The organism is Streptomyces sp. NPDC006691, from assembly GCF_042869955.1.
Classification (GTDB): Bacteria; Actinomycetota; Actinomycetes; order Streptomycetales; family Streptomycetaceae; genus Streptomyces.
In genome coordinates this window covers 224,906-282,576 of the sequence record NZ_JBIAGW010000005.1, presented here as the reverse complement: position 1 = coordinate 282,576, position 57,671 = coordinate 224,906, and the positions used below count along the sequence as shown (strand labels likewise).

Genomic DNA, 57,671 nt, shown 5'->3' with positions numbered 1-57,671 from the left:
GGGCGCCGCGGCCAGGTCCTGCTCCAGGTGGAGCGCGCCCCAGTCCGCCATCGCGCCTTCGCCGTAGGCGGTGCACAGCGCGATCAGGCCGAAGAGCAGCACCAGGCGCCGGGTCCGCCCGTCGAGCCCGCGGCCCTCGGCCTGCGGGGGACTCGGCCGTACCGGTGCCGGATGGCGCAGCAGCACCCGCCCCGCGAGCGCGGTCACCAGGAGCCCCACCCCGGCCAGCGCCAGCAGGTGCGCGGCGGGGGAGAGGCCGCCGGCGACGAGTGCTCCCAGGCCCGCGCCGACCATGCCGCCGAGGCTGAACGCGGCGTGGAAGCTCGGCATCACCGGGCGGCGCAGCGCGGCCACCAGGTCCACGGCCGCGCTGTTCATCGCCACGTTGATGCCGCCGTACGCGGCGCCGAACGCCAGCAGGACCAGGCCGAGCGCGAGTGCCGAGTGGGTCTGCGCGGGCAGTGCGATGGCGAGGGCCATCAGCGCACCGCACACGACGGTCACCGGGTGGCTGCCGAAGCGGTGGCAGAGCCGGCCGGTCAGCACCATCGTCACCACCGCCCCGGCCGAGACGCCGAGCAGGGCCAGGCCCAGCTCGCCGGCGGAGGCGCCGGTCTGCTGCTTGATCGCGGGGATGCGGACGACCCATCCGGCGAACAGGAAGCCGTCGAGGGCGAAGAACACGGTCAGGGCGGAGCGGAGGCGGGACAGGGAAGCGGTGGCGATGTCGTTGCCAGGACCCCCCCGGAGCGGCCGTCCGTACTTTGTTTAGTAGCGGCACAAACTCAGGATAGGGGGAGCGCGGGCTGCTCATCAAGCCGCGGACGCGACGCCGGCTGGGCGGACCACCGGGTCTCCTCGCCCCGTGTGCCTCGGCCTCGCGCGGTTGCCGGACCACCCCTGGAGCGTCACCGGTCCCGGTACTCGGCGCCCGGCCCCCGGCAACCCGGCACTCCGCGGCACAGGGCGGACCACGCCCGGGATCATGGGAGACTCGCCCCCATGAACGGCAAGGCGACGACCACCCGGACCAGGCTGGACAGGGGCCGCAGCGCGCTCGGGCCCGCCCTCGAACTGGTACACACCGGCCGCGCGCCGACCCGTGCCGTGCTCACCTCCGAGCTGGGTGTCACCCGCGCGACCGCCGGTGCGGTCGCCGCCGAACTCGAAGCGCTCGGCCTGATCCAGGTGGACTCGCGGCCCGCGGCGGCCGGCTCCCAGGGGCGCCCCTCGCACCGGCTCGCGGTCCATGACTCGGGGCCCGTGGCGCTCGCCGCCCAGGTGCACGCGGACGGCTTCCGGGCCGCGCTCGTCGGCCTCGGCGGCGAGATCGTCGCCACCGACCCGGGCTGTGTCACCGTCTCCGCCGACCCGGCCCAGGTGCTCGGCGAGGTCGTCGAGGCGGGCGCGGCCCTGCTCAGGGGGAGCGGCCGCCGCTGTGTGGGCGCGGGGCTCGCGGTGCCCTCCGCCGTCGCCGAACCGGAAGGCACCGCGCTCAACCCGCTGCACCTGGCCTGGCCGGCCGGATCCCCGGTGCGCGAGATCTTCGCCGAACGCGTCCGCGCGGCCGGCATCACGGGTCCCGCCTTCACCGGCAACGACGTCAACCTCGCGGCCCTCGCCGAGCACCGGCACGGCGCCGGGCGCGGGGCCAGGGACCTGCTCTGTGTCGCCACCGGCCATCGCGGCGTCGGCGGCGCCCTGGTCCTCGACGGCCGTCTGCACAGCGGGAGTTCGGGCCTGGCCCTGGAGGTCGGCCACCTCACCGTGAACCCGGACGGCCGCCCCTGCTACTGCGGCAGCCGCGGCTGCCTGGACGTCGAGGCGGATCCGCTCGCCTTCCTCACGGCGGCGGGCCGGGCCCCGGGACCCGAGGTGTCGCTCCTCGAACAGTCGCGGGCGCTCCTGTGCCACGAGTACGCGGACGCGTCGGTGCGCCGCGCCGCGGAGGAGCTCGTCGACCGGCTCGGCCTGGGCCTCGCCGGGCTGGTCAACATCCTCAACCCGGACCGGATCATCCTCGGTGGCCTGCACAAGGCGCTCCTGGAGGCCGACCCGGAACGGCTGCGCGCGGTCGTCGCCGACCGCAGTCTGTGGGGCCGCAGCGGCGGCGTCCCCATCCTCGCCTGCTCCCTCGACCACAACAGCCTGGTCGGCGCCGCCGAGCTGGCCTGGCAGCCGGTGCTGGACGACCCGCTGGGCGCGCTCGCTCACCAGGCGTAGACGCGCGCCGGGTTGGTGATCAGGATCTGCTCCAACAGGGCTTTCCCCAGGTCGAGTTCGAGCCTGGGGGCGACCCGGCGCAGCAGATGCGGCATGCCCGGTGTGTCCGGTGTGACGGTGTCCCCGCCGAGCAGCAGCCGGTCGGCGAACCCCGCGTCGGCGAGTGCCCGCAGGGCGTCCGGCATCCGCCAGTCCGTGGCGTGGTTGGCCCGCGAGGGTCCGTCGAAGGCGAGGTTGGCCCCGGCCTCGGCGGCCAGGCGGTGCACGGCGAAGTCGGGGGAACGGTTGAGGTGCCCCAGGATCACCGAGCGTGGCGCCACCCCCAACTCGCCGCACACAAGGTCGAGTACGTCGAGCGCGCCGGTGCCCAGCTCCAGATGGACGGCGATCGGCGCGCCCGTGCGCCGGTGCGCCTCGGCGGCGCCCCGCAGGGTGAGCACGGCGTGTTCGTCGAGCCCGTGGAAGCCGCCCGCCACTTTGATCAGTCCGGCCCGCACCCCGGTCTCACCGATGCCGTCCGTCAGCTCGGAGATGAACAGCTCGGCGAGACGGTCGCGTACGGAGGCGAGCAACGCGTCCGTGTAGTGCGCGGCTTGGTGCAGTCCGGTCGCGGCGATGATGTGCACCCCCGACTCCCGTGACAACGCGGGCAGTTCGGCGATGCGCCGCCCCATGCCGTAGGGCGTCCACTGGACCACCGTGGCGCCGCCGAGCGAGCCGAACGCGGCGAGCCGCGCCGCCGCGTCCGCGACGTCGTCCATCTCCTGGCCGGGCAGCCGGGGGCTCCGGATGAAGAGGTGGTCATGGGCGTCGACGACGCCGAGCCGGTCGGCCGCCACCTCGCCGAGGACCGTGTGGGCCGCGCTCACCAGTGCCGCCCCGAGAGCAGCCCCGCACGCCCGGGCGCCGACAGGTGCAGCACCTCGAACCGGTCGCCCCCGTCCGCAGGGGCGGGCCCCGCCCAGAGCGTGAGGCGCACCAGCTCCCAGCGGCTCGGGTCGATGCCCAGCGCACACAGCACCACCCCGGACTGCGTGTCCTCGGTGTCCGCGACCGCGTCCGCCACGAACCGGCCCGGCGCCACGCCGTCCGGCACGGGCGTGCGCCGCACGGTCGCCGCGGTGGGCGTGGCAGCGGACGCGGGTCCCTCCCCATGGGCGAGGCCCATCCAGTGCCGTACCCGGGGGCGCCCGAAGTCGTCGACGATGCCCTGGAAGCCGGGGCCCCACAGGAAGGAGTTCATGCCCTCGGCCGTGGCCCAGAGGTAGAACGGAGCATAGGAGTTGACCGGCGAACCGGCCCCGCGCTCGCGCATCAGATAGGCCTTGAGGCCAAGGCCCGGGAAGTCGTCCAGGAGATGGCCCCGGGTGGCGACCCGCTTGCGGATGATCTCCATGTCGTAGTCGGCGGGCAGCGTGGTCTCGTACTGCATGGCGTGCATCGCGTACTCCTCGGCTGACGGGCTGGGCGCGCGTACTCCCCTTGGTTCAGGGCGAGTTGGAGAGGCGCCGTTTCGGCGGAAGGGTGCGAAAGGGCGGGGACGGCCGGTTCAGCGGGACCCGGCGGGCGGGGCGAGCAGCGAGAGCAGGCCCCGGACGCCCGCGTCGAACGCCTCGGGCGAACCGGAGGCGCGGGCCAGCACATAGCCGCCCTGAACGGTCGCGACGACGGCCGAGGCGATCTCGCGCGGAACCACGTCTCTCGCGAACTCGCCCCGGTCCAGCCCTTGTTGGACGATGTCGGTGAGCCGTCCGCGCAGCCAGTCGAGTGTCTCGTCGACGGGCGCGCGCAGACCGTCGTCCGCGACGATCTCGGGGTCCATCGTGAGCCGCCCCACCGGACAGCCGCGCAGTACGTCGCGCTCGCGCAGCAGATACGCCGCGATCCGCTCGTACGCCGTGCCGTCGCCCCCGAAGGCGGCCTCGGCCGTGGCCCGCATCTCCCGCGTCGTGCGACGGATCGCGGCGAGCGCCAGATCGGGCTTGCCCGCGAAGTGGTGGTACATGCTGCCCTGTCCGGCACCCGCCTGCTGCTGGATCGCCCGCGGGCTGGTGCCCACGTAACCCCGCTCCCACAACAGCTCCCGGGTGGCTTCGATCAAGCGCTCCGACGTGTTCATGACGCCACTGTACATACCAGTAGGTACAGAATCCAGAGCAGGCGTTGGCTCCCGCTCTACTTCCGCCGGGGTACGCCGACTGCCGCCGGCCGTACGACGACGCGTGCCCCCTGCCGGCGGGAGGCTCGAAGCGTGAACCACCCACCCCACCGAGGGAGCTGACCGAGATGAACACCCTGGCCTACGCAGGACCCGGACCCTGGATCCTCTTCGTTCCGCTGGTCTGGGCGGCCGTGATCCTCACCGTGGTGACCTTGCTGCGCCGTGCCGGATGGCGGGGCCGGCGGGGGCCGTGGCGGTCGCCGACGGAACGCACGTCCCTGGACGACCGTTCGCCGATCGCCGTGCTCGGCCGCCGGTTCGCCTCCGGCGAGATCGACGAGGAGGAGTACTGGCGCCGCATCTCCGTCCTGGAGGAGCACTTCGGGCGCGTGGGTCCGGGCCCGGGCGGAAGAACCGGCGCGGTCTGAACAGCGTGCCCACCCCACCGGGTGCGCGGCCTGAGCGGGGCGCGCCCGCCCCACCCGGTCAGCCGGCGACGGGGGACCGGGTGGCGCCGGAACGCCCGCGTCCCGCGTGCCGGGGCTGCGTCTCGCGGAAGGCGGGGCCGGCGGTGACCTCGTACAGCGGGTACGGAGGCAACGACACGGCGGGCGAGGGCGCGGCGAGCGTGAACCACACGGTCTTGCCCGACTCGCCGACCGGGCGCACGCCCCAGCTCTCGCTGACCGCCGCTATCAGCGCGAGGCCGCGACCGTTGGTGGCGAGGGCCTCGGCGTCCCGCAGGGCGGGCAGCGTCGGATCGTGGTCGTGCACGGAGATGGTGAGCCGGTCGAGCAGCAGCTCGATGGCCACCGTGCACATCTTGTCCGGCTCGGCGTGCCGGTGGACGTTGGTGAGCAACTCGGTGACGCCGAGCGCCGCCTGGTCTATCAAGGGATCCATATGCCAGTAGCGCAACTGCGCCGATACGATTCTGCGGACCTGACCGATCCGCGACGGCAGGGCTTGGAGCTCCACCGTGCACTGCCTGCTTGGCTGGCTGATCACGGTTGCGACTCCCCGAATGTGGTCCGGAAGTAGCTGTCTGGTCCGGCGGCCCCGCTCGGAGCCTTGCTCGGAGCGTCACCGCCGGTAAACCCTCAGTGATGTCACACCAGCGTGGCCCAGGGGCTGACACCGCGCAACTCGCACGACCCGGAGTTCACGCCTCTCAGCGGTGTGCGCCGTGGGTCGTCTGCCGGATGGCCTGGAGGAACCGCTGGGTCAGCTCGGAGCCGCGCGAGCGGTCCGGCTCCTCGCCCATCGTCAGCCGGTAGCGCGTGCCGTTGAGGCGCGCCACCGTCCGGTCGTCCTTGGCGAGCCAGGGCAGCCACGGCCGTGCCGCGCTGACCGCGTCGACGGGCGCGCTGTCGATCTCCCGCCCGTTGCTGGTGAGCAGCGCGAGCCGCCCGTCCTTGATGAGCACCTGGCCGGCTCGGGTCAGCGAACGGGTCCACCGCTCGATCCGTACACCCTTCGCGCTGAACTCGGGTTCTGCCATGACCGTCCGGCCCCCTTCGCATCGCTCCTGGTGGGCAGTCTGCACAACGTCGAGCCTACGCACCAGGGCGCGGTGGGGATCGGGTCCGCGCCAGTGCCCGCCGGCGCTCACCAGACGTCCCACAAGCCACTCCTATGGATGCCCAAAGAGAACGTTTGTGCAGGTGGGAGGGGTATCGTCGAGCGCGGGGGCGACGCTGGGAAACGACCGAGGAGTGGCATGGAAACCATCGATGTGGACCGCAGTGACCCGGCGTACCGCGCCTGGCTGAAGGAGGCCGTGCGCAAGGTCCAGGCCGATGCCAACCGCTCCGCCGACACCCACCTCCTGCGCTTTCCGCTCCCCGAGGCCTGGGGCATCGACCTGTACCTGAAGGACGAGTCGACGCATCCCACCGGCAGCCTCAAGCACCGCCTGGCCCGCTCGCTGTTCCTCTACGGCCTGTGCAATGGCTGGATCCGGCCGGGCAAGCCGGTCATCGAGGCGTCCAGCGGCTCGACCGCCGTGTCCGAGGCATATTTCGCCAAGCTGATCGGGGTCCCGTTCATCGCGGTGATGCCCCGGACCACCAGCGCCGAGAAGTGCCGCCTCATCGAATTCCACGGCGGGCAGTGCCACTTCGTCGACGACTCGATGAAGATGTACGAGGAGTCCGCCGCGCTCGCCGCCGAGAGCGGCGGCCACTACATGGACCAGTTCACCTACGCGGAGCGGGCCACCGACTGGCGCGGCAACAACAACATCGCCGAATCCATCTACCAGCAGCTCACGTTGGAGCGCTACCCCGAGCCCACCTGGATCGTCGCCACGGCCGGCACCGGCGGCACCTCGGCGACCATCGCGCGCTATGTGCACTACATGCAGCACGACACGATGATCTGCGTGCCCGACCCGGAGAACTCCTGCTTCTTCGACGGCTGGACCAGGGGCGACCTGCTCGCCTCCAGCGACTGCGGCTCGCGCATCGAGGGCATCGGCCGCCCCCGCATGGAGCCCAGCTTCATTCCCGGCGCCATCGACCGGATGATGAAGGTGCCGGACGCGGCGAGCGTCGCGGCGGTGCGGGCCCTGGAGAAGGCGATCGGCCGCAAGGCGGGCGGCTCGACCGGCACCGGCCTGTGGAGCGCGCTGCGGATCGTCGCCGAAATGGTCGCCGAGGGCCGCACCGGCAGCATCGTCACCCTGCTCTGCGATCCGGGCGACCGCTACCTCGACAAGTACTACTCGGACACCTGGCTCGCCGAGCAGGGCCTGGACATCGCCCCCTACGCCGAGACGCTCGACACCTTCCTGGAGACCGGGGTCTGGCCCGCGCGCTGAACCGGCCGGAACGGGACCTTCTGCCCGTGCGGGAGCCCGGAACGCGTGCCAATGTGACGTCATGGACACGCGCCCGGTAGTTGTCGCCGTAGACGGATCCGACCACAGTCTGCGGGCCCTGGAGTGGGCCATCCCCACCGCCCGCAGACTGGGCGCCGAGCTGGTCATCGCGCATGTCCTGCCCGACCACACCCAGCTCTGGGTGGCCCGGCGCGCGGCCCTCGGCCCGGGCCCCGAGCTCAACGATCCGGTGACCGACCGGGTCCGCGCCGCCCTGTCGGGGCGCGACCGGCTCCCCTCGGTGCGGTTCGACTCGCTGGAGGGCGAGGTGGCCGACGCGCTGCACGGCCTGGCCCAGGGCGCCCACCTGCTGGTGATGGGCTCGCGCGGGCGCGGCGGCTTCGCCAGCCTGCTCCTGGGCTCCAACAGCCTGGCCGTGGCGACCCGGGCGCCGTGCCCGGTCGTCGTGGTGCCGCGCCTGGCCCGCACCGGCGAGGACGAACGGTCCAACGGCCGCGTCGTGCTCGGGCTCAACCTGGCGGACACCGTGGACGACGTCGTCGAGTTCGCCTTCGAGGAGGCCGGATCGCGGGGCGTCCCGCTCCAGGTGCTCTCCGCCTACCCGGCCCCGCCCCCGGCCGCCCTGATGGTCGCGGGCGAGTTCCCGCCGGGCCGGCTCGACGTCGATCAGTACGAGCCCGCCGAGCGGGACGTGCGCCGCGAACAGACCGATCGGCTGCAAGCGTTCAGGGAACGCTTCCCCGAGGTCGAGGTGGACGCGGTGATCGCACCCGCCGACGCCGCGGGCCATCTCGTGGACGCCTCCGCGTCGGCCGCCCTGATCGTGGTCGGCCGTCACCGCCGGCGACTGAAGCCGGGCTCCCTCCTGATGGGCTCGGTGGCGCACGCGGTGCTGCACCACGCGGAGTGCCCGGTGGCCGTGGTGCCGGTCCGGGACGAGGGCTGACCGAGGGGAGCGATGGCGTCGCGGGCATCCGCCAAAGGGCGCCGGAACAGGGCCGGTTGAGGCCGGTCAGGCCGTGGTCGTATCCGCCAGCAGGCGGTCGAGGCCCCGCATCGCGCCCCTGAACGACTGCCCGATCCCCGGCCGTGCCGCACGCATCGTCACCCGGAACAGGGCCGGCCCGTCGACCGCCATCGTCCAGCGGACCCGGGTGCCGGAGCCGTCCGGCGCGAGCCGCCAGTCCTCCAACATGGCGGCCACACCAGGGGTGTTGGTCTCGTCGATGCGGTAGGCGTACCGCTCGCCCGGAACCGTCGCCATGATCGTCTCGCGGAAGAACACCCCGCCGCGCAGCCGGACCTCGCGCCCGGCCCCGCCGTCCAGGGGGCGGGCCGCGACGACCGAGGAGAACCAGGCCGGGGTCTGCGACACCTTTTCGGCGAGGGCCCGGTGGACGGCGTCGGGCGCCGCGGAGACCCGGGCCGCGTACACCAGGCGTACCGGCGCGAAATCGACGAAGTCGAGCTCCACGGGCCTGAGTCGGCGAGCCATGACGCATACCTCCGGGCGATCGGGTGCGCGAGCCGCCGCGCCCGGGACGGGCCGGGAACGGAAGGCCCGCACACCATAGCTGGCGGACCGTCAGATGTCTTCCGCGGTCCCACCGTTGTCGCCGCCGTTGTCCGCGCCTTCGCCCGCCACCACGAGATCGCGCAGGTGCTCGGACATCTGCGCGCGAGACCCCGGGGAGAGGCCGGCGTCCGTGACCAGCGAGTCGACCTGGTCGAGCGAGGCGAACGAACTCAGCCCCACCGTGCCCCACTTGGTGTGGTCCGCGATCACCACGACCCGCCGCGCGGACTGCACGAACCGCCGGTTGGTCTCCGCCTCCGCGAGGTTGGGCGTGGAGAGCCCGGCCTCCACCGAGATGCCGTGCACCCCGATGAACAGCACGTCGAAGTGGAGCGAACGGATCGCCGCGTCCGCGACCGGACCCACCAGGGTGTCGGAGAGCGTCCGCACCCCGCCCGTGAGGACCACGGTCGCCGCCCCCGGCCGCGGCGACGAGGCCGCCGAGGCGCGCTGGGCGGCGTGGAACACATCGGCGACCTGCACCGAGTTGGTCACCACCGTCAGGTCCGGAACGTCCACAAGCCGCTGGGCCAGCGCGTACGCCGTCGTGCCGCCGGCCAGCGCGATGGCACTGCCGGGCACGGCCATCCTGGCCGCCTCCCGCGCGATGTCCTGCTTGGCGCTCAGCTCAAGGGTCGACTTCGCCTCGAAGCCGGGCTCGTGCGCCGTGGCCTCCGCGACCGGCACCGCCCCGCCGTGCACCTTCTCGATCACGCCCTGGCGCGCGAGCGCGTCCAGGTCCCGGCGGACCGTCATGTCCGAGACGTTGAGCCTCCGGGTGAGCTCGTTGACCCGGACCCCGCCACGCCGTCTGACCTCATCGAGGATCAGCGCGCGACGCTGCTCCGCGAGCAGATTCTGGTGGTCGCTCACTGCCGGGCCGGCCCCTTCCACATCGTCGAACACACTTGCCGGGCACATGCGCACCCCCGGTCTACGGACACCCATCCTGTCACGGGGAGATTCGGTGAGAGCACTGCACCAGGACGTCCCGGTCCGAGATCCTGATGTCCCGAGCCACCCGCGCCGCCGATCCCGCCCACGAGAGCGAGCCGCAGAAGTGTCCCGTGCCACCGCCGCCGCCCCATCCGGTGCCGCCGCCGTCGAAAGCGCCGGGCCGGCCCTCGAACTGCTGGTCCACGGCGTCGGCGGCACCACGCCGGAGGCGATGCTCGGTGACCCGCGCACCGTGCGCGTCACCGGGGACGACACGGCCGCGATCCACCGCTGTGCCGAAGACGTCGACGCCGAGGCGCACCCCGAGCGCTACCGCGACCGCCCGGTGCCCGAGGCGTACGTCTGGTGCAACCTCACCTCCGGCAACAGCGCCCGTGCCCTGTGGCTGCTCCTGCTGCCCTTCATGGTGATCAACCTGGCGCACTGGATGCGGCCGCCCGCCCGGGAGCCGCGCTGGGCGATCCGGCTGTACGGCGTGCTCGTACGGCTCGTCGCGCTCAGCCTCACCGTGCTGCTCGTGGCCGCCGCCTGCGAGGTCGCGCTCGACCTCACCGCCTGGCAGTGCGCGGGTACGGTCACCTGTTCGCGCTCCTGGTACTGGCTGGGCTTCACCTCCGTGGCCCACCACGGCTGGTGGGCCCAGCCGGGGCGCCGCCTGGCGCTCGCCGCGCTCGCGCCGGCCGCGCTGACCGTGCTGCTCTGGTACCTCTCCAACCGGACCTGGAGCGCCTACGAGTCCCAGCAGCCGCTCAACGCCGACCCCGCCGCGGACGCCACCGAGGCCTTACGGCCGGCGTTCAGCAGGCCCGGATTCTGGTACGGCAGGCGCCTGGTGGCCCGGCTGCGCGCCGCCCACACCGCCGCCGGGTTCCTGACCACCGCGGCGGCCGTCACCGCGGCCGCCGCCCGCTACGACCGCGCCTCCACCAGCGCCGTGTTCGCGACGCTCGGCCTCCTCGTCGAGGCGGCGCTCGCCGTCGCGGGCCTTGTCGTGGTGTGGGTGGTGTGCCGTCGCGGACGGACCGAGACCCATCTCGACGAGCGCCTCGACCGGGCCGTCACCGCCTGGCTGCCCCTGTTCTCCCTCGCCCTGCTCGCGCTCGCCGTGCTGTACGCGGCCTGGGACCGCGCCGACTGGACCTCGTCCGGCACCCTGCCCGGTGACCGCGCCTTCGGCTTCCTCACCTTCGCCCAGGGGATGCTCGTGGTGGCACTCGCCGCCGTCGCCTGGCATCTGCGCCGCCGGGCTCCCGGCGAGCGCACCGCGCTACGGGGCCTCGGCGGCCCCGCCGTGGCGATGCTCGCCTGCGCGCTCGGCGGTGTGATGACCGGCGGTGTCGCCCAGCGCGTCGCCGACTGGGTGGACCGCGGCGCGACCCCCGGCATGGACCGCTCGGCCCCCAACGGGCCGCCTCCGCTGCTGACTTGGCAGGCCTCGGTGATCCCGGCCCTGATCGCCGTGCTGATCCCGGTGGTGCTGTACTTCGCCGTACGCACCTGGCGCACCGCGCGCGCCGACGCGCCCCGCGTCATCGCGGACTATCCCACCGAGCGGCCCGACAGCGGCCGTACCCGCCGCATCGCCGCCGCCCGCGCCATGGCCCGGCTCACCGACCGGGCGCCGGTGTTCCTCGGCATCGTCTCCGGCGCCTCGCTGCTGCTCGGCGCCGCGGCCCTCGCGGGCGCCTGGTGGGCCGGCCAGGTACCGGCCAGGGCGGCCGACGCGGCGCCCACACCGGTCGCCTTCGGCGCGGACGCCGCGCAGTCACTCGGATCCTGGTGCACGGGCTTCGGCTTCCTGCTCTTCGTCACCTGGGGCAGGCGCGCCTACAAGGACGCCGCGGCCCGCCGCACCGTCGGCATCCTGTGGGACGTCGGCACGTTCTGGCCGCGCGCCGCCCACCCCTTCGCGCCCCCGTGCTATGCCGAGCGCGCCGTGCCGGACCTCGCCTGGCGGATGAACACCTGGACCGGGCGCACCGGCGGCCGCCTGGTGATCTCCGGGCACTCGCAGGGCAGCGTGCTCGCCGCGGCCGCCGTGTGGCAACTGCCCGCCGGTACCCGGCGCCGGGTCGCCCTGCTCACCTACGGCTGCCCCGTGGAGCGGCTGTACGGACGCTGGTTCCCGGCCTACTTCGGTCCCGCGCAGCTGGCGGCCCTGCACCAGGAGGTGCACTGCTGGCGCAACCTGTGGCGGGCCACCGACCCCATCGGAGGCCCGGTCCGCGTGAACGGTGACGTCGACAAGGGGCCGCTCCTGGACCCGGTGGCCTACGGCCGGACCGACCTGCACCCGCTGCCCGCACCGATCCTGGGCCACTCCGACTACCAGGCCGATCCCGCCTTCGCCCGTGAACGCGCGCTGCTTCTGGTCGAGTTGGCCCACGGGGTGCCCAACCAGCGTGCCGATCAGGGCAGTTGTGTCCCGGACGGGTCTGGTCAGGGCAGTTCGGGGAGGTCGTCCGGGTAGAGGAGGGTCAGATCGTCGGTGCTGGCGTCGGCCAGCTGGGCGACCCGGCCCGCGTGGCGCTCCACCATCGACTCGAAGGTCTGGCGCGCGGTGCGCCCGTTGCCGAAGGCGGCACCCCGGGGCAGTGCCGTGAAGTACTTCACCAGGCTCTCCGCGGTGCCCGTACCCAGCCGGTACTCGTGCTCGTCGGCCTGCTGCTCCACGATGCGCAGCAGTTCGTCGGCGGAGTAGTCCGAGAATCTGATGGTCCGTGAGAAACGGGACGCCACACCGGGGTTGACGCTCAGGAAGCGCTCCATCTCCGCCGTGTACCCGGCGACGATGACCACCACCGCCTCCCGGTGGTCCTCCATCAGCTTCACCAGCGTGTCGATGGCCTCCCGGCCGAAGTCACGCCCCGAGTCCTCCGGGGAGAGGGCGTACGCCTCGTCGATGAACAGCACACCGCCGCGCGCCCGGTCGAAGGCCTCCTGCGTGCGGATCGCGGTCGAGCCGATGTGCTCGCCGACCAGGTCGACGCGGGACACCTCCACCAGGTGGCCGCGCTCCAGGACGCCGAGGGAGGCCAGGATCTCCCCGTACAGCCGCGCCACCGTGGTCTTGCCGGTGCCGGGGGAGCCGGTGAAGACCAGATGGCGGCGGGCCGAGGCGGCCTTGAGGCCGGCCTGCTGCCGCTTGCGGCCGACCTCGATCATGTCGGTGAGCGCCCGGACCTCGCGCTTGACGCTCTCCAGGCCCACCAGGGTGTCCAGTTCGCCGAGGACCGCGCCGGAGTCGCGTGCGGGCTCGGCCGCGGGCCGCGGCGGTGCCGCTTCGACGGCCCGCTGGTCGGGTACGGCGGAGAGCAGGCCCATGGTCTGCGTCGCGCTCTGCACGGCGGGCGGCTCGGGCGTGCCCGCGGTCGCACCGCTCTCGTCACTGGTGCAGTCCTCGACCACCGCGCCGTCCTCGGAGAACTCGTAGCCCCGGCGCGCGCAGCGCTCGGTGCGGCAGCGCGTCAGCGTCGTGCGGCAGCCGTCGATGACGTGGAAGCCGAAGCCGCCGCTGCCGGTCACGCGGCAGGCGTGGAAGGTGCCCCGGCCCTCGGCGGAGACGTAGAAACCGGCCTCGGCCGGTGAGGTGACCGTGACACGTTCGATGCGCGGGTCGGCGCCCTTGGTCACGATGACGCCGGTCTGGGCGCCGTCGATGGTGCAGCCCGCGAGTGTGCCTCCGCTGCCGTGGTCGCGGAACCAGGCGCCGGTGGCGGCCTCCCTGATGCGGCAGTCGTCGAGCTGCGCGGTCGCGCCGTCGCTCACCGACACCGCCGTGTTGCGCACCTGGGTGAGATCGCTGTCCACGACGTCGGCGCGCGAACCCCGGTCGAGCACGAAGATCGCGTCGGGTACGTCATGGACGCGGCAGGCCTCCAGGACCGCCGTCGCGCCGTCGCTGACCCAGACCGCCGGATAGTCGCCCGTACTGTCGTGGATCTCGCACTGGTTGGCGTCCACCCGGGTGCCCGGGTCCCACACCGACAGGCCGTTGCGGCCGAAGCGGCGGACCTTGGTGCGGGTCAGCGTGAGGACCGAGCGCGAGCGCAGGTCGACCGCGTTCTCGGGGATGTCGTGGATGTCGCAGTCGGCGAGGGTGAGCACCGCGTCCGTGTCGAGGGTGATGCCGTCGGCGGAGGTGCGGTGCACCGTGCAGTCGGTGAGGTGGGCCGCGGCGCGCGCGGCGATCAGGACGCCGGCGCCCTTGATCTCGTACACCTCGCAGCCCAGTGCCTCCAGGCCGCTGCCCTCGCCGCTGACCGCGAGACCGGCGCCACTGGAGTGGTGCACCCGGCAGCGCTCCAGGCGGGGGTGGCCCGCGCTGTGCACGGAGACCCCGGACTGCCCGGCCGCGACGACCTCGCACTCCTCGAACACCCCGCCCGCGCCGTCGAAGACGCCGATGCCGACCCCGCCCGGGTTGTCCACCGTGCAGCGCCGCACCGTGGGCCGCGCGCCGCCGCGCACCTCGATGCCCACCGCGGAGCGGGTCACCACGCGCAGATCGACGAGCTCGGGGGCACCGTCCTCCACCAGCAGCGCGGGCGCCGCCGCGTCCTGGCCCTCCAGATACAGGTCTCGCACGGTCGCCGAGGCCCGTACGGTCAGGGCCACCCCGTCGACGGGGGCGATCCGGACCGAGCCGACGGCGCCCTCGGGGCCGCGCAGGGTCACCGAGCGGCGCAGCACCAGGTTCTCCCGGTAGGTGCCGGGGGCGATGGTCAGGACGTCGCCGTCGCCCGCGGCCTCCAGGGCCGCGGCCAAGGAGGCGTACTCACCCGTGCGGCGGCGCCACCTCGACGTGCCGGTGTGCGTCACCTGGACCGTGCCCTGAGCCATCGTGCTGCCGTGCCCCCACCTCGTGCGTGCGTCCTCGCGCACACCTCGGCCGTGGCCTCGTATGTGCGGCTGATGGTCCACCGTAGCGCGCGCGGGCCCGGTGAGTTGACCGGTCAGCTGCCTGCGCCGGTCCGGCCCCAGTCCGGACCGTACCGGGCCCACGCGCGGTCCAGTCGCTCGTACCGCCGGCGTATCAGGCGCCATACGATCAACCGCCGTGTGCCCTCGACGAGTCCGGCGGCCATCGCGGCCGCGCAGATCCCCGAGAACACCGCGTGCGTCGCCGCCGCTCCCGTCGTCATCGGGTGGGGCACCGGGCTGCCGTGGTCGTCGGTCCACAGCCGGAAGGTGGCGCCGGGAGCGGGCGCCTTCAGTGTGGTACCCAGCGTGCCGGTATGTGAACTGCCGTCGTGCGCCGTCCAGTTGGCCACGACCTTGGTGCGGGTGACGCGGCCCATCGAGCCGTCCGGCTGGGCCGGTGCCGTCTGGTGCTCGGCGCGGGCCACCACGACGGCCGCGGTGACGTGCCGGTGCCGGCGCTGCTCGGCGAGGGCCTGGCGCAGCGAGGCGTCGGTGAGCGAACCGCACAGGGCCCCCACCGCCGGCACGGCGAGCACCATGACGACCAGCGTCACCAGCGCCAGCCAGGCCTCCGCCAGGTCCGTCCGGCGGCGCAGCGGATTGTGCCGCCAACGCCACACTCCCGACATCGTTCGCACGGGCCACGCACCCCTTCCGCCTCCGGGCCGCCCCGGGGCGGGGCGGCAAGCGCGCGGGTGACGCGAACAGGGACCTCATCCACCCGGCTCGACTGTTCAACGCATGCGCTACCCACAGGAGTTCCCGCGTGGCGCAGAGCTATGCGAGGACCCTCATCGCGTCACCGACGCGGATGATGCCGGTGTTCTCCGGGATCACCAGGACGCCGAACGCCAGCGAGCCGCCGATCCTGCGGTGCCGGGCCAGCGTGCGCAGGGGCTCCTTGCCGCGCACCGCGGTGGCCTGGTCGGTGGTGGTGATGACACAGCGGCCGCAGGGCTTCGCGAGGCGGAAGGAGACGTCGCCCATCGCGATCCGTGACCAGCTGTCCTCCGCCCACGCCTCGGTCCCGTCGAGCACCACGTTGGGACGGAACCGGTCCATCGGCAGGGGGCCCTCATGAGGTCGGTCACCCTGGCCTATCAGGGAGTTGAGCGCGTCGAGCGAAGCCCGGGTGGCGATCTGGAGCGGAAAGCCGTCGGCGAAGCTGACCGTCTCGCCGTTCGGCGCGTACCGGGGGTTGATCGTTCTGCGGGACGCCGGGTCGTCGAGGTGCATCAGGCGGACCTCGGCGCCCAGAAGCTCGCTGAACCAGGCGTGGGCCGCATCGGCCGCGGCCACGGCCTCGAACGTGGTGCCGAACAGGGTGACGCTCGTGGTGGCCAGTGGCTCGGGCGGAGCGACGGCCAGATCGGCGCGCCCGGGTGCGGACAGGCGTACGCCGCCGCCCGGCAGTGTGGCGGCACCGCTCAGGGCGAGCTCGGGCCGCTCGCGTTGCGTGACGGCCGTGCCGTCCGTGTCCACCAGCATCCAGCGGCGGTCCCCGGCGAGCCCCCATGGCTCGACCACCGCTTGTGCCGCGTCGTATCCCCCGACCGACTTGACGGGATGGACGCGTATCCCGTGGACGACAGCGGAGTGGCCGTTGTTCATGTACACATCCTGCCAGCCGCCCCGGACGGATGCCCGGGCGGCCGGCCCCCGCCCTCGATCAGTACCCGGTGCCCTGATACGGCCGGTTGTACGGGTCCTCGTACGGCGTGGGCGCCGGCCGGGGCGCGGCGGGCCGCATGGCCTCGTACCCGGTTCCCATCGGGCGCTGCGGCATCGCCTGCTGGCCCTGGTAGCCGCGCGGGGCCGAGGGCTGCAGGGGGATGTACGGGGCGGGCGCGTGCTGGAGCGGCACGGGCTGGGGCGCCGGCTGCTGGTATCCGTACGACGAGGCGTAGGCAGGGCTCGGCTGCGAGGGGGCGGCCGGCAGTGCGGGCAGCGCCGACGGGAGGGCCGGCAGGTGGTTGCTGCCGGTGTCATAGAGGGAGGGCACTCGGATCGGGGCGATCTGAGGCGTACCCCGCTCTGCGACGAGGGAGTCGTAGATGGGGGTGTCCGGGAAGAACGGCGCGGAGTAGTAACCGCCGCCATAGGTGGAGCGGGGGGAGGTCATGGCACATAAGTTAAGCCCACGATGTGGTCGTTGGGGAGTCCCCATCTCAGGGTCATCCCATTTGCTCTGGTTTAACCAGTCTGACCTGCTGAAACGTCGCGGATGAACTCTTGGTTCCCGAGGGTTCCGGGCGGGCTCTCCGTTTGACGCGAAGCGACGAAGGGTCAACCAAGGGTGACGGTCGCGGATTGCCTGCCGTGCGGCCCGCCCGGCCGTGCCTGGCATGACTCGTCCGGGCGGCCGGCTCCGTAAATGTCCGGTGTAAGTGTCCGGTGGGGGCAATTCACCTGTCACGCAAGTGTGGTTGGCGAGCTCCGAAGGATTGACTGCCCGTCAGGTCCGGTGTCGCGCCGCCGCACCGGGGGTGTCGAAACGGTCCGTCGCACTGTCCGGGGCGGCCGTGCGGCGTGACGGCCGGGCCGGCGCCCTTCGAAGAACCGCCGTGTCGGCACCCGTTGAGCATTAGAACCCGTTGAAGAAGCCGTAAAGCCGGCCGATCCTGTCCCCGTCGAACCATGCGACGTCGAACCCGCTCGCCACCGGCTCGGCATCCGTGGAGCCGACCTGCCACGAGAAGTGGACGGCGTCATGATGGGTCAGCAGCGTGTTGTAGCGGAACAGCATGCCGCCGAAGTTCTTCCGGGCCGCGGCGATGTACTCGCCTATCGCCGTGAGGCCCTCGGCCGTGATGGTCGGGTCGGTGTAGGTGGCGTCCGGTGTGAACACCTCTTCCAGTAAAGCGCCCCGGGCCGGGTCGTCGGTTTCGTTCCATATCGCGAAGTACTTTTCGACCAGCTCGGTGACGGCGTCCTTGTTCATGACGGCAGGATTTCATGGCGGAAGGCCGACCGCCGAGTGTGGCGCACTGCAGAATGAGTCCCAACGGCCTTTTCGTGAAAGGCAGTTGGTGATGATCGCGGCGCGTCGTGCGGGTGATACCGGGAAGGGGTGATTCCCGTGCCGTGTGCCGGCGACGTGCCGGCGGCGGGTCGCCCGCGACCGCCGGGTGGCGACAACGGCGGCCCGGCCCCCGGCGGGGGTGGATGCCCGGCGGTCGATCGCGCGTTAGGTTGGCTCGCAGAAACGTGCGGGCACCGCCAGGAGCGATGGGGGAGAGCATGTCCATGCTAAAAGGAGCCAATGTCCCGGTGCCTGCGCACACGGTGCGCATCGAACTGGGCTGGCGAACCGGCCCCGGCGTCCCGGACGTCGACGCCTCGGCGCTCCTCCTGACCGGCGGCCGGGTCCGCTCCGACGCCGACTTCGTCTTCTACAACCAGCCGGCCCACTCCTCCGGCGCCGTACGCCACGAAGGCAAGCGGTCCGGCTCGGACGCGGTGACGGACACCCTCTTCGTCGACCTGTCGCGGATCGAGCCCGCGGTCGAGCGCGTGGTGCTCGCAGCCTCGGCCGACGGTGGCACGTTCGGCCGGGTCCCCGGGCTCGGCATCCGCGTCCTGGACGCGGCGGGCGGCGCGGAACTGGCCCGCTTCGACAGCCAGGACGCCACCGTCGAGACGGCCTTCATCCTCGGCGAGCTCTATCGCCGCCAGGGCGCCTGGAAGTTCCGCGCGGTCGGCCAGGGCTACGACAGCGGACTCGAAGGCCTGGCAACGGACTTCGGCATCAGCGTCGACAGGCCGCAGAAATCGGCCGCCCCGCAGGCCTCCTACGCGGCGCCCCAGCAGCCTGCCGCGCCCCCGGCTCCGTATCCGGGGACCACCCCGTCCCCCTACGCGGCGCCGCCCGCGCCCTTCACCCCGTCCGCCCAGCCGCCCACGCCGACCGCCCAGGTTCCGCTGCCGCCCACGGCGCCGCCGGCACCGGTGCGCCTGTCCAAAGTCACCCTCACCAAGGAGGCGCCGCGCGTCTCGCTCGCCAAGCAGGGCGGTACCTCGGGCGCGATGCGGGTCAACCTCAACTGGCAGAGCCGCAAGCAATTCAGCGGCTGGGGCGCCAAGTTGGGGCGGGCGGCAGCCAACCACTCCGATCTAGACCTCGACCTGTGCGCCCTCTACGAACTCGCCGACGGCCGCAAGGGCGTGGTGCAGGCCCTGGGCAACGCCTTCGGCGCGCTCCACCAGCCCCCGTACATCCACCTCGACGGCGACGACCGCACGGGCGCCGTCGAATCGGGCGAGAACCTCACCGTCAACCTCGACCAGAAGGACAAGTTCCGTCGCCTTCTGATCTTCGTCACCATCTACGAGGGCGCCCGCAGCTTCGCCGATCTGCACGCCACGGTGACGCTCCAGCCGCAGTTCGGCGCGCCCGTCGAGTTCTTCCTCGACGAGTGCACCGTTCCCTCCACGGTCTGCGCGCTCGCCCTGATCACCAACAACGGCGGCGATCTGGTCGTCCAGCGCGAGGCCCGCTATCTGGTGCCCGCACGCGGCGTGAGCCCGCAGCGGACCATAGACCAGGCCTACGGCTGGGGCATGAACTGGACACCCGGCCGCAAGTAGCGCCCCTCAGCGGCCCTTCAATGCCGCTCGGGCGCGGCCTCGGGGCGGGCGTAGGTGCGGCCCTTCCAGGCCGCGCCCCGGCCCCGGTAGTGCTGCACCGCGGAGTCGACCGTCATCAGCAGGTAGAGCAGCGCGGTGAACGGCAGTGCGGGCGCGAGCACGAGCGGCTGGCGGTAGTAGCGCAGCATCGGCAGATACGTACCGGCCATCACCAGCCACGCGAGCCCGCCCGCCCACGCGGCCGCACGAGAGCCGCTCGCCAGGCCCGCGGCGAAGGTGAGCGGCGGCGCCAGGTACACGAGCGCGAGGCCCGCGACCGTGCCGAGCAGCACCAGGGGGTTGTGCCGCAGCTGTGCGTACGCGCTGCGCGAGACCATGCGCCAGAGGTCCGCGAGCCCGGGATAGGGGCGCACGCTGTCCACCCGGTCCGCGAGGCCGAGCCAGACCCGCCCGCCGGACCCGCGCACCGCACGCGCCACGGACACGTCGTCGATCACCGCCTGGTGCACCGCCTGCGGAATCCGCGCCCGCTCGGCCGCCTCCGTACGCAACAGGACGCAGCCGCCGGCCGCGGCCGTGGCACGCGGCCTGCGGGCGTTGATCCAGCGGAACGGATACAGCTGGGCGAAGAAGTACACGAACGCCGGAACGATCAGCCGCTCCCAGCCGCTCGCCACCCGCAGCCGGGCCATCTGCGACACCAGGTCGAAACCGCCGCCGCGCGCCGCGGCCACCAGCTCGCGCAGGCTGTCCGGCCGGTGGGCGATGTCGGCGTCGGTGAGCAGCAGGTACTCCGGCCCGTCCGCCCGCGCGAGCGCCATGCCCTGCCGCAGCGCCCACAGCTTGCCGGTCCAGCCGGGCTCCGGCTCACCGGGGGTGACCACGGTGAGCGGCAGGCCGGGGCGCTGTTCGGCCAGCGCGCGGGCCAGTTCCCCGGTGCCGTCCGAACTGCCGTCGTCCACCAGGAAGACCCGCGCGCGGCCCGGATAGTCCTGGGCGAGCAGCGACGGAAGGCTCAGCGGCAGTACCTCCGCCTCGTCGCGGGCCGGCACCACGACCGCGACATCCGGCCAGTCCGCGAGCTCCGCACGCGGCGGGAGCCGCTGGTCGGTGCGCCAGAAGAAGCCCTGGCCGAGCAGCAGCCAGAGCCAGACGACCAAGGACAGCAGGGCGATCCACGCGAGGGCGCTCATTCGCCGCAGTCTGCCCCACAACCCGTGCCCCGCACGGGACCTCGGCCGGTTTCGCCGGGACCGTCGACTATGGTGACCGGGTGAAGATGGCGCTCATGGACTCCGGAATCGGCCTGCTCGCCGCGGCCGCGGCGGTACGCCGGCTACGGCCCGACGCCGAACTCGTGATCTCGTCCGACCCGGACGGCATGCCCTGGGGCCCCCGGACCCCCGAGAGCGTCACGGAACGTGCCCTCGCCGTGGCCGAAGCGGCTGCGTCCCTGCGCCCGGACGCTCTGATCATCGCCTGCAACACCGCCTCCGTGCACGCCCTGCCCGCCATCCGCGCCGCCCTGGAGCCAGGGATCCCGGTGATCGGCACCGTGCCCGCGATCAAGCCGGCGGCGGCCGGCCGGGAGCCCTTCGCGATCTGGGCGACCCCCGCCACCACCGGCAGCCCGTACCAGCGCGGGCTCATCCGCGAATTCGCCGACGGCGTCCCCGTCACGGGGGTGCCCTGCCCCGGTCTCGCCGAGGCCGTGGAGCACGCGGACGATGCCGCCATCGACCGGGCCATCGCGCTCGCGGCCGCCCTCACCCCGCCCGAGGTAAGGACCGTCGTCCTGGGCTGCACCCATTACGAGCTGGTCGCCGAACGCATCCGTACGGCCCTGCGCCCCGAAGGCGGACCCCTCACCTTCTTCGGCAGCGCCGAAGCCGTCGCGGCGCAGGGGCTGCGCCGTGCCGGGATCCTTCCCGCTCCGGACGCAGCGCAGGTGGGAGGCCTGACCGTGCTCCTCAGCGGACGCATCGGCACCCTCCCCGATGTGGCTCTCGCCTATCCCGAAGGGCGTCTGCTGCGGGCGGTCAGCACTGCTCACTGACGGTGGAGCGGTGCCTCGACGGCGGAACCTGAGTACGCTGCTGAACATGAGGGAACCGTCCCCGGAGTACCCCACGCCTCCCGAGCCCCGCCCTGGATCCAGCGCCCCGGAGCAGCTGCCAGAGGTCTGGACCGGCCGGGCGACCAATCGTGTCCAGTGGCTTCTCGCGGTCGGCGGCGCGGCCTGCATCGCGCTCGGCGTCGAGCTGGCCGTCGACTCGACCTGGACGTCGGGCGTCCTGCCCCTGCTGATGTCCGTGATCGGCTGCCTGGCGGCCGGAGTCCTCGTCCTGTTCGGGACGCTCGCCTTCGTCCACGTGGCGGTCAAGGTCGACGGCGACTGCCTGGAAGTGCGCTGCGGCCACATCGGGCTGCCGCGTCGCACCATCCCGCTGGAGCTGGTGGTCGGAGCCGACTTCGTGCCCCGGGTCACCCCGCGCCAGTGGGGCGGCTGGGGCTACCGCTGGCGGCCCGAGATCGGCACCGCAGTCGTCGTACGCCGGGGTGAGGGCGTGGCGCTCAAGCTGGGCGACGGACGCGTGTTCACCGTGACCGTTGACGACGCGGAAGCCGCCGTACGGGTCATCCGCGACCGGCTGCGGCTGCTCGGCACCAAGAAGGCCGCCGGGGCCTGAGCGGCCCAGGCACCGGGGGGAGCCGACGGAGAACCGGCCGTCCCGGGTCCGGGGCCGAGGGGCCCCGAAGGCCGGGCTCCCGCGGACACAGGGACCCGCCGTAGACTCCGCCGGGTGAGCACCACCAAAACCCCCACCACCGAGCCGGAACAGCTCGGATCCCAGCCGCCCGCGCCTTCGCGGCTGCGGGCGCTGGCGCACCGTCTCGTCCGGCCCGCCGCGGCCGCGGTGGGTGGAGTGCTCCTGTACCTGAGCTTTCCGCCGCGCCCCCTGTGGTGGCTGGCGCTCGTCGCGTTCGCCGTCCTCGGCTGGGTGCTGCGGGGCCGGACCTGGAAGGCCGGCCTCGGACTCGGCTACCTCTTCGGCCTCGGCTTCCTGCTCCCCCTCCTCGTGTGGACCGGAGTGGAGGTCGGCCCCGGTCCGTGGCTGGGCCTCGCCGTCATCGAGGCCCTGTTCATCGGGGCCGCGGGCGCCGGCACGGCCGCCGTCTCCCGGCTTCCGCTGTGGCCCGTGTGGTCCGCCGCCCTGTGGATCGCGGCCGAGGCGGCCCGGGCCCGGGCTCCGTTCGGCGGCTTCCCCTGGGGCAAGGTCGCCTTCGGTCAGGCCGACGGAACCTTCCTGCCCCTGGCCGCGCTGGGCGGCACGCCGGTGCTCGGCTTCGGCGTGGCGCTGTGCGGCTTCGGCCTGTACGAGTGCCTGCGCCAGGCGCTGCGGCTGCGCGGAACCGGAGCCGTCCGCAAGGGGGCCGGCGGTACCGGAAGCGTCCGCAGGGGGGCCGCGGCGGCCGCGCTGCTCACCGTCGTCGTGCCGGTCGCCGCGTCCTTGGGGGCGCGCGGCCTGGTCAGCGACTCGGCCGAGGACGGCACCGCGACCGTCGCGGTGATCCAGGGCAACGTGCCCCGGCTCGGACTCGACTTCAACTCCCAGCGCCGGGCCGTGCTCGACTACCACGTACGCGAGACCCTGCGGCTCGCCGACCGGGTCCGGGCGGGCAAGGAGCCGCAGCCCGACTTCGTCCTGTGGCCGGAGAACTCCTCCGACGTCGATCCCTTCGTGGACGACGACGCCCGCGCCGTCATCGACCAGGCCGCCAAGGCCATCGGCGCCCCCATCTCGGTCGGCGCGGTCGTCGGCGGCTACGGCACCAAGCTCTACAACGAGCAGGTGCAGTGGGACCCGAAGCTGGGGCCCGTCGCGACGTACGACAAGCGGCAGATCCAGCCGTTCGGCGAGTACATGCCGCTGCGCGGCTTCATCGGCACCTTCGCTCCCGGCTACACCGCCATGGTCCGTGAGGACTTCAGCCGGGGTACCAAGCCGGGCGTGTTCACCATGTCCGGCACGAAGGTCGGCATGGCCACCTGTTACGAGGCGGCCTTCGACTGGGCGGTGCGCGACACCGTCACCGCGGGCGCCCAGCTCATCTCCGTGCCGAGCAACAACGCGACCTTCGACCGCAGTGAGATGACCTACCAGCAGCTCGCCATGTCCAGGGTGCGGGCGGTCGAGCACAGCAGGACCGTCACCGTCCCCGTCACCAGCGGCGTCAGTGCCGTGATCATGCCCGACGGCAAGGTCGTGCAGAAGACCGCGCTGTTCACGCCGGCCTCGCTCGTGGCCAAGGTGCCGCTGCGCTCCTCGCAGACGCCCGCGACCAAGCTGGGCACCCTGCCCGAGTGGGCGCTCGTCGCGCTCGCCGCCGCGGGCCTGGCCTGGGCGGTCACCCGGACGGTGCGCGGCCGTCGCGGCAGTGAGGCCTGACCGGCCGGTGCCGGGCGGTCGTTAGGGTCGGGGCATGGCAACTCCTGATTTCATCCGTGACGTCCGGGCCCTCGCCGGGCACCGTCTGCTCCTGCTGCCGGGCGTGACCGCGATCGTCTTCGACGACGACGGCCGGGTCCTGCTCGGCCGCCGTGCGGACAACGGCCAGTGGGCGACGGTCGGCGGCATCCCGGAGCCGGGGGAGGAGCCCGCTCACACCGCGGTCCGCGAGGTGTACGAGGAGACCGGCGTACGCTGCGTCGCCGAGCGGGTCGTCCTGGTGGAGGCCGCACCCACCCCGGTCACCTTCCCCAACGGCGATGTGTGCCAGTTCATGGACATCACCTTCCGCTGTCGCGCCACCGGCGGTGAGGCACGCGTGAACGACGACGAGTCCCTGGAAGTGGGCTGGTTCGCCCTGGACGCCCTGCCGCAGCTCAACGATTCCGCGCTGTTCCGCATCGCGCAGGCCCAGACGGACGGCCCTACGTGGTTCCAGCCCAGTGCTGAGCTCTGAAGTATGTGGGCTGACCACATGGGTGGGTGAGGGGCCGCCTGCCTAGGGTCGGGAGCATGACCGCGCCCCTCGCCCCCGCGTCCCTCCCGCACTCCGTCACCGTCGATCTCGGGGACCGCACCGCGCTGGTCACCGGCGCCGCGGGCGGCATCGGCCGCGCGTGCGCACTCCGGCTCGCCGCGGCCGGCGCCACGGTCAGGGCGGTGGACCGGGACGCGACGGGCCTCAAGAGACTCATGCTGCGTGCCAGCGGCCTCAGCGGCACGGTCGAGCCGGTCGTCCTCGACCTCACCGACCTCGACGCAGCCGAACGGGCCGCTGCCGGAGCGGACATCCTGGTGAACAACGCAGGGCTCCAACTGGTGCGCCCCATCGAGGAGTTCCCGCCCGAGGCCTTCCACACCGTCCTCACCGTGATGCTCGAAGCGCCCTTCCGGCTGATCAGGGGAGCGCTGCCCCACATGTACCGGCGAGGGTGGGGCCGCATCGTCAATCTGTCGTCGGTGCACGGGCTGCGGGCCTCCGCCTTCAAGTCGGCCTATGTGGCCGCCAAACATGGGCTGGAAGGACTCTCCAAGACCGCCGCCCTCGAAGGCGCCCCGCACGGGGTCACATCGAACTGCGTCAACCCCGGATATGTGCGTACGCCCCTGGTGGAACGGCAGATAGCGGACCAAGCGGCCGCACACGGCATTCCCGAGGACCGGGTCCTGGCCGAGGTCCTCCTGAAGGACGCGGCGCTCAAGCGGCTCGTCGAGCCGCACGAGGTCGCCGAAGCGGTCGCCTATCTCTGCACCCCGCAGGCGTCCTTCATCACCGGCACGTCGCTCGCGCTCGACGGCGGCTGGACCGCGCACTGAACAGGCCCGGTCCCGCTCGCGCCCGACGGCGCTGGGACTGACGGCGCTGGGACCGCCGGCGGGACGGGCCCGGACCTCGGCGGCCTCGCGAGGGTGGTCGGGCCGTCGGCCGGACCGGCCGCCCCGTCGAGCCCCTCCCTTGTCCGGTACCGCTCAAGAGTTGTCCACAGGCCTGGCGAGGCCGCCCGTCCGGCAGGTATCCCTGTGACCATGTCCCACGATCACCCGCAGCCCAGCGACCAACCGGAAGCCCCCTATCTGGCCCTCCTCGCCCGGGGCGCGCCGGCCGAGGCGTACGACCGCCCGGCGCTCCTGGCCCGTGCCGAAGGCGCTCGGCCCGAGGTGCTCGCCCGCCTGGACGCGGCGAAACAACTCGCCCTGCGCGTACGGGCCGAGCTCGAAGGGCGCAGACGCCGTGAGGCCGAACTGTCCGCGCTCTTCGAGACCGCGCACGACCTCGCGGGCCTGCGCGATCTGGACGCGGTGCTGCGCGCCATCGTGCAACGGGCCCGCTCGCTGCTCGGCACCGAGGTCGCCTACCTCAGTCTCAACGACCCGGCGGCGGGCGACACTTACATGCGCGTCACCGAAGGGTCGGTGGCCGCGCGCTTCCAGCAGCTGCGTCTCGGCATGGGCGAGGGTCTCGGCGGTCTCGTCGCGCAGACCGCCCGCCCGTACGTCACCGCGAGCTACTTCGACGACGAACGCTTCCAGCACACCAGCGCCATCGACTCCGGTGTGCGCGACGAGGGACTCGTGGCCATTCTCGGGGTCCCGTTGATGCTCGGCAGCACCGTCATCGGGGTGCTCTTCGCGGCCGACCGCCACCCCCGCGTGTTCGCCCGCGAGGAGATCGCCCTGCTCGGCTCCCTCGCCGCGCATGCCGCCGTCGCCATCGACACCGCCAACCTACTGGCCGAAACCCGTTCCGCCCTGGCCGAGTTGGAGAGGGCCAACGAGACCATCCGGGACCACAGCGCGGTCCTGGAACGGGCGTCGGAGGTCCACGACCGGCTCACCGAACTGGTCCTGCGCGGCGGCGGAGTACGCGAAGTGGCCGATGCGGTGTCCGAAGTCCTCGCCGGTACGGTCGAGTTCGCCGACGCCGACTCGGCACAGGCCGCGCTGCTCCAGCTCAGCGGCAGCGACGGGCACGCCCTGCGGCACGGCGAGGACTGGCTGGCCGGCGTCTCGGCCGGGGGTGAACTCCTGGGTGCGCTCGTCCTGCGCGGCCAGCCGGACCTCGACCCCGTCGACCGGCGCACCCTGGAGCGGGCCGCCATGGTCACCTCGTTGCTGCTGCTCGCCCGGCGCTCGGCCGGCGAGGCCGAACAGCGCGTGCGGGGGGAGCTGTTGGACGACCTCCTGGACGCGCCGGACCGAGACCCCCGGCTGCTGCGGGAGCGTGCCGCCCGGCTGCAAGCCGACCTCGACGCCCCGCACGTGGTGCTCGCCGCCCGCATCGACGGCCTCGACCCGTGCAGTGCGGCCCGCCGCACCGCGGAGGGCCGGCGCATCGGCTCCGCCGCGGCGTACCTGGCCGCGACCCGGCACGGCCTCGCCTCCACCCGCGACGGCGGCACGGTGCTGCTGCTTCCGCTCGGCCCCGGCGACACCCCGGCCGAGGTCGCCCGGGCGGCCGCGAAACAGCTGGGCTCCGCCCTGCACGAGCCGGTCACGGTCGGTGCCTCGGCCGTCGTCGCGGCCCCGGCGATGACACCGCCCGCGATCGCCGCCGCCTATGCCGAGGCCCGCCGCTGCCTGGAGGCACTGCGGCTGCTCGGCCGCACGGGAGAGGGCGCCGCCGCCCAGGACCTCGGCTTCCTCGGACTACTGCTCGCCGACACCCGCGACATCGCCGGGTTCGTCGAGCGCACGATCGGCGCGGTGGTGGCGTACGACCGCAAACGCGGCACCGACCTGGTCCGCACCCTCGACGCATACTTCGCGAACGGCATGAGCCCCGCCCGCACCAAGGAGCATCTGCACGTCCATGTGAACACCGTCGCCCAGCGCATCGAGCGGATCGGCCGTCTCCTCGGTCCCGACTGGCAGTGCCCGGCCCGCGCCCTGGAAATCCAACTGGCCCTCCGCCTCCATGTGGCGGCACCAGCCATGACGCCCTGAAGGGTGGGGCACCACCACATGGCGGCCCCACCCACATCGAGGCCCCATATCGGGGGCTCGCCACCCATATCGAGGGCTCGCCACCCACATCAAGGGCTCGCCACCCACATCGAGGGCTCGCCACCCGCATCAGCACATCAGGGGCTTGCAGCCCCACCAAGCACCGGGTGCCCGTTGCCCCCTCCCGCCTCAGTCGCCCGTCGCCGCACCGCGGGTACTTGCCGCCCACTCCGCTCCGGGACGGCTCTCCGCCCGGCGCCCCACACTCTCCAGATCCCGATCCCGGGTCTCCTTCGCACACCCGATGGCGACGACGGTCACCAGCACGGCCGCGATGACATACAGGGAGATCGGGGTCGACGTCCCGTAGTCGGACAGCAGCGCCGTCGCGATGAGCGGCGCGGGCGCGCCGGCCGCGACGGAGGAGAACTGCGCCCCGATGGAGGCCCCCGAGTAGCGCATCCGGGTCGCGAACATCTCCGAGAAGAAGGCCGCCTGGGGCGCGTACATCGCCCCGTGGAAGACGAGTCCGACGGTGACGGCGAGGACCAGGTCGCCGAACCCGCCGGTGTCGATCAGTGCGAAGAACGGGAACATCCAGGCACCGACGCCGAGGGCGCCGATCAGATACACGGGCCTGCGTCCGATCCGGTCCGAGAGCGCGCCCCACGCGGGGATCACGGCGAAGTGCACGGCGGAGGCGACGAGTACGGAGTTGAGCGCGGTCTGCTTGGCCATTCCGGCGGACGTGGTCGCGTACACCAGGATGAAGGCGGTGATGACGTAGTAGCTGATGTTCTCCGCCATCCGGGCACCCATGGCGACCAGCACATCGCGCCAGTGGTCCCGCACCACGGCGACCAGCGGCGGCTTCTCGGCCACCTGCTCCGCCCCGCGGGCCTCGGCCCGCGCCAACGCGGCCTGGAACACGGGGGATTCATCGACGGAGAGCCGTATCCACAGCCCGACGAGGACCAGCACACCCGACAGCAGGAAGGGTATGCGCCAGCCCCACGCCGTGAACGCGGCGTCGCTCAGCAGCGCCGTCAGCGCGGAAAGCACCCCGGCGGCGAGCAACTGCCCTGCTGGGGCGCCGGTCTGGGGCCACGAGGACCAGAACCCGCGCCGCCGGGCGTCCCCGTGCTCCGACACCAGCAGCACGGCACCGCCCCACTCGCCGCCGAGCGCGAAGCCCTGCACCAGGCGCAGCGCGGTGAGCAGGACGGGCGCCGCCGCCCCCACGGTGGCGTGGGTGGGCAGCAGCCCGATGCCGAAGGTGGCCCCGCCCATCATGAGCAGGCTGACCACCAGGAGCTTCTTGCGCCCGAGCCGGTCTCCGTAGTGCCCGAACACCAGCGCCCCGAGCGGCCGTGCCGCGAACCCGACGGCGTACGTGAGGAACGAGAGCAGCGTGCCGACGAGCGGGGCGGACTCCGGGAAGAACAGTTTGTTGAAGACGAGCGCCGCGGCCGACCCGTACAGGAAGAAGTCGTACCACTCGACGGTGGTCCCGATGAGGCTCGCGGCGACGACGCGGGGGAGATGGGCGCGGGGTGGGGGAACGGTTGCGGGGGAGGACATCGGCACCACTTCCCGGTGTTCGGCGGGGACGATTGACGTGTCGCCACACCGTAGGAACACGCAGCTCAGCGGCGTATGTGGTGGGACACCACAGTTCCGGTCGCGGGCGTGGGCACGACGGTCCGGAGCCGGGCGGGGCCCGAGAAGGCCGAGGCGGCCGATGGGCCCGCCCCGGTGGGGGCGGGCCCGGGTGTCAGGCGTCCTTGGCCGGTTGGGGGAGTGTCCACATGAGGGCCCACATCAGGGCGAGGGCGGCGATGAGGTACCAGATGGTTCCCGCGAAGGCCGTGGCCACGGTCGTGCCGTGGCTGCCCGCAGGGGCGTGGTTGAAGAAGACGACCGAGGCCGTGGCCAGGCCGAGGGCGGTGCCCAGTTGCATGGCCGTGTTGAAGAGGCCGGCCGCGGATCCGGCGTCGTCGTCGTGAATCCGGCTGAGGGTGAGGCCGGAGAGTCCGGCGCCGATCGCACCCAGGCCGGTCCCGATCAGGAGCATCGGAGTGGCCGCCGCCGCGAACGGCAGGCGGGTTCCGTGGCTGGAGATCAGTAGCTGGTAGCCGAACAGGGTGAGCGCGATCAGCACCGTCCCCGCCTGCGGTACCCGGCGCTGGTGTCGGCCCGCGTACTGGGAGGCGAGCATCGCGCCTGCCATGCCGCCGACGGAGATGGCGATGTTGGCCGGGGCGAACTGCCATGGCGTCAGGCCGAGTCCGTCCTGCATGAACAGGACCCAGGTCAGCAGGAACACGCCGAGCATCAGCCCGAAGACCAACTGCGCGGCGAGCCCGCCGGTGAAGGCCCGGCTCTTGAAGAGGGACAGGGCCACGAGCGCCGATTCGCCGCGGGTCGTCCTGGCCCGTTGATGGAGAACGAACGCGGCCAGCACGGCAGTTCCGCCGATGAGCGTGACGAGGCTCCAGGCGGGCCAGTGCCGCTCGCCGCCCACGGTGAGCGGGTAGGCGATCAGCAGCATCGCGGTCGCGGAGAGCGTGACGCCCACCAGATCCAGGCGCTGGGCGCGCGGTGCCCGGGATTCCGGCAGGAAGCGGATCCCGAGTGCCAGGGTGGCCAGGCCGATCGGCAGGTTGATCAGGAAGATCAGCTGCCAGCCGAGGCCGGCGATGTCGGCGCCGGTGAGGACGGCGCCCAGGGCCGGTCCGAGAATTCCGCCCAGCGACATGACCATGCCGTAGAGGCCGAACGCCCGGGCGCGGGAAGGGCCTTGGAAGGTGACCGCGAGGGTGGCCAGGACCTGGGGGACCATCACCGCGGCGCCCGCGCCTTGGAGGGCACGTGCGGCCACCAGGAGCTGGGGGCCGGTGGCGGTCCCGCACAGGAGCGAGGCGAGGGTGAAGACGGCGGTCCCGGCGAGGAAGACGCGCTTGCGTCCGAAGAGGTCGCCGAGGCGGCCTCCGGTGATCAGGCCGAGGGCGAAGGTGAGGGCATAGGCGGCGGGGATCCACTGCATCGCGGCGCTGGAGGCGCCGGTGTCCGCCTGGATCAGGGGCAGGGCGGTGTAGACGATGGAGGCGTCGAGCGCGTTCATCAGCTCGGCGATGAGCACGACGGCCAGGATGATCGTGGTGCTGCGGCCCGTCCCTGAAGGGCGGGGACGGGCGGGGGTGCGGGTGAACACGAAGGAGTTCCTGTTCGCGTGCGGTGGGGGAGCGGGACAGGGGCGGGCCTGGGCAGGCCCCTGTACGCGGGCAGCGCGACAGGGTGGAGCAAGGGAGTGCGACGGGCCCAGGCCGTGGAGGGGCACCGCCGTCGAGGCGTGCGTCGGCGGTCCGCGGCGGCGGACACGACGGGAAGGAGCCTCAAGACGAGCGGCTACAGGGCCTGGCGGATCGGATTCTCCTCGGAGCGTGCAAGGCCGGGGCCGAAGGAGACGGAGCCCGGCGGGGACCCGAAAAGGGTAGAGCACGATTTGTCGACCGCGCAAAGGGGACCGGGGGGCCGGGTCAAGAGTGCCGCGACGTCCTCCGTAGGCCTCGGCCGAAAGGCGGATGGCCTGTTGGTGCGGTCGATGTGTACCGTGGGTGGCGGTTCTGTTGTCGCCGATCGAGGTGGACTGTGCGCATCTGAGGTTCGTACCCCTGCTGCCGGCGCGGCGTTCTCCCGTGCCGCGCTGCCGCGGTCGGCTGTGCCGACGGTGGTGGTGTGCGTGTGACCTCTGCGCTCTCCCGGCCCCCTCTGGACGCCGGGCGACGAACTCTGCGTCCCTGCCCGTGTTCGCTGTCGGACGCGCCGCACCCCGCCCATCTGTCGCCCTGCCGAGCGTGTGCCGTTCCTCATGCACCCGTTCCTCGTCACCTCTGGTGACGGCCCCTCTCGGTAGGTGACCTCATGACCGCAACCCTGACAGCGAGGAACCTCGCGGCCGGCCACGGCGACCTCCCCCTGTTCACCGGCCTCGATCTGACCGTGGCGCCGGGGGAAGTGATCGGCCTCGTCGGACCCAACGGCGCGGGCAAGTCCACCCTCCTGCGCCTCCTCGCCGGCCTCGACCGGCCCGAGGAAGGCCGCGTGCACCTGGCTCCGGCCGGTGCGACCGTCGGCCATCTCCCGCAGGAGCCGGACCGGCGCCCCGGCGAAAGCGTGCACGGCTTCCTCGCGCGCCGCACCGGTGTCGCCGCCGCCCAGCTCGCTCTGGACCTCGCTTCCCAGGCCCTGGCCGACGGCGTGGCCGGAGCGGACGACGCGTACGCCACCGGCCTGGAGCGCTGGCTGGCCCTGGGGGGAGCCGACCTGGACGAGCGCGCCGAACAAGTCGCCGCGACGCTCGGTCTCGGGATCCGCCTGGACCAGGCCATGACGTCCCTGTCCGGCGGACAGGCCGCGCGCGCCCAGCTGGCCTCGCTGCTCTTGTCGCGCCACGACGTCTTCCTGCTGGACGAGCCCACCAACGACCTCGACCTGGCCGGCCTGGAACAACTGGAACAGTTCGTACGGGGCCTGCGCGCGGGCACGGTCGTGGTCAGCCATGACCGCGAGTTCCTCACCCGCACCGTCACCCAGGTCCTCGAACTCGACCACGCACAACAGCAAGTGCGCCTGTTCGGCGGCGGATACGCCACGTATCTGGAGGAACGCGAGCGCGCCAAACGGCATGCCCGCGAGGAGTACGAGGAGTACGCCGACCGCAAGTCCGCCCTCCAGCAACGCGCGAACATCCACCGGGCCTGGGCCGACCGGGGAGTACGTACAGCACAGCGCCGCAGCCGGGACAACAACAAGTTCGCCCGCGGCGCGCGCATGGAGAACAGCGAGAACCTGGCCGCCAAGGCCAAACAGGCCGAGCGGCTCATCGAACGCCTGGAGGAAGTGGAGGAACCCCGCAAGGAATGGCGGCTGCGCATGACCATCGCCACCGCGCCCCGCTCCGGGGCGGTCGTGGCCACCCTGCGTGAAGCCACCGTCCGGCGCGGCGACTTCACCCTCGGGCCCGTCTCGCTGCAGATCGACTGGGCCGACCGTGTCGCCATCACCGGCGCGAACGGCACGGGGAAATCAACCCTGTTGAGTGGGCTGCTGGGCCGGATCCCGCTCGACGCCGGCCGCCAGACGCTCGGAACCGGGGTGGTGACCGGCGAAATAGACCAGGCCCGCGCCCTGTTCCACGGCACCGAACCACTCCTGGACGCCTTCCGGTCCGCCACACCGGAGACGGAACCGGCCGAAGTGCGCACCTTGCTGGCGAAGTTCGGCCTGGGCGCCGCCCACGTCCTCCGGCCGGCCGCCACCCTGTCACCCGGCGAGCGAACCAGGGCCGCACTCGCACTGCTGCAAGGACGCGGGGTGAACCTGCTCGTCCTGGACGAGCCCACCAACCACCTCGACCTCCAAGCCATTGAACAGCTCGAATCCGCCCTCAACTCCTACAACGGCACCCTGCTCCTGGTCTCCCACGACCGCCGACTGCTCGAAGCGGTACGTGTCACCCGCCGCCTGCACCTCGAAGACGGCCGGATCACCGACACGCCCGTGTGAGAGCGGGTGCCCGGCGGCCGGGCCGCCGTCTGTCCGCTCGCGGCGGCGTCCGGGCCGCAGTCGGAGGCGGGCCTCACGGCCCGACCGGCTGTTCCCGCTGCGCCAGGTGGTACCCCAGGGGTGTCGCGATGTGCAGGACGGTCTGCCCCGTGCGCAGGGTGCGGATCAGGCCGGCGCGTCGGAGCACCGCGGCATGCCGGCTGGCGGTGGAGCCCGATACGCCGAGCAGGGAGGCCAGTTGACGGCCGGTGACACCGCCGGACAGGACGATGTCCTTCAGCGCCTCCGCTCTCCCGGCGCCCAACAGCACGCGCAGGGAAGCCTGTTGACCCGGATCTACGCGTGGGACGCCCCCCGCCGGGATCCGCACCGTGACGTGTTCGTCGGCGGGCTCGGCCAGGGTGACCCGCCGGTTGAGTGCCACAGCCTGGATGCGCAGGGAGCCGTGGCCGATCTCCAGGTCCGCGTCGAAGACGGTCGGCAGCTCCAGGATCCCGTGCCGGAGGACGATCCCGTGCCCGAGTCGCTGGAGCATCGCCGAGGCGCCGCCGCCGACGTAGATCTGGGAGAGTCCGGCGGCCCGGACCGCGACGGCGGACCGGATGCCCGAGCGGTACGGGTCCACGGCGGTGCCGCGCAGATGGGCGATGGCGCCGTCCAGGACGCCGCGGGCCCTGTCCTCGCCCTCGGCCAGGGCCTTGGTGAAGGGCGTCGGCCCACGCTGGGCGAACAGATGCGAGAAGTACGGGCGGTCGAGGCCCTCGGCCAGGTCCGGCGACATGCTGCGTGTGTAGAGCTGTGCCAGCGGGTCCCGGGGCGAGCCCTTGCCGGCGTGCGCCCGCCCGGCCGCGGTCAGTTCGGCGTCGAAGTCCGGGAGAGCGCAGACGCTGACGTTGCCCAGTCCCTCGGCCCCGAGGTGAATCCGTATCAAGGTCGGCCCCCTGTGCACTTGACGTCCCGGTCAGGGCTTTTGCGTGTGCGTGAGGAAAGCTACCGGTGGTCGCGCGCGACGGGAACGATGCAGGGGTGCGTCACGGGCGGGACCCGAACGGGGAACGGGTCCCGCCTGGGGCGCGGTACCTCCAGCCGTGGAGCACCCCAGCCGTCGGGCACCGCAGCCGTCGAGCACCGCAGCCGTCGAGCACCCCAGCCGTCGGGCACCGCAACCGTCGACCACCTCGCCCCTCGGCGTCCACGGCCGCCCCGCGCTCAACCCTGCTTGTTCCAGGGCGACTTGCGCGGAGCGCGACGACCCGGCGTCCCGGCTTCCTCGTGCGTGCGGCCGGTGTACGGCCCCGCGTCGGCCGGCGCAGGTACTCGATCGGGTTGATCCGAGGCGTGCCGTGCGTAGTTCTCCTGAACGCGGGACAGCAATCGCACCGAGGACCCGCCGGCACGAGTGGGAGCTCCCCGGGGAGAGGAAGCGCCGCTGCGACGGGCCGTCGAGGCCGAGTTGAGGTGACGCATGCGGACAAGGGGTCGACGGGCGGGCGTGCGGAGGCGATGTCGCTACTGGTTCGACACCATGATGTCGCGGGGCATGGCGACGCTGATCGGCTGGATGACCGCGGCCTGTTTCGCTCTCGTCGTCCCGGTGTCCGGGCTCCTGGTGTGGGCGGACAAGAAGGCGCCGGCAGGCCTGGGCGACCGGCTGGCCGACATCTGGCAGCACGTCGGAGTCGCCTTCCGGCTGGGCGGCGACCTGGGCCCTCCCCTCTATGTGCTGTTCTCCGTGCTGCTCGCGCTGATGGCCCTGCTGTTCACGTCGACGCTGATCGGTCTGATCACCAACGGCGTCGACCGCAAGCTCGCCGAACTGCGCAAGGGCCGCTCCATCGTCCTTGAGGACAACCACACGGTCCTGTTCGGCTGGTCCGAGCAGGTCTTCCCGATCGTGGCCGAGCTCGTCCTGGCCAACGCGAACCGACGCCGTGCGGTGGTGGTGATCCTGGGGCCCAAGGACAAGGTCGAGATGGAGGACGAGATACGGGCCAAGGTGGCGCGCCGGGGGTCCACCAAGGTGGTGTGCCGCACGGGCAGCCCGTCCGACCCCGCAGACATCGCCCTCGTCTCCCCGGCCACGGCCCGCTCGCTGCTGATCCTCGCGCCGGGCGGACCGGACGGTGACGCGGGGGTCGTGAAGACCCTGCTGGCGCTCGCTCAGGTCCAGCGGCCGACGGGCGAACCGCGCCACGTCGTGGCCGCTCTGGAGGACGGCCAGAACCATGCCGCGGCCCTCCTCGCAGGCGGCCCCGACGCCTGTGTGCTCGACATGGACAGCATCACGGCCCACCTGATCGTGCAGACCGCCCTCCAGCCCGGCCTCTCGTTCGTCTACCACCAACTGCTCAGCTACGCGGGGGACGAGTTCTACCTCACGGCCGAGCCCGGACTGGTGGGCAGGACGTTCGGAGAGGCGCTCATGGCCTACGCCACCTCATCGGTGGTCGGGCTGTTGCGCGAGGACGGGCGCATCGACCTCAACCCGCCGTGGCGTTCCCGCGTCGGAGACGGGGACCGGATCATCGCCATCTCGCGGGACGACGACACGGTCGTCGCGTCCGAACCGCCCCACCACCTCGACACCGGCGCCATCACCCCGCCGCGGCCGATCACCAGAACCCCGGTGCGGCTCCTGGTGCTGGGCTGGAACCGCCGGGCGGCGACCGTCATCGAGCGGCTGGACGGGCACGTCGCCGAGGGGTCGACCGTGGACGTGGTGACGCGGCAGCCCGAGGCCGCCGGCCGAGCCGGACGGACGGCGGACGGCCCGGCCCGCCTCCGCGTCACGGTCGTCGAGGGCGACCCGGCACAGCCCGCGACACTGGGCCGGCTGGACTTGGCCCGCTACCACCGCATCGTGCTGCTGAGGCACGACATGGCGGACGCGCAGCAGGCCGACAACCGCACCCTGGTCACGCTGTTGCACCTGCGGGAGCTGGGCCGGGCGGCGGGGAGCCAACCGGCCGTGGTCACCGAGATGGCGGACGACCGCAACCGGGAACTCGCCCCGACCAGCCCGAGCCACGACTTCATCATCAGCAGTCGTCTGATCAGCCGGCTCATGACCCAGATCTCCGAGAGCCCGCACCTGGCCCGCCTGTTCGACGAGCTGTTCGGCGCCGAGGGCAGCGAGATCCACCTCCGCCCGGCCGAGGGCTACGTGGCTCTCGGCCGCGACCTCGACTTCTACACGGTCGTCGAAGCAGCCCGCCGTCAGGGCCACATCGCCATCGGATACCGCCTGTACAGCGAGACCACGTCGGCCCCCGCCTTCGGGGTCCGCCTCAACCCGGACAAGAGGCAGTCACACCGATTCGCCCCGGGCGACAGCATCATCGTCCTCGCCAGGGAATGCCTCCCGGCTCGGGTGGCGGGATCGGCGCGGGACGAATCTCCTGATAGTGATGCGTAGGATCTTCCTCGCGTATCGCCACGTACAGCCGTGTAGGAACATGCATCGCCAGTATTCACACGTACAGCCACATATCGCTTGTCGCGGGAGCGCCCATGGAACGTGCAGGCTCCGGAGCCGGTCGGCTGTCCCGGGCGGTCCATGCGCTGCGTGCCCTGGGGTCGGCGGTCCTGGTGACGGCCCTGTACTACGTGGCGCCGCTCGACTGGGGCGTCGGCGTGGGTGCGGTGGCGGTGCTTCTGGGCGCGCTGGTCGTGTTCGGGTGGCTGCTCGCGTGGCAACTCGGCTCGATCGCCCGGGCGCGCTATCCGTGGCTGCGAGCCATGGAGGCGCTGGCGATCGCCGTGCCCCTCTTCCTGGTGCTCTTCTCGGCCGGCTACTTCCTGCTCGGCCACGACGTCCCGGGGTCCTTCTCGGAGCCGCTGACGCGGACGGCCGCGCTGTACTTCACGATCTCGGTGTTCGTGACCGTGGGCTTCGGCGACATCGTGCCCACCAGTGAGGCGGCCCGGGCCCTGACCAGTGTGCAGATGATCGTCGACCTGATCGTTCTGGCGGTGCTCGGCAAAGCCGTCCTCGGCGCGGTGCGGATGGGCCTGCGCCGCAGAAGCGCGGAGTCCGGATCCGGCCCGGAGCCGGGCCCCGGCCCGGCAGACCTGCCGTAGCCGGGCGGGCCGCGCCCGGGGCGCCCTCGCGCGTCGGTCACTCGGCGTACGGGTGGCCGATGCGGCTCGGGCCCCGCCGAGTCCCTGGACGCGGCGGGGCCGGTGCTCAGCCCTGGCGGCGCTGGTACTCCTGGCGCAGCGCGTCGAGGATCCGGGCCGCCTCGGCGAGGTCCGCCGCGCGGGCCCGCGCCGCCGCTTCGGTGAGCCGGGCAATGGCCTCGGGGAAGCGTTCGAGACCGTTGCCCTCGATCAGGGCCGCGATCCGCAGCGCCTCGGCACGCGGCACCTCGCCGTGCTCCCCGCCCAGCTCGTAGAGCGCGACCGCGGCCTCCGCCTCCGCCAGCGCCTCGGGGAAGGACTCGGCCTCCGCCAGGACGCGGGCACGGCGGTAGTGCACCGCACCCCGCTCGTACCAGGGGGCAAAGTCCTCGGTGCCGTCCGGAACCGCGGCCGCGATCCCGTCGGCCCGTACGAGGTGCTCCAGCGCGGCGTCGAGGCCGTCGGGCCCCTTGAACAGCATGGTCAGACGCGCGAACTCGCACATCATGTGCATGAGCAAGGACGGGTTCGGCGCCACGGCGTGCGCGGCGACGGCACGTTCGTACGCCGTGCCCGCGGCCTCCCAACGGTCGGCCATGGCCAGCGTGGTGGCCGTCTCCGCCGCCACCAGGGTCTGGAGCCGGGGCTCGTCCTCCCACGTGGCGATGACCGTCGCGAGCCGGAGGAACTCCTCGGACGCGGGCAGGAACTCCTCCAGTTCCCGAAGCCCGCGCGCCAGCGTCAACCGGGCCTGGGCGACGAGCCGTTCGTCGAGCGAGGACGCCGCCGCCTCGGACACGATGGACTCCAGTACGGCGACGGCGTCGGCCTGCTGTCCGCCCCGCGCCAGGACATCGGCGAGCTGGAGACGCAGACCGGCCGCCTCGTCCTGCTCGCCCTCCCGGTCGAACCGGGCCGCCGCCTCCGAGAGATGCCGTACGGCACCCCCCGTGTCCCCGACGTGGGATGCGGCGTGGCCGAGCATGGCGTACGTGGGGGCCAGCGCGAAGTGGGTGTCGTCGTAGCGCACCGCCTCCACCACCGCCCGGTGCAGCAGCTCCGTCGCCTCCGCCGGCTGGTCCAGAGTGAGCAGGACCTGGCCGAGCAGCGCGAGCGGGCGGATGCCGCGCCACGGCTGCCCGGAGGCCTCCACGTCCTTCAGCGCCGCGCGCAGCTCCGTCTCGGCACGGGCGCCGTCGCCCCGGCGGGCCGCGATGTCCGCCACGAACTGCCGTGCGTTGGCGACCTGGTGATGGACCGTCAGGCGTTCGGCCTCGGCACGCAGGGTACCGGCGGCCTCCTCGAACCGCGCCACGGCGGAGTCCGACGGCTCCGGCAGTTGCCGCACCAGTTCCTGGTAGGCGGCGAAGACGCAGGAGTACAGCACGGTGAGGTACTCCAGCACCCGCTGCTCACCGACGTCACCGGGCGAGGCGGTCTCACCGGCCGCCGGCGACGCACCGGTGAACGGGGCCTCGGTCCTGAGCCGCTCCGCCTGGCGCACGGCGTCGTCGATGCCGGCCCGGACCGCGGCGGCGTCCGGCCGCTCCGTGCCGTGTCCCGTTGCCGCCGCTTCCGTCGCCGTGTCCGGGGCCTCGGGCGAAGAACCGCCGGCCGGATCCTCGTCCGTGTCCTTGGCGGGGGTGGCCGCCCAGGCGAGGGCGCGGGTGCGGGCGGACAGCGCGTGCCAGTCCATGCCGAGCTCCGCGAACAGCGCGGCGGCCCGCTCCAGTTCGGTGATGCTCTCCGCGTCGAGGTCCTCGCGGTTGAGCCGGTACGCGCGCTGCTCGGCGAGCTCCGCGCGCAGCAGGCCCTCGGGGCCCAGGCGGTCGTCGTGCGCCCCCGTGCCGTCGGCGAGACGTTCGCCGGCGAGGGCCCACAGCCGTGCGCTCCCCGGATGGCCCACGGCGGTCGTGCGCCGCGCCTCCTGCACCAGGGCGACGAAGTCCTCGGGCGCCTCCAGCGCGGACGCCGGTACGGAGGCCGGAGCCGTCGCTGTTCCCGCCGTGACCGGGCGGACGACGGCGGCGCGCAGCCCGAGCGGCAGCGGCTCTTCGAGCAACGGGACCTGTTCCAGGCGCAGTTGGCGACGGTGCGACACGGCCGTCGTGCCGTTGCGCGAGTCGAAGGCCCGGCTGAGCCGGTCCGCCTCGGAGCGTATGTGGGTGAGGAGCGTGCCCGCGGTCCAGTTCTGTCCGGGCGGGCCCGCGACGGCGGTGTCGAGGTGGCCGTCCGCCACGAGCCGGGCAAGCAGCACCTCGACGCCGGTCAGGAAGTCCAGATGGGCCAGCGGAGCCCCGGTCGCCTCGAACAGGGGGCGGTTCTCGGCGAGGATTTCGAGCCCTCGGCCCTCGTTGCGCGAGAGCGCGCAGAACTCCAGGTGGAGGCCGACTTCCTGCTGCATCCCCGGGTTTCCCCGCACCTGGCGGTAGCCGGTCAGATGGTGGGAGCGGGCCTCGTCGAAGCGGCCGGTGCGCAGCAGCGGGAGCAGGGCGCGTGCCTGGCTCATCTGGGGTTCTTCGGTGCAGGCCGTGTCCTCGGTGAGCACCGGGCGCCAGGTGTCGAGCGCCCCGGCGTCGTCGCCCGCCAGCACCTGGTGCATGGCGAAGTGGCGGGTCTCGCAGGCCTCGCAGTCGCTCAGGTCGGTACGGGGGCGGGTGGCCCACAGGTCGTAGGCGTCGAGGAGGCCGGTGCCCGTGTGGCGCGCCACGTGGTAGCGCATCGCCGCCACCGGCTGCATGCCGTGTTCGGCTTCCCGGTAGCGGGTGCGCATCTGGTCGATCCAGCCGTGCACCGTGGCCAGGGGCACCTCGGGCACCTGCACCAGCGATGTCGTCACCCACTTGAAACGCCAGAAGACCTGGTGGGCCTCCCACGGGCTGAAGGCCTCGGGCGCGCTGTCCCACAGCTTGAGCAGCCGGGCGAAGGCCACGGGTGACTTGCGGTGCTCACCGGTGAACTCGTACGCCGACATCAGTTCAAGGAGGGCCGTGACGACGACGTCGGGCTTCTCGAAGGGCTCGGCCGCCTCCACGAGTTCTTCGGCGGTGATGGTGCGCTGGAGACCGTGCGGGCGTTCGTTGTTCTCGCGCAGCGCCTCGACGACGGCCTCGGGGGTGTCCAGCATCTACAGTTCCTTCCGGGGCTCTGAGCCGGGTGCCGCCGTGCCGGAGTGGTGCATGGCGTGGGTGAGCAGGTTGATGAAGGCCCGGTTGAGCAGTGCGCTCTCGCTCGCCCGCAGGGGGCGGCGGCTGAGCAGCAGGGCCTGGCCGTAGAGGGCCTCGGCGGCGGCGACCGCGAGGTCCCGGTCGGTGATCGTGATGGCCTGGCGGACCAGCGGGTTGAGATGGTTCAGGACGAGCTGGGCGCGCGGCGACTCGCGGCGCAGCGAGCCGAGGATGTCCGCCCACAGGCCGTCGCTGTCGGCGGCCAGACTCGAACGCGTCCGCTCGTGGCGCGCCTCCCGGTCGTCCAGGAGCAGCGCGGGAGCGGTGACGGGCTGGAAGTCGCGCAGGACCACGTCGCAGTCGTGCCCGCCCACGGTGTCCCGGGCGATGGCGAGGAAGGCCGCCGCGCGCAGCTCGGCGGCCGGGTCCACGGCGTCGAGGTGTGCGGTGACCGTGGCCGGGTCGAGGTCGGTGACCGCCGTGCCGGGGCGGATCTCGGGCAGCCGGTGCACGAGGTCCCGGTCGTAGGTGTACCCGCCGTTGACGACGCCGAGGCCGGCGGCCGACGCGATGGGGGCGACCTGGCGGAACTCCTCGACACTGCGGGCGACGAGCAGCGTGGGGTGCTTGCGCGCGAACTCCTCCAGCGTGATGTTGCCGTCCGTGGTCTCGAACGGCAGCCACGGCAGCACGATGCGCAGCAGTTCGTCGTCGTAGCGGGCGAGCGCCTTGACCGCCAGGTGGTGGGTGTCGATGAAGCGGTGCAGCAGGGACGGGTCGCTGGCCGCGAGACCGGTCAGCCAGTCGCGGATCCGCTCGCCGAGCGCGTCCCGTACCGCGGACAGGGTGCCGTCCTCGTAGAGCGCCTCCCGGGACGCGGTCGGCCGCAGGCTGGTGGTGTCGACCACGCACCGGACGAAGAACGCCCACTCCGGAAGCAGTTGAGGCGCCTGGTCCGTGAGCAGCATGCCCTTGAGGTGCACCCGGTGCCCGGCCCGCTGGGCGGGGCTCATGGCCGTGGGCAGGACGTAGGCGACGCCCCGCAGACCGGCCGCCGGCAGGTCCAGCTCGATCGTGTCGAGCGGGGTGAAGTCGAACAGGCCGCGGCAGTACGCGGTCATCGCCTCTCGGCGGGCCACGGGTGAACGGTGGCTCCGCTCCCACGGAGGGGCCTCGTTGACCCGGTGGGTCTCGCCGCGCGGTCCGACGACCGTCACCTCGTGCCGCAGCAGGCCGCCGTAGTGCCGGGCCAGCGAGACGACCCGCTCCGGTTCCGTCCACTCCGCGGTGTCGGCGCGCGGGACGAGCCGGACGGTGGTGCCCGGCTCCGGCACGGCCGAGGCCGGCAGGGTGCGGATGGTGTAGCGGCCGTCGGAGTGGCCGCGCCATTCGACGGCGGGCGCCGACGGGTCGGCGGCGGTGCGGCTGAGCACCGTGATCTCGTCCGCCACGACGAAGCACGCGAGCAGTCCGATGCCGAACTGGCCGATGAACTCGCCACGCGCGGCGTCGAGCCCGGCCCCGTCGAGCGCGCCTTCGGTGGTGCGCTTGGAGCTGCGCCCGATGGTGGCGAGGAAGCGGTGGACGTCGGCCTCGCTCAGCCCGACGCCCGTGTCGGTGACGGTGAGGGTGTCTCCGGTGCGCACCGTGATGGTGCCGGCCGCGCCGGGCTCGATCGCCTGACGCGCGGTGATGGCGTCCACCGCGTTCTGGAGCAGCTCACGCAGGTAGACACGGGGGCTTGAGTAGAGGTGATGGGAGAGCAGGTCGACCAGGCCGCGCAGGTCGACCTGGAAGGTGTGGGAGGTCTCGGATGGAGGCACCTGGTGCAGTCTTTCGGTGGACGCGTCCCCGGTGCGGCGCGGTGATGGGCGCCATGGGGGACGGAACGGAAGGGGAGACGGAACGCGGAGGGCGGCGGCCCGCACCGGCGCGGGCCGGGGCCCGAACACTCGTGGCACGGCCGCCGGCCGCGGGATCCCGTCGGGCGTGCGCCGTCGACGGCCTCAACAGGCGCCCTGGCAGGCACTTCTGACGAGCCGTCACGAGAAGCGCCGCCGCAGAGGACGGCGGGAGGGTTACCGGCCGGCCGACGAACGGTACTCCTTGTAGGCCGCGGCGGGATCGGAGCCGTTGATGTAGTACCAGGGGGACTCGGTGACCCGTCCCTCCGAGGCGGTGAAGCACTCGCGTGCGCCGGCGCTGTCCCCGGCCAGCGAGAACGCCATGGCGAAGGTGTTGAGGACCTGTAGCCACCCGCCGGAGCGGACGAAGTCCGGGTGCCGGAAGGAGTGTTCCGCGGCCTCCCGCAGCGACGCCTTCACTTCGGGCCGCCGCATGTACGCGGCGTCCGCCCCCCGGTCCAGGTCGAGCCAGTGCTCGATGTGCGCCATCGCGACGAGGTGGCCCAGCGCCGTTCCGCCGGGCGCGCCGAGCACGGAGTCGCGCGCGAAGGCGTGCATCTCCTCGTGCGAGCCGCTCCATTTGGCGCAGACCTGCTGCAACTGCTGCTGGTGCACGCCCAGGTGGTACGGATCACGCCGTACGCCGGCCTCGAACCGGCGCCGCGCGGTGATCTGACCGACCTGGAGGCCCCGGCCCGTCATCTGCAGTCCCAGCCAGGGCGAGACCCAGTCCGGCTCGCGCTCCGCCACCTCGTACAGCCATTCCTCGGCGGTGCGCAGCCGGGAGTGGAACAGCTCGAACTGGTCGCGCGAGACGTGCTGCGCCCGCGCCCCGGTCCGTGCCTCCCAGCCCCAGCTGATGTACCGGAACCCCGCCACCAGCTGGGGGAGCGCCGCGTCGGGCTCCGCCTCGACGACTCCGGTGATCCACCGCTCGACGCCCGCGGTGTCGCCCACGGCCCGCACCAGCTCGGTCCGGTCCTCGTTCTCCGGCCTGGCTTCGAGCACGCGCCGGACCGTCGCCCAGTCCCCGGACGCGGCTGCCGTACGCACCCGTGCCACCTCGGGATCCCCCGAGTCCTGCTGCACGCGTGCGACGGGCCGGCCGGTCCACTTCCCCAGCGTGAGCCCCCATTCACGGAGCACCGCCATGTCCCCACCCCTTGTTGTGTGCAAACGGGGAGGCAATTGTCACTCCCTTGTGAAGGTAGTGATTATCACGGGTGACTGACAATCGCACATGGTTTGGGGCGTGGATCCGAGGTCACAGCGCGCGCGGGGCCGTGCCGGCCCCTGTTCCGGCACGGCCCCGCGCGGTGTGCGCGGCTCAGCGGAAGGCGGCGATGTTCCGGTCGACCCAGTCGCGGAAGGAGTGCGGGGCGCGGCCGAGGACGCGTTCCACGTCCGGGCTGATCCTTAGTTCGGCGGGGATCGGCTCGGCGAGGATGTCCAGGGTGTCGTCGGCGAGTTCCCGCGGGACGAACCGGGTCATGGCCGCCCTGGCCTCGGCGCGGGTGAGTTCGTGGAAGCGGATCGGCGAGCCCAGCGCGGCGGCGATGGCCTCGGCCTGCTGACGTGGCGTGATCACCTCCGGCCCGGTCAGCTCGAAGGTCCCGCCGGTGTGCCGGTCGTCGAGGAGGCAGGCCGCCGAGACCTCGGCGATGTCCACCGGGTCGACGACCGGCACACCGACATCGCCGAAGGGCGCGGCGACCGTCGCCTCGGTGCGGACGGACTCCGCCCAGGCGAAGGCGTTCGAGGCGAAGCCGCCCGGGCGCACGACGGCCCAGTCGAGACCGGAGGCGCGCAAGGTGTCCTCCACCGCCCGCATCGCGATCCTGGACGGGCCGTCCGGCCGGGTCGAGACGCCCTGCGAGGACAGCAGGACCACTCGGCGTACCCCATGGGCCGCGGCCAGGTCGATCAGGCCGGCCGGCCTCGCGTCAGGGGCGTGCAGGTCGCCGGAGAGCAGAAGGAACAGGGCCTTCGCCCCCTCCAGCGCGGGTACGAGGCCCGCCGGTTCGGCCAGGTCGGCCGAGAAGTGGCGGACCCCGCGGGGCACCTCGGCCGAGCGCCGTGAAACGGCCGTCACCTGCTCGCCCGCCGCGGCGAGGGCCTGTGTCAAAGGCCGGCCGATGTTTCCGGTGGCTCCGGTCACCACGATCATGTTCAGCTCCAAAAGCGTTGAATACCGAGGTGGTTGACGCTAGGAGCCGGGCTTACTTTTCGTAAGAACGTACCCGGAGGTAAGCTCCGGGCATGGAGGAAGGCGCGCAGGTGAAGCCGGTGGTGTCGGGTCCGCGTTATGAGGTGTTTCACACCGACTGCCCGGCGCGGGACATGGTGGACCATGTGACCAGCAGGTGGGGCATCTGGGTGCTGATCTCGTTGCGGAGCGGCGACCTCCGGTTCTACGAACTGCGCGACAGCATGCGGGGCGTCAGCGAGAAGATGCTTGCCCAGACCCTGCGCGCACTGGTCCAGGACGGTCTGGTCCGGCGCGAGGTCGAACCGACCACACCGCCCCAGGTCACCTACGGGCTCACCGAGTTCGGCCGGGACATCGGCGAGCCGCTGACGGATCTGTTCGACCGGATCACCCGGCGGCTGCCGCCGCGCACCACGGCCTAGCGCCGTGAGCCGTCCGGGGCGGTCCCGGCCCGCCCCTCACGCCGTGCTGAGCGGATGCGTGGCCGTCGCGGAGCGCGGCGGCCAGGCCTCGGGGGAGAGGATGCCGAGCACGTAGGCGCGCGCCACGAGGGCGGGGCGGGTCGCGGCGCCCAAGAGCTCGCGCAGGCGGCTCAGGTGGTAGTCGACCGTCTGCCGGGACAGCTTCAGCGAGGTGGCGATGTCTCCGTTGCTGCTGCCCGCCGCGAGCAGGGACAGGATGCGGATCTGCGCCGCGGTGAGCGCGGGGTGGGTCGCGTGGGCGAGGCTCTGGTGGGTGACGACGGCCCACACGTGCCGGGCGCGCGCGGTGGAACGGCCGACCGACGTCAGATGGAGCTGCGCGCGGCGCTGGCGCCCCTGCGCGTCGACGAGCACCGCGGACGTCTCCACACGTCTGGTGCGGCGCGCTATCAGACCGTTCCACCTGCGGTGCAGCCGGTCGAGGCCGGGGTCGGGGGCGAGCAGGGTATGGGCGCGGCGGCCGACCAGCTCGGGCAGGCCGAGCTGGAAGACCTCGGCGGCCGCCGCGCTCGCCTCGACGATGCGTCCGTTCGCCGAGAGGAGCGCGCACGGCAGACCGCTGTGGTCCCGTAACGCCTGGAGGTTGTCCTCGGCCTCCTGCCACTGGACCCTGGTGCGGAGCTGGTCCGTGATGTCGACGTAGATCCCGGCGATACAGGTCCGGCCGCCCTCCCGGACCGGGAACCGGTGGCCCACCGCCCGGCCCGGACTGCCGTCCGGGCGGCGGTAGTCGAGGGTGTGCCGCACCGGAGTCCCGCGGCCGAGTATCTCCTGGTCGAGGGCGCGGAACTGGACGGCCTCGGCAGGCGCGTCGAAGTCCTCGATGTACTTGCCGACCAGCTCCCGCGGGACGGTGCCGTACAGGTGGGCGTAGGCGTGGTTGGCCCACAGGTACCGGCCCTCGCCGTCCCGCAGGAACGCGGCGGCCGGGGCGAGGTCGGCGAGCCCCGCGAACGCGTCGTAGCGCTGGGGGACTTCGGAGGCCGTGGGGGTGGGCGGCGCGGGGTGGGCACGGGCTCCGGTCCCGGCGCCCCGGGCATCGCCGAGCAGTGCCTTGAGGCTGGAATCGTCCACAGCGGTCTCCGTCCGTATGCAACCGGCTGACGCACAGTCACACCGCGATGGGTATCCCGTCCCGATCCCGCGCATGCTCGGTTCTCGGCCGAAGTGGAGGCCGTCCGAAAGTCCCGCGGAACTCCTCCGGTACCCCAACACGGCCTGCGACTCAGGCATTTGCCTGAACGGCGGACGTCCCCAGCGGTGCCGCGGGCGTCTGTCGGGTGGTCCCCTTGAGTGTGCGGGTGAACACGCCCCGACACATGCACCGGGCCTCCCCCACGCCCGACGCACATCACCGGCCGTACGACGACACGTACGGCACCCACCCGGCACGTGCGACGCGTACGACACGTACGGGGCACGTACCACACGGACGAATGGAGACGAACTTCAGTGAGCAAGGTGCTGTTGGTGCATGCCAAGGGTGGTCCGCCGCTCGGTCACGTCCTGTCCCGGACGGCCGCGAGGGCGGAAGTGCATCTGCTGGCGCTCAGCGCTCTTCCTCCCACCGTGGCGGACGCCGCCCGCAGACTGTGCGCCTCGGTCGTGACGCCCGCCGACGCGCAGCGCTCCGACCTGGTGTCGCTGATCGTGTCGCGGGCCGGGTCCGTGGGGGCGGACGCGGTGCTCACCTTCTCCGAGTACGCGGTCGTGGCGGTCGCCGAGGCCTGCGAGGCGCTCGGCCTGGCGGGGGCCGGCGGTGCCGCCGCGCTCGCCCGCGACAAGCGTCTGATGCGGCGCACCTGGCAGCGGCACGGCCTGCCACAGCCGGAGTTCCGGGCCGTGGCCACGGAAGCGGACCTGCACGAGGCGGCCCGCGTCCTGCCCTGCCCGATGCTCCTCAAAGCGGCCTGGAGCGCGGGGTCCACCGCACACCAGATCATCGCCGCCCCGCACGAGGTCTCCGCCGCCTGGCACCGGTCACGCCAAGTCATGGCCGAATCCGCACAGTTGGGCTACGCCGAGCTCCATGTGGCCGAGGCCAACGCCGACTTCGTCGTGGAGCAGATCGTCACCGGGGCCGTCGCCGACTGGTTCGACGAACCCGGCTGGGGCGACTACGTCAGCGTCGAGGGCGTGGTCGCCGACGGTACCTTCCACCCGGTCTGCCTCAGCGGCCGGATGCCCACGGTCGAGCCGTTCACCGAGCGGGCGGGCATCACCCCCGCGCTGCTCTCCCCGGATGCCCAGGACCGGATCGTGGCCCTCGCCCGGCAGGCCGTCGACGCCCTCGGCCTGCGTGACTGCGGGACGCACACCGAGATCAAGCTCGGCGCGGACGGCGCCATGTGGCTGATCGAGACGGCCGCCCGGTTCGGCGGCGCGATGACGGTGCCGCAGATCGAGGAGGTCTTCGGGCTCGACCTCGTCGGCATGCTCGTCGACCAGCTCCTCGGGCGCCCGGTCGAGTGGCCCGAGCAGGCCCTCACCCCGGCCCGGGCCCGCGGCGCGGCCGGCTCCCTCGTCGTCCTCGCCGTCGACGGCCGGGGCGAGGCCTGGCAGGACCGCAGGGTCTGGGACTTCCCGGCGGTCGCGGAGCACGTGCCGCTCAGCCGGGGCAGCGAGCTGTCCGTGGTCGCGGAGAGCTCGCTCGCCGACGGCGACCTCGTGCCGGTCTACGACCCGGCCGCCGGAGCCAACACGATGGCGGCCCTGTGCCTGCTCTCCGCCACCGATCCCCGCACGGTGCTGCGCGACTTCGAGACACTGGTGGACGCCCTGCCGCGGATCCTGCCCGCCGCGCACCGCGAGGAGGTCTCCCTGTGACCACCGCGCTGTTCACCGACGCACCCGGCCCGGCCACGGACCGTACGGTCATCGGCGAGAACCTGTCCCTGCCGCTGTTCCGCACGCTCTCCGGTGTCCTGGCCGGCCACCCCTACCTCAAGGTCGTCGTCGACCGTGCCGAGAACGTCTGGCACCTGCTCGACACGGCCGCGCACCCCTTCCACGTCAACTACATCGCCACCCGCGTCCTCGGCATGGAACTCGCCGAACTGGACGCGCGGCTCGACGCGTTCAACGCCTCCGTGTACATGGACCCCGAGCGCCGCTTCCTGCTCGGTGTGCTGTCCCTGCACACCGACGAGGACGCGGAGGGCCGCGAACGCACCTTCCTCGTCCTGGAGACGACCGAGGCCGACACCATGAACGGCCAACTCCTGGAATTCTTCTACGAGTTCGTGCGCTCCCGGGTCGACGGCAGGCTTCCGGTGCTGCTCAAGCCCGCCAACCACGGGCAGGAGGAGGAGCTGGCGGCGATCAGCGAACTGCGGGTGCCGCGCATCCTCAGCCACGAGCTCTTCGGCAGCCGGACCCGCACCCCCCTGAACCCGGGCGAGGCGACCGGGCGGCTGCGGTACTTCCGTACGCACGAGGAGTACGCGGCCGCGGAGGCCGGGCTCGGCTGGGCGGACATCGTGGCCATGCCGTGCCTGCCGGACGACGTCCCCCGGGTGGCCGGATTCCTCAACACGGCCCCGATCACCCCGCTTTCGCACACCAATGTCCTGGCGTCCGGCTGGGGGATACCCAACGCGATCGTGCTCGACCTGGACGAGCTCATGGGGGCCGACGGCCTGGACGGCGCCTGGATCCGCTATCGCGTCTCGGAGGACGAGATCCGTGTGGAGCGCCTGGACCGGGAGCCGGAGCTGCGTGCTCCGGCCTGGCACCAGCAGCGCATCCGCCTGGAGCCGCCCCTGCTCGAAGACGCGCCCGTCCTGTCCCTGCACCGGCTGCGCGCCGCCGACCGCGACCGGTACGGCACCAAGGCGGCCAACCTCGGCGAGCTGCACCACGTACTCGACAGCCGGACGGCCGACCTGACCGCCTTCTACGGACGGCCCCGCCCGCCGCGGGAGGACCTCTACGGCCATCTGGCCACCCGCCTCGGCGCGGACGGCGCCTCCCTGCCCGAACTGCGTTCGGCGGCCGCCGGGTTCGTGGCCACCACGGTCGGCGCACCGGACGGCGTGGCGCTGCCCTTCGCGCTCCAGCAGCACTTCCTCGCCTCGTCGCCCGCGCTCCAACAGGGCATCGGCAAACTGAAGATGGCCCTGGAACTCGACGCCACCGAGGTACTGGACTCGCTCTGCCTGCGGCTCCAGCAACTCATCCGGCACACCCCCGTACCCGAGTCCGTCACGCGGCAGATCCTCCAGGCGTTCCCCGCCCCCGCGGCCGCCCGCGGACGCCTGGTGGTGCGGTCCTCGTCCAACGCCGAGGACCTGCCGGGGTTCTCCGCGGCCGGTGTCTACGACTCCGTCACCGCGGTCCACGGCACCGACGAACTCCTGGACGCCGTACGGCAGGTGTGGGCCTCCCTGGTGTCGCCGCGCAGTGTGCGGCTGCGCCACCAGGTGGGGATCTCGCTCGACGACACCTACATGGGCGTCATCATCCAGGAGTACGTGCCCGCCTCCCTCGGGGGCGTCCTCGTGACCTGCGATCCGACCCGCCGCGAGGACTTCCGCAACGTCTACCTCAACTGTTCGCCGGGGTCCCCGGAACAGGTCGTCGACGGCTCGGTCCTGCCGCAGCAGTACCTCTACAACACGGTGGAGGGCGGCGGCCGGACGGTGGCGCTCGGCTCCTGGGGCGACGGGCTGCCCGCCGCCACCCGGGCCCGGCTGGCCGATCTGTCCCTGACCGGGCGGCTGTTGCAGTCCCACTTCAGCGAGGACGACGTGGACCGGCCGCTGGACATCGAGTGGCTGATGACGGACCGGGGCGACTTCCGGCTCGTCCAGATCCGCCCGTACGCGCTGTGAGGGCGCCGCTCGCGGGGAGGCGGACGGGCGCCGCGGCGGGAGCCGGCCTCACCGGAACCGCCCGCCGGATCGTCCGGCTCAACTACGGCTTCCAGCTCCTGTTCAACCTGCTGTGGTGGATGCCGGTCTTCTACGCGTACCAGCGCCAGGCCGGTCTCTCGGACGGCCAGATCTTCGGCATCCAGAGCATCTACTACGTGGCCTTCTGCCTGTTCGAGATTCCGACCGGGCTGATCGCCGACCGCATCGGCGCCCGCAACTGCCTGCGTGCCGGAGCGGTGGTGATGACGGCGGCGAACCTGGCGCCGGTGGTCAGCGCCTCGTACACCGGCTTCCTGGTCCACTTCCTCGCCATCGCGGTGGGCCGCTCCCTCACGTCCGGTGCGGCGAGTGCCTATCTGTACGACGGGCTGCGGGCCGAGAAGTGCGGCGAGCACTATCTGAGGGCGGAGGGAACCGCACGGGCGCTCGGTCTTGCGGCGAAGGTGGTGTGCTGGCCGCTGGTCGGGCCCCTGATGGCCGTCGCCCACGCGGCGCCCTACGTCCTCAGCGCGGCCAGCGCCGCCGGTTCCCTCGTCTGCGCCGTCGCGCTGCCCCGGATCGCCGGGCCGGACCCCGGTGCGGTGGACACCAACGGGGGGCGCAGGGGCGGCGCGTTCCTGCGGGACGCCGGTGCCGCGCTGCGCTGTGTCGCCGCCTCGCCGTGGCTCGCCCTGGTGATGGTGCAGGGCGTGGCGATCTTCACGCTGTCCCGGATCTGCCAGGTCAACCTGTTCCAGCCGATCCTGCTCGACCACGGCATCGGCGAGGCCTCCAGCGGAGGGGTGCTCGCCGCGATGACGGTGGCCGAGGCGATCGGCTCGGCCCGCCCCCAGTGGCTCGGGCGACGTCTCACCCCGGTCGCCTGGGTGTCGGTCCTCAGCGTGGCGCTCGCCGGCACCCTGGCCGCCATGACGTTCGGCGGGGCGTGGACCGTGATCGCGCTGCTCTGCCTGTTCGCCGTCGCGACCGGGTTCGCGTACCCGGTGCAGCGCAAGCTGGTGAACGACGCGATGCCCCGGCACGCGCCGCGCGCCACGCTCCTGTCCGTGGAGAGCATCGTGGACCGCGCGGTGTGTGCCCTGGCCGCCGTCGCCGCGGGGGCCTACCTCTCCGCCGGGCGCCTGGACGCACTGCTCTGGCACAGCGCGCTCGCTACCGCCGTACTGCTCGGAGTCTTCCAACTGCTCCTGCACAGTGGGGTGGTGAAGCGGGACCGGGCCGGGGGCGGGCGCCCCGCGCCCCGGCCCGTGGACGCGGCGGGGGCGCGCTCCCGCTGAGGCACCGGCATCGGTGCCTCAGCGGGCTCGGGGCGCGCGGGCGGCGCTCAGCGGACCCCGCGGCCGAGGAGTTCGACCAGGCCGACCGGCAGGAACTCCGGCCGGTGGGGCCGCCCGACCTGGTAGGGCACGAAGCCCTGCGCGGCGGCGGCGCCGACCTCCTCGGCCGTCTCGGCCTGGTAGACGAGCCGGCAGTGCCCGGAAGCGGCCTTGGCGCGCTGCCACAGGGCGGGGGCCGGCTTGCGCTCCGCGTCGGTACGAGGGGTGAGGATCCGGTCGCCGAAGTCCCGCCAGGCGAAGGGCGCGGAGCCCCGCCAGGTGGCGTCGACCTCCTGCTTCAGACGGGCGGCGCGCTCGGCGTCGGTCGCACCCCAGGAGGGCGGAACGTTGGTGATGAGGCCGACCTGGATGTGGTGCGCACGCAGGTCACGCAGATAGGCGGCCGCGCCGGGCAGATAGGAGGTGCTGCCGTCCTCGGCGGTGTGCACCAAGGTCTCGCCGAGGTCGAAGTACACGACGGGGCAAGGGCGTTGGGTGCCGGCCGGCGCGCCGGCGCGCTGGCTCGCGGCGCCGTCGGCGGCCGGGGCGGCCGTGGCCGCCGTGGCGCCGGCCGTGGCGCACAGCACGGTCGATGCCAGGGCCGCGCCCAGCAGGAGACCTGCCCGGGCCAATCCCTTGTGGGGGGTGGTGAACATGGCGGTGTTGCCCTTCTCCCGGCGCGCCGCGTGGGTGAGCGGTGCGAAATGGCCTGCATGTGACCTGTTCATGACATGCAGATGCCGCGCAGTCTCTCACGCGGTGGCCGGGCGCCCCCAGGCTTCGGGTGCATTCGCCGGGCTAGTCCTTGGCCTCCTGCTGGATGCGGATCAAATTGCCGGAGGGGTCGCGGAAGGCGCAGTCGCGCGGGCCCCAGGGCTGGTCGATGGGCTCCTGGAGCACCTCGGCGCCCGAGGCGCGTACCTTCTCGAAGGTCGCGTCGAGGTCGTCCGTGCGGAAGACGAACATCGACAGGACGCCCTTGGTGAGCAGCTCCTGCATCGCGTCGCCGTCGGCCTGCGAACGGCCCGCGTGCGGCTCCGAGAGGACGATTTCGAGGCCCGGCTGGGTCGGGCTGCCGAGCGTCACCCAGCGGTGGCCGCCCGAGGAGACGTCGTTGCGTACCTCAAGGCCCAGGGCGTCCCGGTAGAAGCCGAGCGACTCGTCGGGGTCGTTGACGGTGATGTGGCAGTACTGGAGAGCGATGGTCATGCCGCCCACGTTAGGCGGCGGCGTTGCCGCCCGCTTCTCGGATCCTGCCCGGTGCGCCCGGTGCGCCCGGTGCGCCCGGTGCGCCCGGTGGGGTCGGCGTGCGCGTCGCGGCCCTCGCGCTCGTCACGCTCGGGGGAGTGCGCGTCGGGCGCGTCCGCACCTTGGCCACGCACGCGGGCATGGCCGCCACCGCCTCGTGGGCCCGGCCGCGGTAGGCGCTCGGGGTCTCGCCCACGACCTCGGTGAACCGGGAGCTGAACGAGCCCAACGACGTACAGCCCACCGTCATGCACGCGTCGGTCACGCTCATGCCCCCGCGCAGCAGCGCCATCGCCCGCTCGATCCGGCGGGTCATGAGATAGCTGTACGGGGTCTCTCCGTAGGCCGCCCGGAACCGTCGCGAGAAGTGCGCGGGGGACATGAGCGCGTGCCGGGCCATGGTCGGGACGTCCAGGGGCTCGGCGTACTCGCGGTCCATGAGATCGCGCGCCCGGCGCAGGTGCGTGAGGGTGGCGAGCTCTTCCGGCGTCATGCAAACGACGCTACCACCGCCCACCGACAGCGCACCTGACCTGCGAGAACGGCCCTCTCAGTGCTGCGGTTCCACGGGCTCGGAGAGGCCCGCGAGGGTCGCCGGCGGCGCCTCGCGCTGGTGCGGGAACGCGGTTGCCGCCGCGGGTGGCCCGGGCACGTCCTGCTGGAGGGATACGGTCCGCGCCGGGGCCGGAATCGAGATGCCCTCCGCCCGGTAGCGCCGGTGCAGCCGCTTGATGAACTCGTGCTTGATCCGGTACTGGTCGCTGAACTCGCCCACCCCCAGGATCACGGTGAAGTTGATCCGCGAGTCCGCGAACGTGTGGAACCGGACGGCGGCCTCGTGGCCGGGCAGCGCGCCCGAGATGTCCGTCATCACACTGTCGACGACGTCCAGCGTGACCCGCTCGACGTGCTCCAGGTCGCTGTCGTAGCCCACTCCCACCTGCACCAGGACCGTCAACTCCTGTTCCGGGCGGGCGTAGTTGGTCATGTTGGTGCGGGCGAGCCGGCCGTTGGGGATGATCACCAGGTTGTTGGACAGGTTGCGCACCACCGTGTTGCGCCAGTTGATGTCGACGACATAGCCCTCCTCGCCGCTGCTGAGCCGGATGTAGTCACCCGGCTGCACGGTCTTCGACGCGAGGATGTGGACGCCCGCGAAGAGGTTGGCGAGGGTGTCCTGGAGGGCCAGGGCGACGGCGAGGCCGCCCACGCCGAGGGCGGTGAGCAGCGGGGCTATGGAGATGCCCACCGATTCCAGGGCGACCAGGACGCCCATCGCCACGACCACGACCCGGGTGATGTTGACGAAGATCGTGGCCGAGCCGGCCACCCCGGTCCTGGACTGTGCCAGGGACTGGACGAGCCCCGCGATCACCCGGGCCGCGGTGAAGGTGATGATGAGGACGAGCAGGGCGGTCAGCGAGTGGTTGACGATGGCCGCGACCCGGGCCGTGAGCGGCAGCGCGGAGGCCGAGACCGCCGTACCCGCGATGGCGGCCGCCCAGGGGGCGATGGTGCGCAGCGCGTCGACGATGATGTCGTCGCCGGTCCAGCGCGTTCTGAGGGCGTGTTTGCCCAGCCATCTCAGCAGCACCCGCAGCAGCAGCCCGGCGGCGATGCCCGCCGCCAGCGCGATGCCCGCCACCACCCAGTCGTGCAGGACGAGACTCCGGTTCAACGGACATCCTCCCGGCGGCGGGGAACGGAGGGTTGAACGAGGGGTGCCGTCGACCGCCGTATGTGATGTGTCGTCACCTTGCCACCTGTCAGATCGTGTTGCCTGGAGCCTCGTTCGGGTGGACGGACCTCGTCGGACACCGGAACGGGCTGCCATCCTGCCCCATGGGCCGGGCGTGCTCACAGGTGGGCCGGGTGCATCGGGGAGCGCCGCGAGGGCAGGGTGCGCCGGAGGCGCTAGCGGGGACCGGACACGTCGAACACCGCGCGTGCCGTCTCCCCGTCCACCCGGGCGGCCAGCTGCCGCAGGGCGGTCTCCCCGCATCGCAGTACCTTCCGGTCGCGGCTGGTGCGCGCGTCCCGGTCCAGGACGTGCCACAGCGGGGGATTGGCCACGAGCACCTTCGGGTCGATCTCGACCCGGTTGCCCTCGGCGTCCCGCAGTACCAGACGCTGGGCGACCCCGTCGGACCAGCGCACCGCGACCAGGCGGTCGGTGCGTACTTCGGACCGGCGCAGCAGCCCGCGCGCGACCAGCCGGCCCGGACCGGCCGACACCCGGGCGGGCCAGAGCACGACGAACAGGAGCGCGGCGAGCAGGCCCCACAGCCCGCCACGTGCGAGGTCGAGGGTGCCGGCCACGGCGTCGACCGTCAGGAGGAGGCCGAGCAGCACCGCCGAGCAGCCCGCCGCCGAGCGGGCCTCACCGGCCCAGGTGGTGTCGTACACCACGGCTTCGGCACAGCGGGGCGAAGCCGTGCCGGGTCCCGTCGCACTGCGGGTGATCTGTTGTCCCATGGGGCGGGACGCTATGGGTGCCGACCACATATGACCCCGTACTTTGACGGGCCGCTGATGCGTCCGCCGCCCGAATTGACGCGGGTCATACGCGGCTCATACGCGGGGCGGGCCCTGCCCGCAACCCGGGCGCCGGGTGGCTCCGGGGAGGTATCAAACGCGGACCACGGCGGTATACCTACCGGCAAGGAACCCGTCCGACCCGACGCCGCGGCCGGCCGTCGCCGGCGTCATGGCGGGTTCCGCCGCACGGACGGCGGGCGCCCCGACGCGGGCGGGCCCTGGTGCGGCGCGGGAGTCCGCGTTCCGTCCCCATCCTTGGCGAACCCAGCCGGTTCCGCTTTTCCCGGCTCGCCCGCGGGCCGTGGAGCGATCACCCGAGGAGTGAGGCATGAACGAGCGATGTGACGGGATCGTCCAGTACTTCGACCGGGAGAAGGGCTACGGATTCGTCGTGCCGATCGGGCACCACGACGGCATCTACGTGCGCCGGGAGGACATCGAGGGGGAGACCAGGACGCTGTCCGAGGGCCAGCAGGTCTCCTTCGTCATAGAGCTGGGCCGCGGCCGCTTCGAGGCCCGTGCGGTACGCCCGTGAACCGAGGGCCGCCCGGGGCCCCGCCGAGCCCTCCTCACCGGGGGGCCGGGCCGGGGGCCCGTCGTGACCCGGTCCGATCACGAGATATCTTGATGTCGAGCAATGTTGCAGACGTGGAGCGGAGCACCCGGTGACTGACTCGACCATCATCTACACCCACACTGACGAGGCGCCGGCCCTGGCGACGCATTCGTTCCTGCCCGTGATCCAGGCGTACGCCTCGACCGCAGGTGTCACTGTGGAGACCCGTGACATCTCGCTGGCGGGGCGCATCATCGCGAGCTTCCCCGAGTTCCTGGAGGAGGGCCAGCGGATCGAGGACGCCCTCGCCGAGCTCGGTGAGCTGGCCAAGACGCCCGGCGCGAACATCATCAAGCTGCCGAACGTCTCGGCCTCCATCCCGCAGCTCAAGGCGGCCGTCGCCGAGCTTCAGGCCCAGGGCTACGCGCTGCCCGACTACCCGGACGACCCGAAGAGCGACCAGGACGAGGACGTCCGCGCGCGCTACGACAAGATCAAGGGCAGCGCCGTCAACCCGGTCCTGCGCGAGGGCAACTCCGACCGCCGCGCCCCCGCGTCGGTCAAGAACTACGCCAAGGCCCACCCGCACCGCATGGGCAAGTGGACCGCCGACTCGAAGACGAACGTCGCCACCATGGGCGCCGACGACTTCCGGTCCACGGAGAAGTCCACGGTCATCGCCGAGGACGGCTCGCTGCGCATCGAGCTCGTGGCGGCCGACGGCACCACCACCGTGCTGCGCGAGTCGGTACCGGTCCTGGCCGGCGAGGTCGTCGACGCGTCCGTGATGCACGTGGCCGAGCTGCGCCGGTTCCTCACCGCGCAGATCGCCCGCGCCAAGGCCGAGGACGTGCTGTTCTCGGTGCACCTCAAGGCCACCATGATGAAGGTCTCCGACCCCATCGTCTTCGGCCACGTGGTGCGCGCGTTCTTCCCGAAGACCTTCGACAAGTACGGTGACGTGCTCGCCGCCGCCGGTCTGTCCCCCAACGACGGCCTCGGCGGGATCCTCAAGGGCCTCGACAACGTGCCGCACGTCGGCGCCGAGATCAAGGCGGCCTTCGAGGCCGAGCTGACCGAGGGCCCGGCCCTCGCCATGGTCGACTCCGACCGCGGCATCACCAACCTGCACGTGCCGTCCGACGTCATCGTCGACGCCTCCATGCCGGCCATGATCCGCACCTCCGGCCACATGTGGGGCCCGGACGGCGCCGAGGCCGACACCCTCGCGGTCCTGCCGGACAGCAGCTACTCCGGCGTGTACCAGGCCGTCATCGAGGACTGCCGCGCCCACGGCGCCTTCGACCCGGCCACGATGGGCTCGGTGCCCAACGTCGGCCTGATGGCACAGAAGGCCGAGGAGTACGGCAGCCACGACAAGACCTTCGAGGTCCAGGCCGCGGGCACCGTCCGCCTCGTGGACGCCGCGGGCAACGTGGTCCTGGAGCAGGAGGTCGCCGAGGGCGACATCTTCCGCGCCTGCCAGACCAAGGACCTGCCGATCCAGGACTGGGTCAAGCTCGCCGTCACCCGCGCCCGCGCCACCGGCGACCCGGCCGTGTTCTGGCTGGACGAGGGCCGCGCCCACGACGCCGTCCTCATCGAGAAGGTCCGCGCCTACCTCGCCGAGCACGACACCGAGGGCCTCCGGATCGAGATCATGTCCCCGGTCGAGGCGACCGCGTTCTCCCTGGAGCGCATCCGCCGCGGCGAGAACACCATCTCGGTCACCGGCAACGTGCTGCGCGACTACCTGACCGACCTGTTCCCGATCCTGGAGCTGGGCACCAGCGCCAAGATGCTCTCGGTGGTCCCGCTGATGAACGGCGGCGGCCTCTTCGAGACGGGCGCCGGCGGCTCCGCCCCCAAGCACGTCCAGCAGCTGGTCAAGGAGAACTACCTGCGCTGGGACAGCCTGGGCGAGTTCCTCGCGCTCGCGGTCAGCTTCGAGCACCTCGCGACGACCACGGGCAACGCGCGCGCCCAGATCCTCGCCGACACCCTCGACCGCGCCACCGGCACCTTCCTCAACGAGGACAAGTCGCCGAGCCGCAAGCTCGGCGGCATCGACAACCGCGGCAGCCACTTCTACCTCGCCCTGTACTGGGCCCAGGAGCTGGCCAAGCAGACCGAGGACACGCAGCTCGCGGAGGCGTTCGCGGCCCTGGCCAAGACGCTGACCGAGCAGGAGTCCACCATCGTCGACGAGCTCATCGCGGTGCAGGGCTCGCCGGTCGACATCGGCGGCTACTACCAGCCGGACCCGGCCAAGGCCTCCGCGGTCATGCGTCCCTCGAAGACCCTGAACCAGGCCATCGCCACCCTCGCCTGACCCCAACTCCCCTGCGGGGGAGCGCAGTTGAGCACGCCGCCGCCCCGGCCGGATTCCTTCCGGCCGGGGCGGTCGCGTGGTCCGGCCCCGCGGCGGGAACGTGCCGACGCGGGCTGCGCGACCCGTTGACCGAT

At 72.6% G+C, this 57,671-nt stretch carries 47 protein-coding genes and 1 pseudogene (1 of these 48 cut by a window edge); 21 read left to right on the top strand and 27 right to left on the bottom strand.

Features of this window, described 5'->3' with window-relative positions; genetic code table 11:
• Positions 1–781: pseudogene (locus tag ACFYNP_RS14525) on the bottom strand (MFS transporter); it reaches 435 nt to the left of the window's first position.
• Positions 782–1,002: 221 nt separating this feature from the next.
• On the opposite strand from ACFYNP_RS14525, the gene ACFYNP_RS14520 reads away from it, so the two are divergent.
• Positions 1,003–2,223: an ROK family protein gene (locus ACFYNP_RS14520; RefSeq protein ID WP_388785584.1), complete on the top strand. Its 1,221-nt coding sequence runs from the start codon at positions 1,003–1,005 to the stop codon at positions 2,221–2,223.
• On the opposite strand, the gene ACFYNP_RS14515 is transcribed toward ACFYNP_RS14520, so the two are convergent.
• From ACFYNP_RS14515 to ACFYNP_RS14505, 3 genes are all read right to left on the bottom strand, one after another.
• Positions 2,211–3,095, bottom strand: coding sequence for a phosphotriesterase (locus ACFYNP_RS14515; protein ID WP_388785806.1), 885 nt, complete (start codon positions 3,093–3,095; stop codon positions 2,211–2,213). The two genes, ACFYNP_RS14520 and ACFYNP_RS14515, sit on opposite strands and share 13 nt — an antisense overlap.
• Positions 3,089–3,664, bottom strand: coding sequence for a DUF4865 family protein (locus ACFYNP_RS14510; RefSeq protein ID WP_388785582.1), 576 nt, complete (start codon positions 3,662–3,664; stop codon positions 3,089–3,091). The genes ACFYNP_RS14515 and ACFYNP_RS14510 overlap by 7 nt, the downstream gene beginning before the upstream one ends.
• A gap of 108 nt (positions 3,665–3,772) precedes the next feature.
• Positions 3,773–4,357, bottom strand: a complete 585-nt coding sequence (locus ACFYNP_RS14505) for a TetR/AcrR family transcriptional regulator (protein ID WP_388413309.1) — start codon at positions 4,355–4,357, stop codon at positions 3,773–3,775.
• Positions 4,358–4,509: 152 nt separating this feature from the next.
• Between ACFYNP_RS14505 and ACFYNP_RS14500 the strand changes: the two genes are divergently transcribed.
• Positions 4,510–4,812 (top strand): SHOCT domain-containing protein, encoded by a 303-nt coding sequence (locus ACFYNP_RS14500; RefSeq protein WP_388785580.1) that lies wholly within the window; start codon positions 4,510–4,512, stop codon positions 4,810–4,812.
• A 58-nt stretch (positions 4,813–4,870) separates the two neighbouring features.
• On the opposite strand, the gene ACFYNP_RS14495 is transcribed toward ACFYNP_RS14500, so the two are convergent.
• Both ACFYNP_RS14495 and ACFYNP_RS14490 read right to left on the bottom strand, forming a co-directional pair.
• Positions 4,871–5,392, bottom strand: a complete 522-nt coding sequence (locus ACFYNP_RS14495) for an ATP-binding protein (RefSeq protein ID WP_388413313.1) — start codon at positions 5,390–5,392, stop codon at positions 4,871–4,873.
• A 163-nt stretch (positions 5,393–5,555) separates the two neighbouring features.
• A complete protein-coding gene (locus ACFYNP_RS14490) occupies positions 5,556–5,885 on the bottom strand; it encodes a hypothetical protein (protein WP_388413315.1) in 330 nt (109 codons plus the stop codon).
• A gap of 219 nt (positions 5,886–6,104) precedes the next feature.
• On the opposite strand from ACFYNP_RS14490, the gene ACFYNP_RS14485 reads away from it, so the two are divergent.
• On the top strand, positions 6,105–7,205 hold the full coding sequence (locus ACFYNP_RS14485; protein ID WP_388413316.1) for a PLP-dependent cysteine synthase family protein: 1,101 nt from the start codon (positions 6,105–6,107) through the stop codon (positions 7,203–7,205).
• Positions 7,206–7,266: 61 nt separating this feature from the next.
• Entirely contained in the window at positions 7,267–8,172 is a 906-nt protein-coding gene (locus ACFYNP_RS14480) for a universal stress protein (protein ID WP_388413318.1), read from the top strand.
• 66 nt (positions 8,173–8,238) lie between these two features.
• Here ACFYNP_RS14480 and ACFYNP_RS14475 read toward each other — a convergent pair whose 3' ends face one another.
• Positions 8,239–8,721, bottom strand: coding sequence for an SRPBCC family protein (locus tag ACFYNP_RS14475; RefSeq protein WP_388413320.1), 483 nt, complete (start codon positions 8,719–8,721; stop codon positions 8,239–8,241).
• Between the two features lie 90 nt (positions 8,722–8,811).
• Positions 8,812–9,675 carry a DeoR/GlpR family DNA-binding transcription regulator gene (locus ACFYNP_RS14470; RefSeq protein ID WP_388785578.1) on the bottom strand — a complete coding sequence of 288 codons (864 nt, stop codon included), beginning with the start codon at positions 9,673–9,675 and terminating at the stop codon, positions 8,812–8,814.
• A 187-nt stretch (positions 9,676–9,862) separates the two neighbouring features.
• Between ACFYNP_RS14470 and ACFYNP_RS14465 the strand changes: the two genes are divergently transcribed.
• A complete protein-coding gene (locus ACFYNP_RS14465; RefSeq protein WP_388785576.1) occupies positions 9,863–12,229 on the top strand; it encodes a hypothetical protein in 2,367 nt (788 codons plus the stop codon).
• On the opposite strand, the gene ACFYNP_RS14460 is transcribed toward ACFYNP_RS14465, so the two are convergent.
• The 5 genes from ACFYNP_RS14460 to ACFYNP_RS14440 form a co-directional block, all read right to left on the bottom strand.
• Positions 12,199–14,601 (bottom strand): right-handed parallel beta-helix repeat-containing protein, encoded by a 2,403-nt coding sequence (locus tag ACFYNP_RS14460; RefSeq protein WP_388785575.1) that lies wholly within the window; start codon positions 14,599–14,601, stop codon positions 12,199–12,201. The genes ACFYNP_RS14465 and ACFYNP_RS14460 overlap by 31 nt on opposite strands.
• A gap of 113 nt (positions 14,602–14,714) precedes the next feature.
• Entirely contained in the window at positions 14,715–15,311 is a 597-nt protein-coding gene (locus ACFYNP_RS14455) for a hypothetical protein (protein ID WP_388785804.1), read from the bottom strand.
• A 148-nt stretch (positions 15,312–15,459) separates the two neighbouring features.
• Complete coding sequence (locus tag ACFYNP_RS14450) at positions 15,460–16,293, bottom strand: MOSC domain-containing protein (protein ID WP_388413330.1); 834 nt, start codon at positions 16,291–16,293, stop codon at positions 15,460–15,462.
• A gap of 58 nt (positions 16,294–16,351) precedes the next feature.
• Positions 16,352–16,804 (bottom strand): DUF6643 family protein, encoded by a 453-nt coding sequence (locus ACFYNP_RS14445; protein WP_388785573.1) that lies wholly within the window; start codon positions 16,802–16,804, stop codon positions 16,352–16,354.
• A 462-nt stretch (positions 16,805–17,266) separates the two neighbouring features.
• Complete coding sequence (locus ACFYNP_RS14440; protein ID WP_388785571.1) at positions 17,267–17,623, bottom strand: nuclear transport factor 2 family protein; 357 nt, start codon at positions 17,621–17,623, stop codon at positions 17,267–17,269.
• A gap of 287 nt (positions 17,624–17,910) precedes the next feature.
• Between ACFYNP_RS14440 and ACFYNP_RS14435 the strand changes: the two genes are divergently transcribed.
• Positions 17,911–19,269 carry a TerD family protein gene (locus ACFYNP_RS14435; protein WP_388785569.1) on the top strand — a complete coding sequence of 453 codons (1,359 nt, stop codon included), beginning with the start codon at positions 17,911–17,913 and terminating at the stop codon, positions 19,267–19,269.
• 17 nt (positions 19,270–19,286) lie between these two features.
• Here ACFYNP_RS14435 and ACFYNP_RS14430 read toward each other — a convergent pair whose 3' ends face one another.
• On the bottom strand, positions 19,287–20,462 hold the full coding sequence (locus ACFYNP_RS14430; RefSeq protein ID WP_388785567.1) for a glycosyltransferase: 1,176 nt from the start codon (positions 20,460–20,462) through the stop codon (positions 19,287–19,289).
• Between the two features lie 80 nt (positions 20,463–20,542).
• Between ACFYNP_RS14430 and ACFYNP_RS14425 the strand changes: the two genes are divergently transcribed.
• From ACFYNP_RS14425 to ACFYNP_RS14400, 6 genes are all read left to right on the top strand, one after another.
• Entirely contained in the window at positions 20,543–21,325 is a 783-nt protein-coding gene (locus ACFYNP_RS14425) for a glutamate racemase (protein ID WP_388785566.1), read from the top strand.
• Between the two features lie 46 nt (positions 21,326–21,371).
• The gene (locus ACFYNP_RS14420; RefSeq protein WP_388785564.1) at positions 21,372–21,959 is read left to right on the top strand and encodes a hypothetical protein; all 588 of its coding nucleotides are present in this window, start codon (positions 21,372–21,374) and stop codon (positions 21,957–21,959) included.
• 114 nt (positions 21,960–22,073) lie between these two features.
• The gene (gene lnt / locus ACFYNP_RS14415; protein ID WP_388785563.1) at positions 22,074–23,720 is read left to right on the top strand and encodes an apolipoprotein N-acyltransferase; all 1,647 of its coding nucleotides are present in this window, start codon (positions 22,074–22,076) and stop codon (positions 23,718–23,720) included.
• Between the two features lie 34 nt (positions 23,721–23,754).
• A complete protein-coding gene (locus ACFYNP_RS14410; protein WP_388785561.1) occupies positions 23,755–24,237 on the top strand; it encodes an NUDIX domain-containing protein in 483 nt (160 codons plus the stop codon).
• Between the two features lie 56 nt (positions 24,238–24,293).
• Complete coding sequence (locus ACFYNP_RS14405; protein WP_388413348.1) at positions 24,294–25,097, top strand: 3-hydroxybutyrate dehydrogenase; 804 nt, start codon at positions 24,294–24,296, stop codon at positions 25,095–25,097.
• A gap of 210 nt (positions 25,098–25,307) precedes the next feature.
• Positions 25,308–27,224, top strand: coding sequence for a helix-turn-helix domain-containing protein (locus tag ACFYNP_RS14400; RefSeq protein ID WP_388785559.1), 1,917 nt, complete (start codon positions 25,308–25,310; stop codon positions 27,222–27,224).
• A gap of 189 nt (positions 27,225–27,413) precedes the next feature.
• Here ACFYNP_RS14400 and ACFYNP_RS14395 read toward each other — a convergent pair whose 3' ends face one another.
• Positions 27,414–28,805 carry an MFS transporter gene (locus tag ACFYNP_RS14395; RefSeq protein WP_388785557.1) on the bottom strand — a complete coding sequence of 464 codons (1,392 nt, stop codon included), beginning with the start codon at positions 28,803–28,805 and terminating at the stop codon, positions 27,414–27,416.
• A 193-nt stretch (positions 28,806–28,998) separates the two neighbouring features.
• The gene (locus ACFYNP_RS14390; protein WP_388785556.1) at positions 28,999–30,438 is read right to left on the bottom strand and encodes an MFS transporter; all 1,440 of its coding nucleotides are present in this window, start codon (positions 30,436–30,438) and stop codon (positions 28,999–29,001) included.
• Positions 30,439–31,148: 710 nt separating this feature from the next.
• Between ACFYNP_RS14390 and ACFYNP_RS14385 the strand changes: the two genes are divergently transcribed.
• A complete protein-coding gene (locus ACFYNP_RS14385; protein ID WP_388785554.1) occupies positions 31,149–32,792 on the top strand; it encodes an ABC-F family ATP-binding cassette domain-containing protein in 1,644 nt (547 codons plus the stop codon).
• A gap of 73 nt (positions 32,793–32,865) precedes the next feature.
• Here the strand turns inward: ACFYNP_RS14385 and ACFYNP_RS14380 are convergent, their stop codons facing one another.
• Positions 32,866–33,723, bottom strand: coding sequence for an ArsR family transcriptional regulator (locus tag ACFYNP_RS14380; RefSeq protein WP_388785553.1), 858 nt, complete (start codon positions 33,721–33,723; stop codon positions 32,866–32,868).
• Positions 33,724–34,332: 609 nt separating this feature from the next.
• Here ACFYNP_RS14380 and ACFYNP_RS14375 point away from each other — a divergent pair.
• Together ACFYNP_RS14375 and ACFYNP_RS14370 are read left to right on the top strand one after the other, a co-directional pair.
• A complete protein-coding gene (locus ACFYNP_RS14375) occupies positions 34,333–36,207 on the top strand; it encodes an NAD-binding lipoprotein (RefSeq protein ID WP_388785551.1) in 1,875 nt (624 codons plus the stop codon).
• Positions 36,208–36,302: 95 nt separating this feature from the next.
• On the top strand, positions 36,303–36,872 hold the full coding sequence (locus ACFYNP_RS14370; RefSeq protein WP_388785549.1) for a potassium channel family protein: 570 nt from the start codon (positions 36,303–36,305) through the stop codon (positions 36,870–36,872).
• 106 nt (positions 36,873–36,978) lie between these two features.
• Here the strand turns inward: ACFYNP_RS14370 and ACFYNP_RS14365 are convergent, their stop codons facing one another.
• The 4 genes from ACFYNP_RS14365 to ACFYNP_RS14350 form a co-directional block, all read right to left on the bottom strand.
• The gene (locus ACFYNP_RS14365; protein WP_388785547.1) at positions 36,979–40,038 is read right to left on the bottom strand and encodes a hypothetical protein; all 3,060 of its coding nucleotides are present in this window, start codon (positions 40,036–40,038) and stop codon (positions 36,979–36,981) included.
• Complete coding sequence (locus tag ACFYNP_RS14360) at positions 40,039–41,901, bottom strand: HSP90 family protein (RefSeq protein WP_388785545.1); 1,863 nt, start codon at positions 41,899–41,901, stop codon at positions 40,039–40,041.
• Positions 41,902–42,156: 255 nt separating this feature from the next.
• Positions 42,157–43,134: a hypothetical protein gene (locus ACFYNP_RS14355; protein ID WP_388785543.1), complete on the bottom strand. Its 978-nt coding sequence runs from the start codon at positions 43,132–43,134 to the stop codon at positions 42,157–42,159.
• Between the two features lie 175 nt (positions 43,135–43,309).
• A complete protein-coding gene (locus tag ACFYNP_RS14350; RefSeq protein WP_388785541.1) occupies positions 43,310–44,149 on the bottom strand; it encodes an SDR family oxidoreductase in 840 nt (279 codons plus the stop codon).
• 92 nt (positions 44,150–44,241) lie between these two features.
• Between ACFYNP_RS14350 and ACFYNP_RS14345 the strand changes: the two genes are divergently transcribed.
• On the top strand, positions 44,242–44,613 hold the full coding sequence (locus tag ACFYNP_RS14345) for a winged helix-turn-helix transcriptional regulator (protein WP_388413566.1): 372 nt from the start codon (positions 44,242–44,244) through the stop codon (positions 44,611–44,613).
• A 36-nt stretch (positions 44,614–44,649) separates the two neighbouring features.
• On the opposite strand, the gene ACFYNP_RS14340 is transcribed toward ACFYNP_RS14345, so the two are convergent.
• Complete coding sequence (locus ACFYNP_RS14340) at positions 44,650–45,747, bottom strand: PAS domain S-box protein (RefSeq protein WP_388412954.1); 1,098 nt, start codon at positions 45,745–45,747, stop codon at positions 44,650–44,652.
• A 378-nt stretch (positions 45,748–46,125) separates the two neighbouring features.
• Between ACFYNP_RS14340 and ACFYNP_RS14335 the strand changes: the two genes are divergently transcribed.
• The 3 genes from ACFYNP_RS14335 to ACFYNP_RS14325 are packed head-to-tail and all read left to right on the top strand — an operon-like array spanning position 46,126 to position 50,824.
• Entirely contained in the window at positions 46,126–47,499 is a 1,374-nt protein-coding gene (locus ACFYNP_RS14335) for an acetyl-CoA carboxylase biotin carboxylase subunit family protein (RefSeq protein ID WP_388785539.1), read from the top strand.
• Positions 47,496–49,505, top strand: coding sequence for a PEP/pyruvate-binding domain-containing protein (locus tag ACFYNP_RS14330; protein ID WP_388785537.1), 2,010 nt, complete (start codon positions 47,496–47,498; stop codon positions 49,503–49,505). The genes ACFYNP_RS14335 and ACFYNP_RS14330 overlap by 4 nt, the downstream gene beginning before the upstream one ends.
• A complete protein-coding gene (locus tag ACFYNP_RS14325) occupies positions 49,502–50,824 on the top strand; it encodes an MFS transporter (protein ID WP_388785535.1) in 1,323 nt (440 codons plus the stop codon). Before ACFYNP_RS14330 ends, ACFYNP_RS14325 begins: the two co-directional genes overlap by 4 nt.
• Positions 50,825–50,871: 47 nt before the next feature.
• On the opposite strand, the gene ACFYNP_RS14320 is transcribed toward ACFYNP_RS14325, so the two are convergent.
• From ACFYNP_RS14320 to ACFYNP_RS14300, 5 genes are all read right to left on the bottom strand, one after another.
• Positions 50,872–51,591 (bottom strand): hypothetical protein, encoded by a 720-nt coding sequence (locus ACFYNP_RS14320; protein WP_388785533.1) that lies wholly within the window; start codon positions 51,589–51,591, stop codon positions 50,872–50,874.
• A 70-nt stretch (positions 51,592–51,661) separates the two neighbouring features.
• Positions 51,662–52,072: a VOC family protein gene (locus ACFYNP_RS14315; RefSeq protein ID WP_388785531.1), complete on the bottom strand. Its 411-nt coding sequence runs from the start codon at positions 52,070–52,072 to the stop codon at positions 51,662–51,664.
• A gap of 10 nt (positions 52,073–52,082) precedes the next feature.
• Entirely contained in the window at positions 52,083–52,604 is a 522-nt protein-coding gene (locus ACFYNP_RS14310) for a helix-turn-helix transcriptional regulator (protein ID WP_388785529.1), read from the bottom strand.
• A 57-nt stretch (positions 52,605–52,661) separates the two neighbouring features.
• On the bottom strand, positions 52,662–53,789 hold the full coding sequence (locus ACFYNP_RS14305) for a mechanosensitive ion channel family protein (RefSeq protein WP_388412941.1): 1,128 nt from the start codon (positions 53,787–53,789) through the stop codon (positions 52,662–52,664).
• Positions 53,790–54,025: 236 nt separating this feature from the next.
• Positions 54,026–54,586: a hypothetical protein gene (locus ACFYNP_RS14300; protein ID WP_388785527.1), complete on the bottom strand. Its 561-nt coding sequence runs from the start codon at positions 54,584–54,586 to the stop codon at positions 54,026–54,028.
• 391 nt (positions 54,587–54,977) lie between these two features.
• On the opposite strand from ACFYNP_RS14300, the gene ACFYNP_RS14295 reads away from it, so the two are divergent.
• Complete coding sequence (locus tag ACFYNP_RS14295; protein ID WP_382587643.1) at positions 54,978–55,184, top strand: cold shock domain-containing protein; 207 nt, start codon at positions 54,978–54,980, stop codon at positions 55,182–55,184.
• A 130-nt stretch (positions 55,185–55,314) separates the two neighbouring features.
• Positions 55,315–57,537 carry an NADP-dependent isocitrate dehydrogenase gene (locus ACFYNP_RS14290; RefSeq protein WP_388785525.1) on the top strand — a complete coding sequence of 741 codons (2,223 nt, stop codon included), beginning with the start codon at positions 55,315–55,317 and terminating at the stop codon, positions 57,535–57,537.
• Positions 57,538–57,671: the final 134 nt, after the last annotated feature.

Bases quoted from the DNA above. Each gene is read 5' to 3' on its own strand.
- ACFYNP_RS14310 (WP_388785529.1), bottom strand. From the start codon at position 52,604: ATGACGCCGGAAGAGCTCGCCACCCTCACGCACCTGCGCCGGGCGCGC.
- ACFYNP_RS14395 (WP_388785557.1), bottom strand. From the start codon at position 28,805: ATGTCCTCCCCCGCAACCGTTCCCCCACCCCGCGCCCATCTCCCCCGC.
- ACFYNP_RS14375 (WP_388785551.1), top strand. From the start codon at position 34,333: ATGGCGACGCTGATCGGCTGGATGACCGCGGCCTGTTTCGCTCTCGTC.
- ACFYNP_RS14295 (WP_382587643.1), top strand. From the start codon at position 54,978: ATGAACGAGCGATGTGACGGGATCGTCCAGTACTTCGACCGGGAGAAG.
- ACFYNP_RS14435 (WP_388785569.1), top strand. From the start codon at position 17,911: ATGGGGGAGAGCATGTCCATGCTAAAAGGAGCCAATGTCCCGGTGCCT.
- ACFYNP_RS14355 (WP_388785543.1), bottom strand. From the start codon at position 43,134: ATGGCGGTGCTCCGTGAATGGGGGCTCACGCTGGGGAAGTGGACCGGC.
- ACFYNP_RS14300 (WP_388785527.1), bottom strand. From the start codon at position 54,586: ATGGGACAACAGATCACCCGCAGTGCGACGGGACCCGGCACGGCTTCG.
- ACFYNP_RS14505 (WP_388413309.1), bottom strand. From the start codon at position 4,357: ATGTACAGTGGCGTCATGAACACGTCGGAGCGCTTGATCGAAGCCACC.
- ACFYNP_RS14450 (WP_388413330.1), bottom strand. From the start codon at position 16,293: ATGAACAACGGCCACTCCGCTGTCGTCCACGGGATACGCGTCCATCCC.
- ACFYNP_RS14410 (WP_388785561.1), top strand. From the start codon at position 23,755: ATGGCAACTCCTGATTTCATCCGTGACGTCCGGGCCCTCGCCGGGCAC.
- ACFYNP_RS14365 (WP_388785547.1), bottom strand. From the start codon at position 40,038: ATGCTGGACACCCCCGAGGCCGTCGTCGAGGCGCTGCGCGAGAACAAC.
- ACFYNP_RS14440 (WP_388785571.1), bottom strand. From the start codon at position 17,623: ATGAACAAGGACGCCGTCACCGAGCTGGTCGAAAAGTACTTCGCGATA.
- ACFYNP_RS14385 (WP_388785554.1), top strand. From the start codon at position 31,149: ATGACCGCAACCCTGACAGCGAGGAACCTCGCGGCCGGCCACGGCGAC.
- ACFYNP_RS14345 (WP_388413566.1), top strand. From the start codon at position 44,242: ATGGAGGAAGGCGCGCAGGTGAAGCCGGTGGTGTCGGGTCCGCGTTAT.
- ACFYNP_RS14460 (WP_388785575.1), bottom strand. From the start codon at position 14,601: ATGGCTCAGGGCACGGTCCAGGTGACGCACACCGGCACGTCGAGGTGG.
- ACFYNP_RS14320 (WP_388785533.1), bottom strand. From the start codon at position 51,591: ATGAACAGGTCACATGCAGGCCATTTCGCACCGCTCACCCACGCGGCG.
- ACFYNP_RS14475 (WP_388413320.1), bottom strand. From the start codon at position 8,721: ATGGCTCGCCGACTCAGGCCCGTGGAGCTCGACTTCGTCGATTTCGCG.
- ACFYNP_RS14500 (WP_388785580.1), top strand. From the start codon at position 4,510: ATGAACACCCTGGCCTACGCAGGACCCGGACCCTGGATCCTCTTCGTT.
- ACFYNP_RS14520 (WP_388785584.1), top strand. From the start codon at position 1,003: ATGAACGGCAAGGCGACGACCACCCGGACCAGGCTGGACAGGGGCCGC.
- ACFYNP_RS14370 (WP_388785549.1), top strand. From the start codon at position 36,303: ATGGAACGTGCAGGCTCCGGAGCCGGTCGGCTGTCCCGGGCGGTCCAT.
- ACFYNP_RS14420 (WP_388785564.1), top strand. From the start codon at position 21,372: ATGAGGGAACCGTCCCCGGAGTACCCCACGCCTCCCGAGCCCCGCCCT.
- ACFYNP_RS14445 (WP_388785573.1), bottom strand. From the start codon at position 16,804: ATGACCTCCCCCCGCTCCACCTATGGCGGCGGTTACTACTCCGCGCCG.
- ACFYNP_RS14405 (WP_388413348.1), top strand. From the start codon at position 24,294: ATGACCGCGCCCCTCGCCCCCGCGTCCCTCCCGCACTCCGTCACCGTC.
- ACFYNP_RS14510 (WP_388785582.1), bottom strand. From the start codon at position 3,664: ATGCACGCCATGCAGTACGAGACCACGCTGCCCGCCGACTACGACATG.
- ACFYNP_RS14455 (WP_388785804.1), bottom strand. From the start codon at position 15,311: ATGTCGGGAGTGTGGCGTTGGCGGCACAATCCGCTGCGCCGCCGGACG.
- ACFYNP_RS14480 (WP_388413318.1), top strand. From the start codon at position 7,267: ATGGACACGCGCCCGGTAGTTGTCGCCGTAGACGGATCCGACCACAGT.
- ACFYNP_RS14490 (WP_388413315.1), bottom strand. From the start codon at position 5,885: ATGGCAGAACCCGAGTTCAGCGCGAAGGGTGTACGGATCGAGCGGTGG.
- ACFYNP_RS14350 (WP_388785541.1), bottom strand. From the start codon at position 44,149: ATGATCGTGGTGACCGGAGCCACCGGAAACATCGGCCGGCCTTTGACA.
- ACFYNP_RS14400 (WP_388785559.1), top strand. From the start codon at position 25,308: ATGTCCCACGATCACCCGCAGCCCAGCGACCAACCGGAAGCCCCCTAT.
- ACFYNP_RS14485 (WP_388413316.1), top strand. From the start codon at position 6,105: ATGGAAACCATCGATGTGGACCGCAGTGACCCGGCGTACCGCGCCTGG.
- ACFYNP_RS14430 (WP_388785567.1), bottom strand. From the start codon at position 20,462: ATGAGCGCCCTCGCGTGGATCGCCCTGCTGTCCTTGGTCGTCTGGCTC.
- ACFYNP_RS14315 (WP_388785531.1), bottom strand. From the start codon at position 52,072: ATGACCATCGCTCTCCAGTACTGCCACATCACCGTCAACGACCCCGAC.